Origin of the sequence: Enterobacter sp. 03-F-07-AD-ECC (assembly GCF_047530935.1) — a bacterium.
Classification (GTDB): Bacteria; Pseudomonadota; Gammaproteobacteria; order Enterobacterales; family Enterobacteriaceae; genus Enterobacter; species Enterobacter cloacae.
Window position 1 is genome coordinate 111823 of the sequence record NZ_JBLKBZ010000008.1, and the last position, 57671, is coordinate 169493.

Consider the following 57671-nt stretch of genomic DNA (forward strand, 5'->3'; position numbering starts at 1 on the left):
GGCTATCCAGACCGGCGTGGGTCTGGGTGTGCCAGCACTGCTGCTGGGCGCGGGGATCATGTTCCCGGTGACCAACTTCATTGCCTCGCTGATTACCGGCCTGGTGATTGGTCTGGCGATCGGCTACGTCATCATCCTGGCGCGTAAGTTCACCATCAACCAGAGCAACTCCACCTACGGGGCGGACGTGATGATGGGCGCGGGCAATGCCTCCGGTCGTTTTCTGGGGCCGTTGATTATCCTCAGCGCCATGACCGCTTCTATTCCGATTGGCGTCGGTTCCCTGCTGGGCGCGCTGCTGTTCTACATCTGGCAGAAGCCGATCACCGGCGGTGCCATCCTTGGCGCCATGATTTTAGGCTGGTTGTTCCCGGTCGCCCTTTAATACCTGCGGGCGCGCTGGCGCCCGCCTTATCAGGAGAACCCCATGTTTGATTTACTCCTGCGCCGTGCGCGCCTTAGCGACGATACCCTGACCGATATCGCCATTCTGGACGGGAAAATTGCCGCAACAGGCGACATAGACGCTCCCGCCCGCAAAACGGTGGAGCTGAACGGTGACGTGTTCGTCAGCGCAGGCTGGATCGACTCCCACGTCCACTGCTACCCGAACTCCCCTATTTACCACGACGAACCGGACAGTGTGGGTATTGCCACTGGCGTCACTACCGTGGTGGATGCGGGCAGTACCGGTGCCGACGACGTGGACGATTTCTACGAAATCACCCGCAAAGCCTCAACCGAGGTCTTTGCCCTGCTGAATATCTCCCGCGTGGGGCTGATTGCCCAGAACGAGCTGGCCAATATAGCGAATATTGATGCCGATGCCGTGAAGCAGGCGGTGAAACGCCACCCTGATTTTATCGTCGGGCTGAAAGCGCGCATGAGCAGCAGCGTGGTGGGTGAAAACGGTATTACGCCGCTGGAGCGTGCGAAAGCCATTCAGAAAGAGAACGGCGACCTGCCGCTGATGGTGCACATCGGCAATAACCCGCCTAACCTCGACGAAATTGCCGAGCTGCTGAGCTCGGGCGACATCATTACCCACTGCTACAACGGCAAGCCAAACCGCATTCTGACGCCCTCCGGCGAGCTGCGCGCCTCCATCACCTCTGCCCTGAAACGCGGTGTGCGGCTGGACGTAGGCCACGGTACGGCGAGCTTCAGCTTTGAAGTGGCGAAACGCGCCATCGCGATGGGCATTCTGCCGCACACCATCAGCTCGGATATCTACTGCCGCAACCGCATCAACGGCCCGGTGGGCTCGCTTTCGAGCGTGATGTCGAAATTCCTCGCCATCGGCATGTCATTGCCGCAGGTGATTGACTGCGTCACCGCCAACGCCGCCGACGGCCTGCGCCTGACGCGCAAAGGGCGTATCGAACCCGGTCTCGACGCCGACCTGACGCTGTTCACCGTTAAGCGCCAGCCGACGGTGCTGACGGATGCTGAAAACGACAGCCTGCAGGCTGAACACATTCTGGTGCCGCTTGCCGCGATCCGCGCGGGCAAGGGCTACATGACCGAACAAGGGAGCACGGAACATGCCTTCGATTTATGAGAAGTACCACTTAAAGCAAGTCATCAACACCTCTGGCCGCATGACGGCGCTGGGTGTCTCCACGCCGCGCCCGGAGGTGGTGCAGGCGGCGATGGACGGCATGAATCACTATTTCGAGATGAAAGATCTGGTCAATAAAACCGGGGAATACATCGCGAAACTGCTGGATGTGGAGGGCGCGACGGTGGTCTCCTGCGCATCCGCGGGCATCGCCCAGTCCGTGGCGGCGGTGCTGGTGAAAGACAGCGACTGGCTGCTGGAAAACCTGCACGTTACCCCAATTGAGAACAACGAAATCGTGCTGCCGAAAGGGCACAACGTTAACTTTGGCGCGCCGGTGGGCACCATGGTGGCGCTGGGCGGCGGCAAGCTGGTGGAAGCGGGCTACGCTAACGAATGCTCCGCCGATCAGCTGGCGGCGGCCATCACCCCGCGCACCGCCGCGATCCTTTACATCAAATCGCACCACTGCGTGCAGAAAAGCATGCTCAGCGTTGAGCAGGCGGCGGTTGTGGCGCGCAAACACGATCTGCCCCTGATCGTCGATGCCGCAGCGGAAGAAGATCTGCATACCTATTACCGCTCCGGCGCCGATCTGGTGATCTACAGCGGCGCGAAAGCGATCGAAGGGCCCACCAGCGGCCTGGTGATCGGCAAGACCCAGTACGTTGAGTGGGTGAAGCGCCAGACGGCGGGCATTGGCCGCGCCATGAAGGTGGGTAAAGAGGGGATCCTCGGCCTGACCTGCGCCATCGAACACTACCTGACGGCGACTAAAGAGAGCGGGGCGGAGATGGTGGCGAAGATGACGCCGTTTATCGACGCGCTCAACACCCTGAACGGCGTTACCGCGCGCGTGGTCTGGGACAGCGCCGGTCGCGATATCGCGCGTACCGAGATTAAGTTTGACGAAGCCGTAACCGGCATCGGCACCGGCGAGCTGGTGAATGCCCTGAAGCAGGGGGAATACGCCATTTATTTCCGCGGCTACAAGGCCAACGAAGGGATTATCGAAGCGGACGTGCGCAGCGTGAACGCTGACCAACTGAACATTGTGTACCGCCGCATAAGCGAAGTGTTAGGACAGGAGAAAAAGGCATGAAACTGACCCCCAATTTTTACCGTGACCGCGTCTGCCTGAACGTGCTGGCAGGCTCAAAAGCGAACGCCAGCGCCATTTACGAGGCGGCGGAAGGTCATGTGCTGGTGGGCGTGCTCTCCAAAAATTACCCGGACGTGGCCAGTGCGGTTGCTGATATGCGCGAGTACGCGGCGCTGATTGATAACGCACTCTCGATAGGTCTGGGGGCGGGTGACCCGAACCAGTCGGCGATGGTAAGTGAAATCTCCCGTCAGGTGCAGCCGCAGCACGTTAACCAGGTTTTCACCGGTGTAGCCACCAGCCGTGCGCTGCTGGGGCAGAATGAATCGGTGGTCAACGGTCTGGTCTCCCCGACCGGCACCGTCGGGATGGTAAAAATCTCCACCGGCCCGCTGAGCAGCGCGGCACCGGACGGCATTGTGCCGGTTGAAACGGCGATCGCCCTGCTGAAAGACTTTGGCGGCAGTTCAGTCAAATACTTCCCGATGGGCGGCCTGAAGTGCCGTGACGAATACCAGGCCGTGGCGGAAGCCTGCGCCCGTCACGACTTCTGGCTGGAACCGACCGGGGGAATCGATCTGGATAACTACGAGGCGATCCTGCAGATCGCCCTGGACGCGGGCGTGAGCAAAATCATTCCGCATATTTATAGTTCGATTATCGACAAGGCCAGCGGCGATACGCGTCCGGAAGATGTGCGTACGCTGCTTGCGATGACGAAGAAGCTGGTGAAGTAAAACAAAACCTTACCCCTCACCCCAGCCCTCTCCCCAAAGGGGAGAGGGTGTAATCGTCCCCTCTCCCCTTTGGGGAGAGGGTTAGGGTGAGGGGGGAACACACCGCACAAACCCGAAGGAGCCACCATGCACACCCGTACCCTGCTTGTCGCTTCACTCTCTTTACTGGCTAACGCCGCTATCGCCCAGCCGCAGTACGCCTGGGTGGGCACCTATAACCCCAACGGGGAAGGGCTGTACCGCTTTACCATTGACCCGCAAAGCGGCGCGCTCGGTAATAAAACGCTGGTGAGTCAGTTGCCGAACGCCGCGCAGCTGGCCGTCTCGCACGATGGCAAAACGCTGTATCTGGCAAGCGAAGTGGAGCAGGGCATGGTACAGGCGCTGCGCGTGGGCGCTAACGGCGAGCTGAGCGAGCTGAATCAGGTCTCCTCCGGCGGTGCGGGGCCGGTCTATCTTTCGCTCACGCCAAACGGTCAGCATCTGCTGGTAGCAAACTACGTAAGCGGATCGATTGCAGTGCTGCCGATCAAAGCCGATGGCAGCCTGGGTGACGCCACGGATCGGCACCAGGATCAGGGTGAGCCAGGCGCTGCGAAACCGGAGGCGGCGGCAGAAGGCAGTTTTGCTATCAGCGATCATAATGGCCCCCATGCGCACATGATCGCCGCCGATCCGAGCGGGAAATATGTGTTTTCCACCGATCTGGGGTTGGATCGTATCTATCAGTACCGCTTTGACGATCGAACCGGCAAGCTGACGCCGAACGATCCGCCGTTTATCAGCGCCTCCTCAAAAGGGGCCGGGCCGCGGCACTTTGTCTTTACGCCGAAGGGGGATGCGCTGTGGCTGATTAACGAAGAGGCGTCTACGCTCACCCATTATACGCTGGACAGCAACGGCAGGCTGAAAGAGGGCAAAACGCTCTCCGCGTTGCCAGAAGGTTACAAAGGCACCAGTTTTGCGGCCGGACTGGCGCTGAGTGCAGATGGTAAACAGCTGTACGTGGCTAACCGTTTGCATAACAGCATCGGGCACTTTACCGTAACAGCGGAGGGCACGCTGACGCATCAGGACGATGTCTGGACGCGTGGCGACTACCCGCGCACCCTGACGCTCGATAAACAGGGGCGCTGGCTGTACGTCATGAACCAGCGCAGCGACAACATTACCCGTTTCCGCGTCGGTCAGGACGGCAAGCTAAGCTTTGAGTCAGACTATACCCCGGTCGGCAGCCCATCCCAGATGGTCATTTCACCCTGAGCAGTAAGAGGACAACGACGTGCGATTTCCGAACCAACGTTTAGCGCAACTTTTCGATCTGTTGCAAAACGAGACGCTGCCGCAGGACGAGTTGGCGCAGCGGCTGTCGGTCTCCACGCGAACCGTCCGGGCGGATATTTCCGCCCTGAACGCGCTGCTGGCAAGCCACGGCGCGCAGTTTATTCTCAGCCGCGGCAATGGCTACCAGCTCAAAATTGACGATGCGGTACGTTATCAGCAGCTACAGGCTTCCCATCCGCGCGCGCTGCGCATTCCCCGTACCGGGCCGGAGCGCGTGCATTATCTGGTGGTGCGTTTTCTCACCTCGGCGTTTTCACTCAAGCTGGAAGACCTGGCCGATGAGTGGTTCGTCAGCCGCGCCACGCTGCAGAGCGACATGGTGGAGGTGCGGGAGTGGTTCCACCGCTACAACCTGACGCTGGAAACGCGTCCACGCCATGGCATGAAGCTGTTTGGCAGTGAGATGGCGACCCGCGCCTGTCTGACCGATCTGCTCTGGGAACTGGCCCAGCAGGACAGCCTGAACCCGCTGGTGACCGACGTGGCGCTCAATGCCGGAGTAGCAGAGCAGATGGTGCCCGTACTGCACGAGGCGCTGACGCGGCATCACATCCGCCTGACCGACGAAGGCGAGCTGTTCCTGCGACTCTACTGCGCGGTGTCGGTTCGCCGCATCAGCGAGGGGTACCCGCTGCCGGAATTCCACGCCGAAGATGTGGAAGAGAACGTGCGTGACGCGGCGAAAGATATCGCGGTGACCATCCAGCAACTGGCGGGCAAAGCGCTTTCCCCTTCGGAAGAGAGCTGGCTGTGCGTGCATATCGCCGCGCGGCAGATCCAGGATATCGCGCCGAGTGCCATCAATGCGGATGACGACGAAGCGCTGGTCAACTACATCCTGCGCTATATCAACACCCACTATAACTACAACCTGCTCAGCGACGAGCAGCTGCATGCGGATCTGCTTACCCATATCAAAACCATGATCACCCGCGTGCGGTATCAAATCATGATCCCGAATCCGCTGCTGGATAACATCAAGCAGCACTATCCAATGGCGTGGGATATGACGCTGGCGGCAGTCTCAAGCTGGGGCAAATACACGCCATATGTGATCAGCGAAAACGAGATTGGCTTCCTGGTGCTGCATATTGGCGTCGGGCTGGAGCGCCACTATAACATTGGCTACCAGCGCCAGCCGCGCGTGCTGCTGGTGTGCGATGCCGGTAATGCCATGGTGCGTATGATTGAGGCGGTGCTGCAGCGCAAATACCCGCAGATTGAGGTCACACGCACGCTTACGCTTCGCGAGTACGAGCAGACGGAATCCATTAACGAAGACTTTGTGATCTCAACTGCCCGCGTCAGTGAAAAGTCTAAGCCGGTGGTGATGATCGCCCCGTTCCCGACGGACTACCAGCTGGAGCAGATCGGCAAGCTGGTGCTGGTGGACAGAACCCGTCCGTGGATGCTGGACAAATACTTCGACGCTGCGCATTTCCGTATTCTCAACGCCCCTGTGGACCAGCAAACGCTGTTCCGCGAACTCTGCGTCCAGCTTGAAGAGGAGGGCTTTGTGGGGGCTGAGTTCCTCGACTCGGTCGTTGAACGTGAAGCCATCGTCAGCACCATGCTCGGCGACGGCATCGCGCTGCCGCACTCCCTTGGCCTGCTGGCACAGAAAACGGTGGTCTACACCGTACTCGCCCCGCACGGCGTCCAGTGGGGCGACGAAACCGCCCACGTTATCTTCCTGCTCGCCATCAGCAAAAGCGAATACGAAGAGGCGATGGCGATCTACGATATTTTCGTTACCTTCCTGCGCGAACGTGCGATGTCACGGCTCTGTAACTGCGGAGATTTTGCCGAGTTTAAGGCGGTGGCGATGGAGAGTTTGAGCCGGTTTTGAGAGGCGTTATCCAGAATTCGATGTAATGCGAATGTAATGCTAAACTGCATTACACATTCGATTCTCCTGGAGGCATAATGGCTACGCTTAACGTCCGTCTGGATGACAAACTCAAAAACGAGGCTTATGCCGTGCTGGAAAAACTCAATATCACCCCAACAGAAGCCGTGCGACTCCTTTTTCAGTATGTCGCCGAGACGGGACGCATGCCGGTGAAAACGGTCACGATTAGCGACAGCGAAGATGCGCTGATACAGACAGTCCGGGAACGACTGGCTAATCCGCAAAAGGGAATTAAGGTTAGTCTGGATGACTTATGAACTGGAATTTGACCCGAGGGCGTAAAAAGAGTGGAGCAAGCTGGGGGAGACTGTAAAAAAGCAGTTCAGGAAGAAACTTGCCGGGGTGTTGGTAAACCCCCGGATCGAATCGGCCCGTCTGCATACCCTGCCTGATTGCTACAAAATAAAACTCAGATCCCAGGGTTACCGTTTGGTCTATCAGGTTCAGGACAACGTGGTAACGGTAGTTGTCATCGCTATTGGGAAAAGAGAGAAATCAGCCGTGTATCACGATGCTAACAAACGGCTATAGCGTTCAGCGCAAATGATGCACAACCTGGTTACTGCTGCCGCGCCAGATAAGCGCCGGGTCTTTTAAATCCTGTACAAATTTGCCGTCGACCAGCACGTTAATCAGATCCACCACTTCCCTTTGCTGCGCGTTCAGCTCGTCCAGCTTATAGCCCGTCCAGACCCAGATATCTTTTCCTGCGCACTCGCGGCGAATGCGTTTCACCAGCTTCAGGATCTCCGGCACGTTTTGCGGATGCAGCGGATCGCCGCCGGAGAGCGAAATCCCCTGGCGTTTGATGCGGGTGTCGTTGAGGTCGTTAATGATCCGCTCTTCCATCTCGGCGGTAAACGGCATGCCGGAATTGAGCCGCCAGGTGCTTTTGTTGTAGCAGCCAAGGCATTCGTGCACGCAGCCTGAGACAAAAAGAGTGCAGCGGGTGCCGGGGCCGTTAACGATGTCGACGGGGTAGTACTGGTGATAGTTCATAGCGTTAACCTGATGCCCTCACCCCGGCCCTCTCCCACGGGGAGAGGGAGAAAACCGGAGTCAGGCTTAGCAATGTGCTCGATCGGTTCCCTCTCCCTTGAGGGAGAGGGCTAGGGTGAGGGGGAGAACACGGAACTTACCCGATCTGCCCATTCCCTAAATGCTTCACGCGGCGTTTCACCTCTTCCTGCTTACCGGCGTTGAACGGACGCGCATCCGGGCTGCCAAGATAGCCGCACACGCGGCGGGTCACCGATACGCGGGCCGCATCGTGGTTGCCGCATTTCGGGCAGGTAAAGCCTTTACTGGTACACTCAAACTCGCCGGTAAAGCCGCACTCGTAGCACTCGTCGATAGGCGTGTTGGTGCCGTAATACGGCACGTGCTGATAGCTGTAATCCCACACGTCTTCCAGCGCTTTAAGGTTGTGCTGGATGTTCGGGTATTCGCCGTAGCAGATAAAGCCGCCGCTGGCGATAGGGGGATAGGCCGCTTCAAAGTCAATTTTGTCGTACGGGTTAACCTTTTTCTCCACGTCCAGGTGGAAGCTGTTGGTGTAGTAACCTTTATCAGTCACCCCTTCCACAATGCCGAACTCGGCGGTGTCCAGGCGGCAGAAACGGTCACACAGGTTTTCGCTCGGCGTGCTGTACAGGCTAAAGCCGTAGCCGGTCTCTTCTTTCCACTGGTCAACGGCATCGCGCAGGCGCTGAACAATGGCGATGCCTTTCTCGCGCAGCGCGTCGCTGTCATACATATGCGTGTTGCCAAACAGGGCGTTGATGGTTTCGTGAATGCCTATATAGCCCAGCGAGATCGACGCACGACCGTTTTTGAAGATCTCAGACACGTCGTCGTCCGCTTTCAGACGCACGCCGCAGGCCCCTTCCATATAGAGGATCGGTGCCACGCGTGCCTTGACCCCTTCCAGACGGGCGATGCGGGTCATCAGCGCTTTACGTGCCAGCTGTAAACGCTCATCCAGCAGCGCCCAGAAGACGTCTTCATTACCTTTGGCTTCCAGCGCGATGCGCGGCAGGTTCAGGCTGATCACGCCCAGGTTGTTGCGGCCGTCATGCACCTGCTCACCATTTTCGTCCTCATACACGCCGAGGAAGCTGCGACAGCCCATCGGGGTTTTAAACGAACCGGTGACTTTCACCACCTGGTCGTAGTTCAGAATGTCCGGATACATGCGCTTGCTCGCGCACTCCAGCGCCAGCTGTTTAATGTCGTAGTTCGGGTCACCAAACTTATGGTTCAGACCGTCGCGGATGGCGAACACCAGTTTCGGGAACACCGCCGTTTTGCGGTTTTTGCCAAGACCGGAGATACGGTTACGCAGAATGGACTGCTGAATCAGACGCGATTCCCAGCTGGTTCCCAGACCAAAGCCGAACGTGACAAACGGCGTCTGACCATTCGCGGTATGCAGCGTGTTCACCTCGTACTCCAGCGACTGGAACGCGTCATAGCACTCTTTCTCGGTGCGGGAATGGGCGTAGCCGTCGGCATCGGGGATCTGCCACTCTTCCGCTGTTTTACGGTGCTTCTTAAAGCTGGCGGTGACAAACGGGGCCAGCACTTCATCAATGCGGTTAATGGTGGTGCCGCCGTAAATGTGGCTCGCGACCTGGGCGATAATCTGCGCCGTGACGGCCGTCGCCGTGGAGATAGACTTCGGCGGCTCAATCTCGGCGTTACCCATTTTAAAACCGTGGGTCAGCATGCCTTTGAGGTCGATCAGCATGCAGTTAAACATCGGGAAGAACGGCGAGTAGTCGAGATCGTGGTAGTGGATCTCACCGCGCTCGTGCGCCGATACCACGTCGCGCGGCAACAGATGCTGACGGGCGTAGTGTTTAGCCACGATGCCGGCCAGCAGGTCGCGCTGGGTCGGGATCACCTTGCTGTCTTTATTGGCGTTTTCATTGAGCAGGGCGGAGTTGGTCTGCTCGACCAGACCCCGGATTTCCTGATTCAGACGACCGCGCTTCTCACGCTGGACGTCGCGGTCGTGGCGGTACTCAATGTATGCGCGCGCTAACTGCTTGTAAGGACCAGACATCAGCTGGTTCTCAACCGCAGTCTGGATCTCGCTGATATCCACCTGGCTGCGTTCGTTCATCTGGCGGCTAACGACGTCTGCGACGGTGGCGCAGTAATCTGCGTCATCGACTCCCGCTGCTTTAGCTGCACGCAGAATGGCTTCCTGAATGCGCTCTGATTTAAACGGCACTTTACAGCCATCACGTTTCATCACATGCGGTGTCATGATCACTCCATTTTAAAAACAGGTTATCCACAGAGGTGGGGAAGTATGCACCGGGTGGATTATCAGCCAGCCCAATGACTTCCCGCGTTCCCGACCCTTGTTATCCACAATCCCGGAGAGCGGAGTCGCCGTATTGTTGTTGGAATAGTAGACGATAAATACAAGATGTTGGGTCGGCCAGCATTTTAAGTGCTACATATAGTGATTTGCATCAAACATGTTTGCGATTTTTTTGATTCAGAACAAAGTAAAAAGACGAGAGTACAAACGGCGGGCGCTGGAGCGAATGTAAATCCGCAAAGGAAAAATCTGATTAATTATTCAACAAAAACAGTAAAGTAAGCCGGGCGCTGCTGTTACGCCCGGCGGGAGATTACGCCTGTAGCCACCAGACGGCTTCAAACGGACGTAGCGTGGCGGTATGTGGGGCCGGGTAATTACTCATGACGGCCTGCCACTCACCACTGAGAACGCCTGATTCCCATTCATGAGACTGATGGCTGAGGTTAGCCACCACCACCAGGGTTTTCCCCTGCCACTGGCGGCGATAACACCACAGGAACGGATGTTCCGGCTGCAGATCCTGATAATCGCCCCACGTCAGCACCGGCAGGGTTTTGCGCAGGCGAATCAGCGACTGGTAGGTATAAAACACCGAATCGGGATCGTCCAGCGCCGCGCGGGCGTTGACCGTCTCGTAGTTGTCGCAGACGCCAATCCACGGCTCACCTTCGGTAAAGCCCGCATTGTGCGAGGCATCCCACTGCATCGGCGTGCGCCCGTTATCGCGCGACTTACTCGCCAGAATCGCCAGGAGTTCGTTCGGATCGCGGCCGTTAGCCCGCAGTTCGGCGAACATGTTCAGGCTTTCCACATCGCGGTAATCGGTGATGCGGCTGAAGTGCGGGTTGGTCATGCCAAGCTCTTCACCCTGATAGATATACGGCGTGCCCTGCATCCCGTGCAGCACCATGCCCAGCATCTTCGCCGCCGGTACGCGGTATTCGCCTTCATCGCCAAAGCGCGACACAATGCGCGGCTGATCGTGGTTACACCAGAACAGCGCGTTCCACGCTTTGTTATGCATCCCCTGCTGCCAGTGGTTGAAGAGGGTTTTCAGCGCCACGAAATCCGGTTTTGCCAGCGTCCATTTTTCGCCGCCGGGGTAATCCACCTTCAGATGATGGAAGTTAAAGGTCATCGACAGCTCGCGCCCGTCGAGAGACGCATACTGCTGGCAGTTCTCCAGCGAGGTGGAGGACATCTCGCCCACCGTCATCAGATTACGCGGCGTAAAGACGTCGCGGCTCATCTCCTGGAGATATTCATGAATGCGCGGCCCGTCAGTGTAGAAGCGGCGACCGTCGCCAATATCGTCATTCGGGAAAGCCTGATCTTTCGAAATCAGGTTAATCACATCCAGACGCAGGCCGTCCACGCCGCGATCGGCCCAGAACTCGCACACCTTTTTCAGTTCAGCACGCACGGCCGGATTCTCCCAGTTGAGATCCGCCTGCTCCGGGGCGAAGAGGTGCAGATAATACTGCTCGCTCTCGGCGTGCCAGCGCCAGGCGTTGCCGCCGAATTTGGAGCGCCAGTTGTTGGGAAGCTGCTCCGGCGTGCCGTCGCGCCAGATATAAAACTGGCGGTACGGGCTGGCTTTATTCAGTGATTCACGGAACCAGGCGTGCTGGGTTGACGTGTGGTTAAACACCATATCCAGCACGATGCGAATGCCGCGTTCATGCGCCCGGGCGACCAGCTCGTCAAAGTCATCCAGCGTGCCGTACGCCGGGTCGATGGCGGTGTAATTCGCCACGTCGTAGCCGTTATCCACCTGCGGGGAGATGTAAAACGGCGTCAGCCAGATGGCGTCAATACCGAGGGTTTTCAGGTAGTCCAGCCGCTGCGTCACGCCGCGCAAATCGCCGGTGCCGCTGCCGGTCGTGTCCTGAAAACTTTTTGGGTAAATCTGATAGATGACTCCGTTCTGCCACCAGTGAGGAAGGGTATTCATAATGCGTTCCTGCAAATGCGAAGGGGCGCAACTGCGCCCCGAAAGATGAAGTTAAACAATCTGCAGCGCGCCCTGACGGAACTTACGCTGGTAAACCACGGTGGTGAGCGCCATAGGGACAATGATCGCAATGGCCATCGCCAGGGCAAACACCTGCCAGAAGGCGGGCTGAATGGAGAGAATACCCGGCAGGCCACCAACGCCGATGCCGTTTGCCATCACGCCGTTGAGACCACACACCAGACCCGCCAGACCCGAGCCGATCATGGCGCAGAGCATCGGGAATCGGTATTTCAGGTTGATACCGTACATCGCCGGTTCGGTGACGCCGAGATACGCGGAGATGGCGGCCGGAACGGAAATTTCACGCTCGTTATGCTTACGGCTGACCAGAATAATGCCCGTTACGGCAGATGCCTGAGCGATGTTAGACAGCGCGATAATCGGCCAGACCGGCGTGCCGCCAAGGCTCTGGATCATCTGCATATCAATCGCCAGCGTGGTCTGGTGTACGCCGGTGATCACCAGCGGGGCGTACAGGAAGCCGAACAGCGCGGCACCAATCGGCGCGAAGCTGCCGGTCATCAGGTGACGGACGGCAAAGGCCACACCGTCGCCGATCATGCGGCCAAACGGACCGATAAAGGCGTGCGCCAGGAACACCGCCAGGATCAGCGAGCAGACCGGCACCACCACCAGATAGAGGTAATCTGGCACGATGCGTTTCAGGCGCGTTTCAATAAAGCCCAGCGCCAGACCCGCCAGCAATGCAGGGATAACCTGCGCCTGATAACCCACTTTGGCGATGGTGAACAGGCCAAAGTTCCACACTTCCGGCGCCTGCTGACCAAGTAAGTAAGCGTTCATTAACTGCGGAGAGACCAGCGTTACGCCGAGCACGATACCCAGAATCGGGGTACCGCCCATTTTACGCACGGCGGACCAGCAAATCCCCACCGGCAGATAGAAGAAGATCGCTTCGCCAATCAGCCACAGGAAGTCGTAAATGGTTTTCAGCGCCGGGTACATCTGCGCCAGGGTTTTGCCGTCGCTCATCGGCACATCACCGATGACGTTACGGAAGCCTAAAATTAAGCCCCCGCTGATCAGCGCTGGCAGCAGCGGGAAGAAGATCTCTGCGAAGTGGGAGATAAGCTGCTCGTGCCATTTCATATTCTGGCGCGCGGCCTTTTTGGCCTGCTCTTTATCTGCCGCGTTGTGCCCGGTAGTGGCGAGCAGAGCCTGATAGTAATCGCCCACTTCGGTACCAATAACCACCTGGAACTGCCCGGCGTTGGTGAAGCAGCCTTTCACCATCGAAAGCGCTTCAATCGCTTTCGGATTGGCTTTGGCCGGATCGTTCAGCACGAAGCGCAGGCGGGTAATACAATGGCTGACCGTCGCGATGTTTTCGCGACCGCCCACCAGGACGATCAGCTGATCGATATCTGCTTGTTTGACTTTACTCATCATGAAACCTCATGACAGATGGGAGGGGTGTAATGACCTGAGCGCAAGCCTACTCCTTCAGCGGGACGGCGAAAATGGGAACGTTCCCGAAATCGGGCGAAGATCACAATAAACCGATTTATGGGGGTTATGAAAGATGGACTGGAATGACGATTTGGCGGGGTTCTGCGCGCCCGTTGATCTGCTCAATAAGCTGTGCGGCCGCCTGACGGCCGGACTCGGCGTAGCCCGGATCGACGGTGATGATCTCCGGGTGCAGGAACTTCATCAGCGGGGTACTGCCTACGCTGGCAACCTGCAGCTCGTCGATGCGCTGTTCCTGTAAATATTTGCTCGCACCCAGCGCCAGGGTGTCGGTCGCGCACACCAGCGCGGTGGTCTGCGGGGTCAGCACGCTGGCGACTTGTTCATAGCCCTGCTTCATGCCAAGCCCGGGCAGGGAGGCCACGGCAGAGAGGTTGTGCTTTTTGCAAAACGCCAGATAGGCTTCGTGACGGCGTTTGCCGGTGGTGACGTCCGCGTGCGGTACGCCAAGATAGCTGATATGGCGATGGCCTTTATCGTACAGGCGCTGCATCAGGGTAATAATCGCCCCTTCATCGTCATAGCAGACGGAGGCAAATCCGTGGGCATCGCGTGCCAGCAAGACCAGCGAGGGTTGCCAGGGTTTGAGCATCTCCTCTTTAATGCCGGTAAAGCCAAACAGGACCACCCCGTCGATGTTGCGTCGCGCCAGCATCCCCAGATGCTCTTCCACCAGCTGTGGCGAGAACTGGCTCTCCATCATGATTGGATCGTAACCCTGCTCATAGAAGGCGGGCAGCATGGTCTGTACGGCGAGGTTTTCAGAGAGGGAATCCAGACGCGAGACAATAATGGCGACCACTTTATCGCTCTGTCCGCGCATGGCGCGTGCGGAACGGGAAGGTGAAAATCCGTGCTGATTCATCACCGCCTCGACGCGCTCGCGCGTGCGTTCGCTGACACCGCTCTCGTTGTTCAGCACGCGCGACACGGTGGATTTCCCCACGCCGCTTAAACGCGCAATGTCTTTAATCGTAAGGCGGTTTTGCATGCTGTATTCCCTGTAACAACGATAACGGTGTCAAATGAGCCTAATGCTATAGCGCTAATTCGCTATGGGCAAAGTCTGGTTTACGTTCGGTTTATTTGAGGGTGGGTATAATACCGCCCGACGCGCCGCTTAGGGTACGGTTAAATCCTTATACTGCGCGGCGTACCCCTTATTTTTACTTACCGGAGGCGACATGGATCCCGATCCCACACCTCTCCTGACCAGGAGAACCCCTTCTTTCCGGTAAGCCAGCCTTGTGCTGTCTCACCGGTGATGTGAGGCAGCAACGTTCTGAACGTTCCTGCTTGAAAATTTAAGTGCCTGTCAGGTACGGCTTTGCCACGCCTGCAGGAATGACTGCGTCCGCCCTGGCGGATGCGGGGGAATGACTATGTTTAAAAATATCACCCGGCAGCTGCAGGCGCTGTTGAGCCGCCACCTGCCACACCGTCTGGTTCAGCGCGATCCGCTGCCAAACGGCAAAAATTTCTCCGGCGCCACTATTCCCGCCAGCCTGACCGAGCGTTGCCTTAACGTGGCGGCGATGGATGAGAACGAAGTCTGGCGCGCCTTTAACGGACACCCGGAAGGGCTGAATGCGGCTGAAGTGCAAAAAATCCGGGCCGTGCATGGCGATAACCTTATTCCGGCGCAAAAACCGGCGCCGTGGTGGGTGCATCTGTGGATCTGCTACCGCAACCCCTTCAATCTGCTGCTGACGGTGCTGGGCATTATCTCTTATGCCACTGAAGATCTGTTTGCCGCAGGCGTTATCGCCCTGATGGTGGGGATCTCCACGCTGCTGAACTTTATCCAGGAAGCGCGCTCCACCAAAGCGGCGGATGCCCTGAAGGCGATGGTCAGCAACACCGCGACCGTGTCGCGAGTCATTAACGATCTGGGTGAAAACGCCTGGGTCGAACTGCCCATCGACCAGCTGGTGCCGGGCGATCTGGTGAAGCTCGCCGCCGGGGATATGATCCCGGCGGATTTACGCATCATCCAGGCGCGCGATCTGTTCGTGGCCCAGGCCTCGCTCACCGGGGAGTCCCTGCCGGTGGAAAAGGTGGCGCGGAGCCGCGATCCGCAGCAGATGAACCCGCTTGAGTGCGACACCCTGTGCTTTATGGGCACCACGGTGGTCAGCGGCACGGCGCAGGCGATTGTTACCGCCACCGGCGGCAATACCTGGTTTGGCCAGCTTGCCGGACGTGTGACAGAGCAGGAGAGCGAGCCGAACGCGTTCCAGAAAGGGATTGGCCGCGTCAGCATGCTGCTGATCCGCTTTATGATGGTGATGACGCCGATTGTGCTGCTGATCAACGGCTACACCAAAGGCGACTGGTGGGAAGCCGCGCTGTTTGCGCTCTCCGTGGCGGTTGGCTTAACGCCGGAAATGCTGCCGATGATTGTCACCTCCACCCTGGCGCGCGGGGCGGTGAAGCTGTCAAAACAGAAGGTGATCGTCAAACACCTCGACGCCATTCAGAACTTTGGCGCGATGGACATTCTCTGCACCGACAAAACCGGCACGCTGACGCAGGATAAAATCGTGCTGGAGAACCACACCGATATCGCCGGTAAAACCAGCGAACGCGTGCTGCACAGCGCCTGGCTGAACAGCCACTACCAGACCGGGCTGAAAAATCTGCTCGATGTTGCGGTGCTGGAAGGGGTGGATGAAGAGTCTGCCCGCTCACTCTCTGGCCGCTGGCAGAAGGTGGATGAGATCCCGTTCGATTTTGAGCGCCGCCGGATGTCGGTGGTGGTCAGCGAGCAGCCGGATGTGCACCAGCTGATCTGCAAAGGCGCGTTGCAGGAGATCCTCAATGTTTCCACCCAGGTGCGCTACAACGGCGACATCGTGCCGCTGGACGACACCATGCTGCGCCGCATCAAACGCGTCACGGATAACCTGAACCGTCAGGGGCTGCGGGTGGTGGCGGTGGCGAGCAAATTCCTGCCTGCGCGCGAGGGGGACTATCAGCGTATCGACGAATCCGATCTGATCCTCGAGGGTTATATCGCATTCCTCGATCCGCCGAAAGAGACCACCGCTCCGGCGCTGAAAGCGCTGAAGGCCAGCGGGATCACCGTGAAAATCCTTACCGGCGACAGCGAGCTGGTGGCCGCCAAAGTGTGCCACGAAGTGGGGCTGGACGCGGGTGACGTGGTGGTAGGCAGCGATATCGAACACCTCAGTGACGACGAGCTGGCTCAGCTTGCCCGACACACCACGCTATTTGCCCGCCTGACGCCGATGCATAAAGAGCGCATCGTCACCCTGCTGCGTCGCGAAGGGCACGTGGTGGGCTTTATGGGCGATGGTATCAACGATGCGCCCGCGCTGCGTGCGGCGGATATCGGTATCTCCGTGGACGGGGCGGTGGACATCGCCCGCGAAGCGGCAGACATCATCCTGCTGGAAAAGAGCCTGATGGTGCTGGAAGAGGGCGTGATCGAAGGGCGTCGGACTTTTGCCAACATGCTGAAATACATCAAAATGACCGCCAGCTCCAACTTCGGTAACGTCTTCAGCGTGCTGGTAGCGAGCGCGTTTCTGCCGTTCCTGCCGATGCTGCCGCTGCATCTGCTGATCCAGAACCTGATGTACGATGTCTCTCAGGTGGCGATCCCGTTTGATAACGTCGACGACGAGCAGATCCAGAAGCCGCAGCGCTGGAACCCAGCGGATCTGGGGCGTTTTATGCTCTTCTTTGGCCCGATCAGCTCCATCTTTGACATCCTGACCTTCTGCCTGATGTGGTTTGTGTTCCACGCCAATACACCGGAACATCAGACCCTGTTCCAGTCCGGCTGGTTCGTGGTGGGGCTGCTGTCGCAAACGCTGATTGTGCATATGATCCGCACACGTCGTATTCCGTTCATCCAGAGCCGTGCCGCCTGGCCGCTGATTGTGATGACGGGGATTGTGATGGCGCTCGGCATTGCGCTGCCGTTCTCACCGTTGGCCAGCTACCTGCAGCTGCAGGCCTTACCGCTGAGCTACTTCCCGTGGCTGGTGGCGATCCTCGCGGGCTATATGGTGCTGACGCAGATGGTGAAAGGGTTTTACGCGCGTCGGTATGGGTGGCAGTAAAAACATACCCTCACCCTAACCCTCTCCCTGGAAGGGAGAGGGGATGATTACACCCTCTCCCCTTTGGGGAGAGGGCCGGGGTGAGGGGACTGGCTTTCCTCTCAAATTCAACAACCTGTGATCTCCGTCGGCGCATTCGCTTGACGACAAATTGAGCGCATGTTACCAGAATGTTTTGCCTGTATTTGGCCCGTCAGATAAGGAACATTCATGTTACGGTACAGCCTCTTAACCGCCGGGCTGCTGCTCGGCGCGTCAGCGTTTGCCGCCCCGGCAGGCGATCTTCCCCTGATGCCCTGGCCTGCGAAGGTTGAACGCCCGACCACTCAGGGCGCGCTGGTGCTCAATAATCAACTCTCCGTAAGCGTCAGCGGAGACGATCTCGGTGACGCCGTTAACCGCCTGCGCCAGCGCATTGCCCTGCAAACCGGCTGGACGCTGCAGCCGCAGGCCGACAAACCCGAAAAACCGACCATCCGCATTGCCATTGCCAAAAAAGTGAAGCCGCAGCCGCTGCCGGACAGCGACGAAAGCTATAAGCTGACGGTGGATGCCAACGGGGTGGATATCTCCGCCAACACCCGCTTCGGCGCGCTGCGTGCCATAGAAACGCTGCTCCAGCTGGTGCAAAACGGCGCGGAAAACACCTCTGTACCGTGGGTGACCATTGAAGATTCCCCGCGCTTCCAGTGGCGCGGGCTGCTGCTGGACTCGGCGCGCCACTTTATCCCGCTGGCGGATATCAAACGCCAGATCGACGGTATGGCCGCGGCAAAACTCAACGTGCTGCACTGGCATTTAACCGACGATCAGGGCTGGCGTTTCAGCTCAAAGCGCTATCCTAAGCTGACCCAGCTTGCCAGCGACGGGCTGTTCTACACGCCAGAGCAGATGCGCGAGATTGTCCGCTATGCTGCCGAGCGCGGTGTCCGCGTGGTGCCGGAGATCGATATGCCAGGCCACGCCTCGGCCATTGCCGTGGCCTACCCGGCGCTGATGAGCGCGCCGGGGCCGTACGAAATGGAGCGCCACTGGGGAGTCTTAAAGCCGGTGCTGGATCCGACCAAAGAGGCCACTTACGCGTTTGCTGACGCGATGGTCAGCGAACTGGCGGCGATCTTCCCCGATCCTTATCTGCACATCGGTGGCGATGAGGTGGACGACAGCCAGTGGAAAGCGAATCCGGCCATTCAGCAGTTTATGCGCGGCCACAAGCTGGCGGACAGCCACGCGCTGCAGGCGTATTTCAACCGCAAGCTGGAAACGATCCTTGAAAAACACCACCGGCAGATGGTGGGCTGGGATGAGATCTACCATCCCGATCTGCCCAAAAGCATTCTGATCCAGTCCTGGCAGGGGCAGGATGCGCTGGGACAGGTGGCGCAGAACGGCTACAAAGGGATCCTCTCGACGGGCTTCTATCTCGATCAGCCGCAGTCCACCGCTTACCACTACCGCAATGAGATCGTGCCGCAGGCCTTAAACGGCGTGGACGTGATTGCCGACACCGACAGCGCCCAGAGCTGGGCCTTCTCCATGCCGCGTCTGAAAGGCAAGCCGGTCGAAGGCAGCTTTACGCTGGTGAAAGGGGAGTCCGGCTGGCGCGGATTTATTGATTTTGCCGGCAAGTCCCGCCGCGCGGTGGACAACATTGCGTGGCGCGATGACAATCAGGTGACGTTTACCGTTGATACCTGGATGGGCGAAACGCGCCCGGTGGTGTCGGTTGATAACGATAAGCTCACGGGTTATTTCCTGGTGGGGAATGTCCGCTACCCGATCAGCGGCACGCGTCTGGATGAGGTCCCTAAAGGCACTCCGCCGGTGGTGCCGGATATCGCGCATCAGGTTAATCTGCTTGGCGGAGAAGCCGCGCTGTGGGCGGAAAACGTGGTGGCGCCGGTGCTGGATATCCGTCTGTGGCCGCGTACCTTTGCGGTGGCGGAGCGGTTATGGTCCGCGCAGGATGTTACCGATGTCGACAACATGTACACCCGCCTGCAGGCGATGGACAGCTGGTCGACGGTCTCGGTCGGGCTGCAGCAGCACACCCAGCAGCAGGTGCAGTTCACGCGCCTTGCCGGGAATGCCGATACGCTGCCGCTGCAAATCCTCGCCCAGGCGGTGGAGCCTGCGCAGTATTACACTCGTCAGCATCTCAAATTTCAGGCCGGAAACTACCATCAGTTTGAGCCGCTCAACCGCTTCGCGGATGCGCTGAACGCTGAAAGCGCCACCGTGCGCCAGATGAACAAATGGGCCGACCGTCTGGTGAGCGACGCCGAGGATACCGAAAGTGCCGACGCGCTGCGCCATGTGTTTAACCGCTGGCAGAGCAATACCAGCGACGCGCTGGCACTGAGTGAAAACAGCTATCAGCTGAAGGCGATCAAGCCGGTGATTCAGGAGGTGGATAAGCTGGCCTCGATTGGCCTGAGGCTCACCGATCTGGTAGCGCGTCAGGGCACGCTGGACGATAAAGAGATCGCCTCAATTCAGAGCGAGCTGGATAACGCGGCGAAGGTTCAGGACGAAGTGGTGATTGCGGCGGTGTACCCGCTGGAGACGCTGCTGCGCGCGACGCGGAATCAGTAGACAACCTTTACCCCTCACCCCAACCCCTCTCCCCAAAGGGGCGAGGGGCTCGATCGGTTCCCTCTCCCCTTTGGGGAGAGGGTTAGGGGGAGGGGACTAGTGCTTAAGCACCCACGCCTCTTTCCAGTGTGAACCGGTGCCCGGCTCAAACTGGGTCGCATACTTGCTCCACTGCACGCAGTAGCCGCTGTACGGGAAAGGCTTACACTGGTAGGTCTTACCGTCTTTTGGCTGCAGCACCACGGTGCCTGCTTTGTACGACGCGATGTTATCCGGGAAGATGTAATCATGCTGACCGGTGCTGTTGTCCGCCGCGGCTTCCTCTTCCAGCATCAGGTTCAGCACATCCTGCGCAAACAGCGTGCCGTCTTTATTGGTGGCGTAGTACTTCAGCATGTGGTGACCCGCCTCAACGCCGATCAGCGTCAGGGTGACGTCCTGATTCACGTTATTCATCTCCTGCTTCAGGTACCCTTTTTCCGCCCCGTGATGGTTCATGACGTGGGCTTCGAAATCGACGTTACCGTGGGTATTCACATGGAAGGTGACGGTCGCATTGCCGTTCTCGATTTTGCTGTAGTGCAAATTGCTGACGGCGATGGTTTCATTGACCTCTGCCTTCTGCTCTTCGTACGAAATCGCAACGGACTGCAGGGCGCTGCCCTCTTTGACGAATACGCTGTTCGCGCCATGGACCGGGCTAATCTCGCCGCCCTCATCCTTCACGCCGACGCGAATGTCCTGGTGCGCGGTATTAATTTTCTGCGCCAGATCGTACGACCACTGGTTAGCATCCCCCTGCGCGGCCGTGGCGATCGTTATTTCTGTACGCAGGGAGGTTACTTCACCGTGCGCATCGAAGAAGCGGGCAATGACCTTATCGCCGACGTTCAGGTTATTTCCTGCAATCTGGCCGCTGAGGACCTTGCTCCACTCTGATTCGATGCTGGCACCGTCATCCGGGGTAACATTGCCGCCGTTACCAAAATCAACGTCAATGGCCTGGTAGAAACTGTTTGAGGTATCCGCTATTTCCCAGACGCCATAAATCACCTGGTAACCCGTTCGCGCAGGTACATTACAGGTCATGGCTTTGCGCATCGCGGGGCCTGGCCATTTCCATTCACGGTACAGAACGGGGTTAATTCAAACTGATCGCGGGTCAGGGGTTTATTCGGATCCCAGTTTTGTTTGGTGATGTAGTAACGCCAGTTGGTGGTTTTGTGCGGCGCGGTGTGATACCAGACAAACTCATGCGGGCCGGCGGTTATGGGGCTTTTCGTCCACGCGTTCAGGCTCTGTTTATCCAACTGGGAGTAATTCGCAATCCCCGCGCTGGCAAGCTGGCCGTCTGGAGGCATCGCACCGCCCGGGAAGCCGGAGGTTTTCTCCACGCTCTGCGGTTCATACTGAACGGAGCCACAGTCAATGTTTTGACCGAGCTTGCACATATAAGCGCGGCTGGCAGGAGACTCAATATATCCGTGCGCTAAAGCGGATGAGGCAACGGTCAGGGTCGCCATCGCAAGGGCAATCTTTGATAATTTCATTGTTAGTCCATTAATAATAAATACGCAGGGTGATGTTATTAATGGCGGGTGGGGAAGGTCATGCTGTGGTGAGAGGAAAAATAACCAAAAAAAATGGACAGCCGAAGCCGCCCATTCTCTGCTGCTATCAATCAGCGACGTACGGCAATCGCTTCGATTTCAATTTTCACGTCTTTTGGCAGACGAGCCACTTCCACGCAGGAGCGCGCCGGGAAAGAGGCGTTATGCTCAGTAAAGAATGCTTCATAAGTAGCGTTAACGGTGGCGAAATCGTTCAGATCTTTCACGAAAACGGTGGTTTTCACGATGTCGCCTACTTTCAGGCCTGCGGATTCCACAATCGCCTGCACGTTTTCCAGCGACTGACGCGCCTGCGCCGCTACGTCGGCTGGCACTTCACCGGTCTTCGGGTTCACCGGGATCTGGCCAGAGGTAATAATCATGCTACCCAGATCAACGCCCTGAACGTATGGGCCGATAGCCGCTGGTGCATTTTCCGTCGCGAGTACTTTGGTCATGATTTCTCCAGAATAACAGCTGATTTAAGAGTCCCGGCCATTATAGGGAGGCCGGGATCCTTTACCAACCTCAATTAGTTGGCCAGCACCACATAATGAGAAAACTCTTTTTCGCAGTATTTGCATTTGAGTGCGATGTCATCGGCGCGTTTTTTCACTGCGAAGCTGGAGGAGACCGGCTCCGCGTGGCTGATGCAGTTGCTGTTCGGGCAAACCAGCACGCTCTCAATCCGCTCCGGCAGGCTTGGGCGTGATTTGCCCACCACGTCGTAATTGTCGATGCGGTTAACGGTGGCGTCCGGCGCGTACAGCGACAGCTGGTTAACCTGCTCGTCGGTCAGGAAAGTATTCTCGATCTTGATCAGGTCCTTGCGGCCCATTTCGCCTGACGGCAGATTCAGGCCGATGGTGATGCGCTGGTCGGTTTCGGTCAGTTTAAACAGCGTCAGCAGCTTAAAGCCGACCTGCGCAGGGATGTGGTCAATCACGGTGCCACGTTTGATGGCTTCAACCTGGAGTTTGTTATCGTGTGTCATTGTCGTTTCCCCTTACAGAGCCAATTCGCGATTCAGAACCAGTGCCAGTAACGCCTGGCGGGCGAAGATGCCGTTTCCGGCCTGCTGGAAGTACCAGGCGTGCGGCGTTTTATCTACGTCTGTGGTGATCTCATCGATGCGTGGCAGCGGGTGCAGCACCTTCATGTTGTCGCGCGCGCCCTCGAGGTCGCTGGCGCGCAGCACAAACTGCGCCTTCACGTTGGCGTACTCGGACGGATCCAGACGCTCTTTCTGCACGCGGGTCATATACAGAATATCCACGTTGCCCATCACCTCTTCGATGCTGGCGTGCAGGCTCCACGGAATGCCTTTTTCATCCAGCATGTCGAGAATGTACTGTGGCATCGCCAGCGCGTCCGGGGCGATGAAGAAGAAGCGGTTGCCGTTGAATTTCGCCAGCGCCTGGGTCAGGGAGTGAACCGTGCGGCCATATTTCAGGTCACCTACCATGGCGATGTTCAGGTTTTCCAGACGGCCCTGGGTCTCCTGAATGGTGAACAGATCCAGCAGGGTTTGCGTCGGGTGCTGGTTGGCACCGTCACCGGCGTTCAGCACCGGAATACCGCCGGAGAACTCGGTCGCCAGACGGGCCGCGCCCTCCTGCGGGTGACGCATTACAATCGCGTCAACGTAGGTGCTGATCACTGAAATGGTATCCGCCAGGGTTTCGCCTTTTTTACCCAGCGACGTGTTACTGCTGTCTGAGAAGCCCACCACGCTCGCGCCCAGGCGGTGCATGGAGGTTTCAAAGGAGAGGCGCGTGCGGGTCGAGGCTTCAAAGAAGCAGCTCGCAATCACCTTGTGCTTCAGCAGCTCCGGTTGCGGATTGGCCTTCAGTTTTGCCGCGGTTTCCAGAACCAGTTCCAGCTCTTCGCGGCTGAGGTCGTTTATGGAAATGATGTGTTTTTGATAAAGCGGATTCATGTTTATCTCCTGACGCCGGGCAAAAAAAAGCCCCTCAAATGAGGGGCTCTGGGAATAGGTTTAGCAACGGGAAGAAAAACGGCAGGCCAGCGTCTGATTTCAGACGCGGTAAGACGTTATGTCGAACACGCTTGACCATGCTTCCTCCCGGCAAATTGTCGGGCATTATACGCACCCCGATGTCCGGATCAAGCAATTTAATGCACGCTTTACTCAATGCAAACGGTTCTTTATGAATATTAATGCGTTCTGAGTAAATAATTAATTTGCTTATGCACCAGCGCGGTACGTTTCACCACCCGGGGGGCGACCCAGACAATACTGCTTCCGGCAACCACGCCTAAAATTTCCGGTAACTGGTGATAATCCAGAATGCGCGCCACCGCGCGGCCATATCCGGCCACGGTATGAATAAGGATAAATTCGCTATTATGCTCCACGCTGACCACCATTTCGGAAACGGTACGCGCGGCGTCGGGGGCAGGGCGCAGAAGAGGATTCAACGAATAAATCTTTAGCCCTTTGGCATTTCGAATTTTTATGACACCAAGCAACTTGAGCAGACGTGAAACGGTGGACTGGCTGATGGTCTCAAAACCACGCTCCTGCAAATCGCGGCGAATCTCTTCCTGGGAGAGATAGCTTTTTTCTGCGATCAGGCGCTGACAGACCGTCAGCTGTAGCTGTTCTTTTGGAGAGTAATCACCATATTCCGTCATAACTATTTCCCATGTAAGTGGCTGAAACAAAACGCCCGGTGGCGCTACGCTTACCGGGCCTACAACGTCAAAACATCACAATACTGCCCCCAGGCTTAACGCCACCATGATCACCACCGTGAGTATCCCCAGCAGCGGCGCCACCCATTTCAGGTAGCGCACATAGGGCACGCGGGCGATAGCCAGCCCGCCCATAACCACCGCGGAGGTGGGCGTCACCAGGTTAACGATACCGGAGGCTGACTGGTAAGCCGTGACTACCAGGTCGCGGTTGACGTTAGCGAAATCGGCAAGCGGTGCCATGATCGGCATCGTCAGAACGGCCAGGCCGGATGAAGAAGGCACAAGAAACGACAGCACCACTTCCAGCCAGTACATCACGTTGATAAACGCCACCGTGGATAACCCGCTGACCAGCCCTTCCGCGCTGTGCAAAATGGTGTGGGTAATCATGCCCTTATCCATGATGACTACGATACCGCGGGCGATGCCGATAATCAGCGCGACGCCCAGCAAATCTCGTGCGCCGTTGATAAACGTTGAGGTCAGCTCCTCTTCGCTCATGCGGGCGATAAGCCCCACGATAATGGCGCTGGCGAGAAACACCGCCGAGATCTCCGCCATCCACCAGCCCAGCACCGCCACGCCGTAAATCATCACCGCGAAGGCGAGGGCGAAAATGACCAGGATGATTTTGCGTACCGGGGTAAATTCCAGCGTCTGTGCGTCCTTGTTACCGAGGAAATGGGCGCGGTTCTCTTCCTGTTTGTCTGCAACGATGGAAAGAGACGGATCCTGGCGCACCTTACGGGCGTAACGCATTACCCATGCCACGCAGATGATCCAGCCGATGACCAGCAGCGCCACGCGCAGGGCGATCCCGTTGGTGAAGGGGATCCCGGCGGCGTTGGCGGCGATCACCGTGGCGAAGGGGTTGATGGTAGAGCCGAGCGTGCCGATCCCCGCGCCGAGCAACACGGTGGAGGCCGCAACAACCGGATCAAAACGGGCGGCCAGCATCACCGGCACCAGCAGGGTGTAGAACGGCAGTGACTCTTCGGCCATGCCGTAGATGGTGCCGCCTGCGGCGAACAGCGCCATCAGGATCGGGATCATCCACTCTTCACGCCCGCGTAATCGCGTGGTGACGCGCTCGATCCCGGCGTCGATCGCCCCGGTTTTGGTGACGATCCCGAGAAATCCCCCGATGATCAGAATAAACAGCGCTACGTCGATCGCCCCGGCCTGGCCGGACTCCGGATCGTACAGCCCGGCAATGGGAGCCATCAGTACGGAAACCAGCCCCTGCGGGTGGGCCGCCACGTGCGCGTAGGTCCCGGCAACCGGCACGTCCTTGCCGAGCGCCTCGTTCATTGCCATATGGTACTGTCCGGCCGGAATAATCCACGTCAGCACGGCCACGACGGCAATCAGAAAAAAGAGAATGGTGTAAGCGGAGGGAAACTTAAACTTGCCCATGATGTTCTCCTGAACCCCGGCGCACCCCGTGGCGCGCCGGGCGGTGATTAGTCGCCGAGTGTCGCCACCATGACGGCTTTTATGGTGTGCATACGGTTTTCTGCTTCGTCGAAGACAATAGAGTTTGGTGATTCAAAGACCTCTTCCGTCACCTCCAGCCCTTTCAGGCCGTAGGCCATCTCAATTTCGCGGCCCACTTTGGTGTGTTCGTTGTGAAACGCCGGCAGGCAGTGCATAAACTTGACGTTCGGGTTGCCGGTGGCCTTCATCACCTGCGCATTGATTTGATACGGCTTCATCAGGCTGACGCGCTCGGCCCAGGCTTCCTTCGGCTCTCCCATGGAGACCCACACGTCGGTGTAGAGGAAATCGGCTCCCTGCACACCTTCTTCTACGTCGTCGGTAAGGGTGATGCGTGCGCCCGTTTCTTTGGCGATGGCGCGGCACTGCTCAACCAGCCCCGCTTCCGGCCAGAAGGACTTTGGTGCCACCAGGCGGATATCCATCCCCATCTTGGCCGCACCGACCATCAGCGAGTTGCCCATGTTGTTGCGCGCGTCGCCCAGATAGGCAAAGCTCAGCTCCGGCAGGGTTTTGCCCGGCGAGTGCTCCAGCATGGTCATCAGATCGGCGAGGATTTGAGTGGGGTGGAACTCGTCAGTCAGGCCGTTCCATACCGGCACACCCGCGTACTCGCCCAGCTCTTCAACGATGGCCTGGCCGTAGCCGCGATACTCGATGCCGTCATACATGCGGCCCAGCACGCGGGCGGTGTCTTTCATCGACTCTTTATGACCAATCTGTGAGCCGCTTGGGCCGAGGTAGGTGACCTGCGCGCCCTGGTCAAATGCGCCCACTTCAAAGGCGCAGCGGGTACGGGTGGAGGTTTTTTCAAAAATCAGGGCGATGTTTTTCCCGACCAGGGTTTGCTTCTCACGTCCGGCTTTTTTGGCGGCCTTCAGTTCGATGGCGAGGTCGATCAGGTACTGGATCTCCGCCGGGGTATAGTCCAGCAGTTTGAGGAAGTTGCGGTTTTTCAGGTTGATGGTCATGTGGGAAATCCTTTTTAAAATTTTGCTGTCTGGTGCCCTCACCCCGGCCCTCTCCCACGGGGAGAGGGAGAGTCGGGTGAGGGGGAAGTTATTCAGTTACGAATCAACGTGCCTTTCTCGCCCGCGAGGATCTCCGCGCCGTCGGCCAGCGCGCCGATCCCGGCAATCCCGTTGCAGGCCTCAACAAACTCGCGGCAGGCGGCCACTTTCGGTCCCATCGAGCCGGCGTCGAACGCCATGCCCTTGAGCAGTTCCGGCGTCACCTGTGCCAGCGGACGCTGGGTTGGTTTGCCCCAGTCGAGGTACACCGCGTCGGCATCGGTGAGGATCAGCAGGGCATCCGCCTCAATCTGGCGCGCCAGCAGGGCGGCGGAGAGGTCTTTGTCGATCACCGCCTCGATGCCGTGATAGCCGTTGGCGTTTTCCACCACCGGCACGCCGCCACCGCCGTTGCAGATCACCAGGTGGTCGCGCTGGATCAGCGCCGCGATGGCATCGCTCTCAACGATGCGTTTCGGCTGCGGAGAGGGCACCACGCGGCGGAAGTAGCTGCCGTCGGCCTTGAACACCCAGCCTTTCTCTGCCTGCAGCGTTTTTGCCTGGGCTTCGCTGTAGACCGGGCCGATGTACTTGGTCGGGTTGCTGAAGGCCGGGTCGGCGGCGTCCACCTCCACCTGGGTGAGCAGCACGCTCACCTCGCGCTGGGGCAGGCTGTTTTTCAGCGCCTGCTGGAGCATGTAGCCGATCATCCCCTGGCTTTCGGCGCCGAGAACGTCCAGCGGGTAGGGGGCGACTTTGTCGTAGGCGCTGTTCTGCAACGCCAGCAGCCCGACCTGCGGCCCGTTGCCGTGCACCAGCACCACGCGCCACTGCTCCGTCAGCCCGGCGATGGTACGGGCCGCGAGATCGATGTTTTTACGCTGGATCTCGGCTTCTAGCGGTTCGCCGCGTTTGAGCAATGCGTTGCCGCCCAGGGCCACAACCAGAGTGGGTTTTCGTTCCATAGTGGCTCCTTAAATTCCGTCGCGTTCCAGTGGGCAGCTCATGCAGCGCGCGCCGCCGCGACCGCGTCCCAGTTCGTCGCCCGGGATAGGCAGCACGGTGATCCCCGCTTTGTCGTATTTCTCGTTGGTCCAGACGTTGCGCTCATAGCCGATCACCACGCCCGGGCGGATGGTGAGCACGTTGTTGGCGTCGTTCCACTGCTCGCGTTCAGCTTCAAAGGCGTCGCCGCCGGTGGTGATCAGGCGTACCTGATTAATGCCGAGCGCTTTCTCGATGGCGTGCAGCAGGTCGGTTTCCTGGGTGCGCAGCAGGCCGCCGCGTCCGTCCGGGGTGAGCGTCCAGCACTGGGCGTCTTTACGCACCACTTCCGGGTAGACGGAGAAGGTGTCCACGTCGATGTGGGTCATGACGGTGTCGAGGTGCATGCAGGAGCGGTGTTTTGGCAGCTCAACGGCAATCACGCGCTCGGCCTGGCGATGTTTAAACAGGCTGTTAGCGAGGAACTCCACGCCCTGCGGGGTGGTGCGTTCAGACATGCCAATTAATACCGCACCGCGGCCAATCACTAATACGTCGCCGCCTTCCAGGGTGGCGTGGTCATAATTAATATTCTCGTCGCCGAAATACTTAATAAATTCGCCATCGGCGAATGCCGGGTGCCAGCGATATATGGCTCGCAGGTTATTGGTTTCACGCTGGCGGGCCGGTTTGGCCATCGGGTTAATGGAGACGCCGTTATAAATCCAGCACGAGGTATCGCGGGTAAATAAATGGTTTGGCAGCGGCTTCATAATAAAATCATTCGCCGTGTGGGTATCCACCACCATATTTTTAATCGCCGCCGGAATTTCACCGTAGGTTAATCCGCCGCTCAGTCTGCGCGCCAGTTCCCGGTGCGGCATATCTGCCAGCCAGCCGCGCACGTCGCTGGCAAAGGTTGGGCCGAGACGGTAGTCGGAGATTTGCGTCTCCAGCAGCCAGGCTTTCGCCTCTGCAATATCAAGCGTTTGAGTGAGAAGGTCGGTCAACAGCAGGACTTCCACACCCTGCTCGCGCAGCGTGTTTGCGAAAATGTCATGCTCCTCACCCGCCCGCTCAACCGAGAGCACATCATCAAATAACAGCTCCTGACAGTTTGATGGCGTTAAGCGTTTAAGACTTAAATTAGGGCGGTGCAGCATCACGCTACGCAATTGACCAATTTCAGAACCGACATAATGCTTTTCCATAATTATTCCTTTAACTGTTTTTCAGAATAAAAAGGGCATGCGCCATATTCGTGTAATGATATGGCGGCTAAGCTCAATTGATTTCGTGGTCAATAGTAGGCGCTTAAATAAACCGTATTGTGACGTTGCTCACGTGAAATTAGGTATTGAGTGGTTTGTTTTCATTTGCATGATTCGCATCAGATAATGATTAATTTGATATTATTAGCCGGTGAATAGCTAAGCAGGATCTGTTGGCATTATTTGAGGTTGTTATTATTTTGTAGAATTTAATGTTTTGACATATTTGGTTATGATATTGATTTTAAATGATTTTATTTCCTGTGCGGAATGGCTATGCACAATAGCCAATTAACTATTTTTGACTTAAGAAAAATCAATAAATAATTATGGAATTTAATAGCAAATAATCAAAATGATAAAGTGTGAAGCTGGCGCGAGTTTTATGATGAAGGCAGTACAATCAGTGAGTTAGCGACACGGCATCGTCACGACGCGCTGAGGTTATGCATAACAACTGCATAAATGCCTGTGAGGGATTAACAGCAGATTAACACCTTTCCCGATAAACATGCGTTCGCGCAACTCTCCGCGAAAAAGGGCTGGTATGGCAGTTTGAATTCTCGTATAAAAGATGAAAATGAAACAGTGTTTTATTATGAGGGTTTAATTATGATTATCGGCAACATCCACCATCTGCAAGCCTGGCTACCGGAACCCCTGCGTCTGGCCATCGAGCACGTTAAGGCCCACGTCATCGACGCCACCCCGCCGGGCAAGCATGACATCAACGGCAGCAACCTGTTTTATCTGGTCTCCGAAGACATGACCCAGCCGTTTGCCGAGCGCCGCGCGGAGTACCATGCGCGCTATCTGGACATTCAGATTGTGCTCAAAGGGCAGGAAGGGATGACGTTCAGTACCTTGCCACACGGCACGCCGGACACCGACTGGCTGGCGGATAAAGATATCGCGTTCCTGCCGGAAGGCGAGCAGGAGAAAACCGTGGTGCTGAGCGAAGGGGATTTCGTGGTGTTCTGGCCGGGTGAAGTACATAAGCCGCTGTGCGCGGTGGGGGCGCCTGCTAAGGTCAGGAAAGTGGTTGTTAAGATGTTGGTGGAGTAACCCCTTACCCCTCACCCTAACCCTCTCCCCGTGGGAGAGGGCCGGGGTGAGGGCACCAGACCGCACCCACGCATAATGTGATCCAGCTTAAACTTCCCACACTCCCTCCTCATCTCTCATTTACCTGCGCTTTTTCTGCGTCATAGTATGATCGTTAAATTAATGAACGCAGTTCTATAATGTAGAACAAAATGATTCAGCAAGGAGATCTCATGCCGCAGTCCGCGTTGTTCACGGGAATCATTCCCCCTGTCTCCACCATTTTTACCGCCGATGGCCAGCTTGATAAGCAGGGCACCGCCGCGCTGATCGACGATCTGATCGCGGCAGGCGTTGACGGCCTGTTCTTCCTGGGCAGCGGCGGTGAGTTCTCCCAGCTCAGCGCCGAAGAGCGTAAAACCATTGCCCGCTTTGCTATCGATCATGTCGATCGTCGTGTGCCGGTGCTGATCGGCACTGGCGGCACCAACGCCCGGGAAACTATTGAACTGAGCCAGCACGCCCAGCAGGCGGGTGCGGACGGTATCGTGGTGATCAACCCCTACTACTGGAAGGTGTCTGAAGCGAACCTGATCCGCTATTTCGAGCAGGTGGCCGACAGCGTCACGCTGCCGGTGATCCTCTATAACTTCCCGGCGCTGACCGGGCAGGATCTGACGCCGGCGCTGGTGAAAACCTTGGCCGACTCGCGCAGCAACATCGTCGGCATTAAAGACACCATCGACTCCGTGGCCCATCTGCGCAGCATGATCCACACCGTCAAAGCCGCCCATCCGCACTTCACCGTGCTGTGCGGCTACGACGATCATCTGTTTAATACCCTGCTGCTCGGCGGCGATGGGGCGATCTCGGCCAGCGGCAACTTTGCTCCGCAGGTGTCGGTGAATCTTCTGAAAGCCTGGCGGGATAAAGACGTGGCGAAAGCGGCTGAGTATCATCAGACCTTACTGCAAATACCGCAGATGTATCAGCTGGATACGCCGTTTGTGAATGTCATTAAAGAGGCGATTGTGCTCTGCGGCCGCCCGATTTCCACGCACGTGCTGCCGCCCGCCTCTGCGCTGGACGAGCCGCGTAAGGCGCAGCTGAAAACCCTGCTGCAACAGCTCAAGCTCTGCTGAGTCGGACGATAACCATGACCATCGAGAAAATTTTCACCCCGCAGGATGATGCGTTTTATGCCGTCATCACCCATGCGGCGGGGCCGCAGGGCGCGCTGCCGCTGACTCCGCAGATGTTGATGGAATCCCCCAGCGGCAACCTGTTCGGCATGACCCAGAACGCCGGGATGGGGTGGGACGCCAACAAGCTGACCGGCAAAGAGGTGCTGATTATTGGCACTCAGGGCGGCATCCGCGCCGGTGACGGACGGCCGGTTGCGCTGGGCTACCACACCGGGCACTGGGAGATCGGCATGCAGATGCAGGCCGCGGCGAAGGAGATCACCCGCAACGGCGGGATCCCGTTTGCGGCCTTCGTCAGCGATCCGTGCGACGGGCGCTCGCAGGGCACACACGGGATGTTCGACTCCCTGCCGTACCGCAACGATGCGGCGATTGTGTTTCGTCGTCTGATTCGCTCCCTGCCGACGCGCCGGGCGGTCATTGGCGTGGCGACCTGCGATAAAGGGCTGCCTGCCACCATGATTGCGCTGGCCTCGATGCACAATCTGCCGACCATTCTGGTGCCGGGCGGGGCGACGCTGCCGCCGACCGTGGGGGAAGACGCGGGCAAGGCGCAGACCATCGGCGCGCGCTTCGCCAACCATGAACTCTCCCTGCAGGAGGCCGCCGAGCTGGGCTGTCGCGCCTGCGCGTCGCCGGGCGGCGGATGTCAGTTCCTCGGCACGGCGGGCACCTCGCAGGTGGTGGCCGAAGCGCTGGGTCTGGCGCTGCCGCATTCCGCGCTGGCGCCGTCCGGGCAGGCGGTGTGGCTGGAAATTGCCCGCCAGTCGGCGCGGGCGGTGAGCGAGCTGGATAACCGCGGCATCACCACGCGCGATATCCTCACCGATAAAGCCATCGAAAACGCCATGGTGATCCACGCGGCATTCGGCGGCTCCACCAATTTACTGCTGCACATCCCGGCCATCGCCCACGCGGCGGGCTGCACGATCCCGGACGTAGAACACTGGACACGCGTCAACCGCAGGGTGCCGCGCCTGGTCAGCGTGCTGCCCAACGGCCCGGACTATCACCCGACCGTGCGCGCCTTCCTTGCGGGCGGTGTGCCGGAGGTGATGCTCCACCTGCGCGATCTCGGTTTGCTGCATCTGGATGCCATGACCGTCACCGGCCAGACGGTGGGCGAGAACCTCGACTGGTGGCAGGCGTCCGAGCGCCGTAAGCGCTTCCGCCAGTGCCTGCGCGAGCAGGACGGCGTGGATCCGGATGACGTGATCCTGCCGCCCGAGAAGGCAAAAGCGAGAGGGCTGACCTCAACGGTCTGCTTCCCGACGGGCAACATCGCGCCGGAAGGCTCGGTGATCAAGGCCACGGCCATTGACCCGTCGGTGGTGGGTGACGATGGCGTTTACCGTCATACGGGCCGGGCAAGGGTGTTTGTCTCGGAAGCACAGGCGATTAAAGCCATCAAGCAGGAAGAGATTAAACAGGGCGATATCATGGTGGTGATCGGCGGTGGGCCGTCCGGTACCGGCATGGAAGAGACCTACCAGCTCACCTCTGCGCTGAAGCATATCTCATGGGGCAAGACGGTGTCGTTAATCACCGATGCGCGCTTCTCGGGGGTATCGACGGGCGCCTGCTTCGGCCACGTGTCGCCGGAAGCGCTGGCGGGCGGGCCGATTGGCAAGCTGCGCGACAACGACATCATCGAGATTGCCGTGGATCGCCTGACCCTGACGGGCAGCGTCAACTTTATCGGTACCGCAGAAAACCCGCTGACGCCGGAAGAGGGCGCGCGCGAGCTGGCAGTAAGACAGACGCACCCGGACCTGCACCCTCATGACTTTTTGCCGGACGATACCCGCCTGTGGGCGGCATTACAGTCGGTGAGCGGCGGCACCTGGAAAGGCTGTATTTATGACACCGATAAAATTATCGAGGTAATTAACGCCGGTAAAAAAGCACTCGGACTTTAATTATTTTCTGAGCGATACCGTCTACGGGAAATATCCCGTGGACGGTTTTCGCGCATCTTAAATTTATCAATTTAAACAATGCGTTGCGATATATCGGTGGCGTCACAAAAGCAAAATATCGTAATTCGGAAATAAGATATGACCATTGCTGGTTAATTGAACAGCTCATTACACTCCATTAACACGATGTTGTGAAATCAGCATACGAAAATAAAGGTGCGATGATGATGCAATTAACCATGAAAGATAAAATTGGCTACGGGCTAGGTGACACCGCCTGCGGCTTTGTCTGGCAGGCCACCATGTTCCTGCTGGCCTACTTTTATACCGACGTGTTTGGCCTGTCGGCGGGCATTATGGGCACGCTGTTTTTGGTCTCCCGCGTGCTCGACGCCGTGACCGACCCGCTGATGGGGCTGCTGGTGGACCGCACCCGCACGCGCTACGGCCAGTTCCGCCCGTTCCTGCTGTGGGGGGCGATCCCGTTTGGCATCGTCTGCATGCTGACCTTCTACACGCCGGATTTCTCTGCGCAGGGCAAAATCATCTACGCCTGCGTAACCTACATTCTGCTGACCCTGGTCTACACCTTCGTTAACGTGCCGTACTGCGCCATGCCGGGCGTGATTACCGCCGACCCGAAAGAGCGTCACGCCCTGCAGTCGTGGCGTTTCTTCCTGGCGGCGGCGGGCTCGCTTGCCATTAGCGGCATCGCGCTGCCGCTGGTGAGCATCATCGGCAAAGGGGACGAGCAGGTGGGCTATTTCGGCGCCATGTGCGTGCTGGGGCTGACCGGCGTGGTGCTGCTCTACGTCTGCTTCTTCACCACCAAAGAGCGCTACACCTTTGAGGTGCAGCCGGGCTCGTCGGTGGCGAAAGACCTTAAGCTGCTGCTGGGCAACGGCCAGTGGCGGATCATGTGCGCGTTCAAGATGATGGCGACCTGCTCCAACGTGGTACGCGGCGGGGCCACGCTCTACTTCGTCAAATACGTGATGGATCACCCGGAGATGGCGACCCAGTTTTTACTCTACGGCAGCCTCGCCACCATGTTCGGCTCGCTCTGCTCCTCCCGTCTGCTGGGCCGCTTTGACCGGGTAAAAGCCTTCAAGTGGATCATCGTCGCCTACTCGCTGATCAGCCTGCTGATTTTCGTCACCCCGGCGGAGCATATCGCCCTGATTTTCGCCCTCAACATCCTGTTCCTGTTCGTCTTCAACACCACCACGCCGCTGCAGTGGCTGATGGCCTCTGACGTGGTGGATTACGAAGAAAGCCGCAGCGGGCGACGCCTCGACGGGCTGGTGTTCTCCACCTATCTGTTCAGCCTGAAGATTGGCCTGGCGATTGGCGGGGCGGTGGTGGGCTGGATCCTCGCGTATGTCAACTACTCCGCCAGCAGCAGCGTGCAGCCGGTGGAGGTGCTGACCACCATCAAAATTCTGTTCTGCGTGGTGCCGGTGGTGCTCTATGTGGGCATGTTCATCATGCTGTCGTTCTATAAGCTCACCGATGCCCGCGTGGAGGCCATCAGCCAGCAACTGATCAAGCACCGCGCGGCGCAGGGCGAGGCCGTTCCCGACGCTGCGACAGCCGCATCCCATTAACCGGAGGCAATATGGAAATCACCAACCCAATACTCACCGGCTTCAACCCGGATCCGTCTTTATGCCGTCAGGGCGAGGACTACTACATCGCCACCTCGACCTTCGAGTGGTTCCCGGGCGTGCGCATCTACCACTCCCGCGACCTGAAAAACTGGTCGCTGGTCAGCACCCCGCTGGACCGCGTGTCGATGCTGGACATGAAGGGCAACCCGGACTCCGGCGGCATCTGGGCGCCGTGCCTGAGCTATGCCGACGGCAAATTCTGGCTGCTCTACACCGACGTGAAGATTGTCGATTCGCCGTGGAAAAATGGCCGTAACTTCCTCGTCACCGCGCCGTCCATCGAGGGGCCGTGGAGCGAGCCGATCCCGATGGGCAACGGAGGGTTTGACCCGTCCCTGTTCCACGACGACGATGGCCGTAAGTACTACCTCTATCGTCCGTGGGGGCCGCGCCACCACAGCAACCCGCACAACACCATTGTGATGCAGGAGTTTGATCCGCAGACCGGCACCCTCTCGCCCGAGCGCAAAACGCTGTTTACCGGCACGCCGCTCTGCTACACCGAAGGCGCGCACCTGTACCGCCACGCGGGATGGTATTACCTGATGGTCGCCGAAGGCGGCACCAGCTACGAGCACGCGGTTGTGGTGCTGCGTTCAAAAACCATCGACGGGCCGTACGAGCTGCACCCGGAGGTGACGATGATGACCAGCTGGCACCTGCCGGAGAACCCGCTGCAGAAGAGTGGCCACGGCTCGCTGCTGCAAACCCACACCGGGGAGTGGTACATGGCCTACCTCACCAGCCGCCCGCTGCGCCTGCCCGGCGTGCCGCTGCTGGCCACCGGCGGACGCGGCTACTGTCCGCTGGGCCGCGAGACCGGTATCGCCCGCATTGAATGGCGCGACGGCTGGCCGTACGTGGAAGGCGGCAAGCATGCGCAGTTGACCGTGAAAGGCCCGCAGGTGGCGGAACAGCCTGCATCCATTCAGGGCAACTGGCGGGAGGACTTCGACGGCAGCACGCTTGATCCGGAGCTGCAGACCCTGCGCATCCCGTTCGACGACACCCTCGGCTCGCTCACCGCGCGCCCGGGCTATTTACGGCTCTACGGCAACGACTCGCTCAACTCGACCTTTACCCAGTCGACCGTGGCACGCCGCTGGCAGCACTTCGCCTTCCGGGCGGAGACGCGGATGCAGTTCTCGCCGGTTCACTTCCAGCAGAGCGCGGGGCTGACCTGCTACTACAACAGCAAAAACTGGAGCTACTGCTTTGTGGACTTCGAGGAGGGGAAGGGGAGAACGATTAAGGTTATCCAGCTCGACCACAACGTACCGTCGTGGCCGCTGCACGAGCAGCCGATTCCGGTGCCGGAGAGTGCGGAGAGCGTCTGGCTGCGGGTGGACGTGGATACGCTGGTCTACCGCTACAGCTACTCGTTCGACGGCGAGACGTGGCACACCGTGCCGGTAACGTATGAGGCGTGGAAGCTGTCGGATGACTACATCGGCGGGCGCGGCTTCTTCACCGGCGCGTTTGTGGGGCTGCACTGCGAGGACATCAGCGGTGACGGCTGCCACGCGGACTTCGACTACTTCACCTACGAGCCGGCATAACGGCTCAGGCCGGGTAGCCCAGCGCGCGTGAAAGCTGGAGCCCGGCCTGCTGAAGCTGCTCGCGGAAATCAGCCAGCCCGGCATCGTCCACGCGCGAGGTCAGCGTCGACAGGCTCAGGGCGGCAATCACGCGGGATTCATGGTTCCACACCGGCACCGCCACGCAGCGCACGCCCTGCTCGTTCTCTTCGCTATCCAGGGCATAGCCCTGCTCGCGGGTCTGCGCCAGAGCGGCCATTAATGCTTCGCGAGAGGCGAGGGTGGAAGGGGTATAGGTGGTGTACTGATAGCCCTCAAGCAGGGCGTTCAGCTCGGTCTCGCCCAGCCAGGCAATCAACACCTTGCCGATGGCGGTGGCGTGAACCGGCAGGCGGCGGCCAATGCGCGAATAGGCGATGGCGGCCAGCTTGCCTTCAATCTTCTCGATATAAACCCCTTCACGCCCATCCAGGATCCCCAGATGGGTGGTCTGCCCGGTCCGTTGGGACAGCTCCGTCAGCCAGCCTTTCGCCTTCTGCCGAATATCGATGGAGCCCACAACGAAATGACCGCGCTCAACCAGCTTCATGCCGAGGCGATATTTACCGTTCTCCGGGTTCTGATCGATATAGCCATGAAGCTGCAGGGTTTTCAGCAGCGAGTGGAGGGTACTCTTGCTCAGCCCCATCAGTTTGCTGATGTCGGTGATCTTAAGCTCGGTGGCCTGCTCGTTGAACAGGTCGAGGATCTGCAACGCACGTTCAACAGACTGAATAATCGGCATAATGCTGGTATGTCCACGCTGGAATTAAGGCGAAAACGTACCTTTTTCGGGGTGAAAAATCAATGAAATGGAGGTAAAAGCAAAAACGACAACAAGGTTGTCGTTTTTTAGGGTTTTCCCCCTCTCCCTGTGGGAGAGGGCCGGGGTGAGGGCACCAACGTGCAGAGGACCCAATCACTCCCCAAGCGTCGCCACCATCACCGCCTTAATCGTATGCATCCGGTTTTCCGCCTGGTCAAACACAATGCTCGCCGCCGACTCAAACACCTCGTCCGTCACTTCCATCCCGCCGTGCAGATCGAACTCCTTCGCCATCTGCTTGCCGAGCGTGGTCTGGTCGTCATGGAACGCGGGCAGACAGTGCAGGAATTTCACGTTCGGGTTGCCGGTCAACGCCATCATCTGCGCGTTCACCTGATACCCGCGCAGCAGCGCAATCCGCTCCGCCCACTTCTCTTTGGCTTCGCCCATCGACACCCACACGTCGGTATAGATAAAGTCCGCACCCTTCACGCCCGCCGCCACGTCTTCCGTCAGGGTGATCTTCCCGCCGTGCTTCTCCGCCAGCGCGCTGCACTCCGCCACCAGGCTCTCTTCCGGCCAGCAGGCCTTCGGAGCCACCAGACGCAGATCCAGCCCGGTCAGCGCTGCCGCTTCCAGCATTGAGTTGCCCATGTTGTTGCGCGCGTCGCCCGCGTAGACCAGCGTCATCTCGTTAAACGCCTTGCCCGGCAGGTGCTCCTGCATGGTCAGCAGGTCCGCCAGCAGCTGCGTTGGGTGGAACTCGTTGGTCAGCCCGTTCCATACCGGCACGCCCGCGTACTGCGCCAGCGTCTCGACCACTTCCTGGCCGTGGCCGCGATACTGAATGCCGTCGTACATCCGCCCGAGCACGCGCGCGGTGTCCTTAATTGACTCTTTATGCCCAATCTGGCTGCCGCTCGGCCCTAAATAGGTAACGCGCGCGCCCTGGTCAAATGCGGCAACTTCGAAAGAGCATCGTGTACGGGTTGAGTCTTTTTCGAAGATGAGCGCGATGTTTTTGCCAGTAAGCTTTTGTACTTCCTTGCCATTTTTTTTATCGGCTTTGAGCTGTGCGGCAAGAGTCAGCAGAGAAGTGAACTGTGCAGGGGTAAAGTCGAGCAATTTCAGAAAGTGTTTCTTGTACAGATCAGACATTTTATCCTCACATGGCGAACGCCACTTATTGAATTAAAATTCACTTTATATGTGTAATTATTCATTTGCAACCCCGTTTAACAAATCTTTCTTACAAAGGTGGAGGCAAACACGTCCGTGTGTGAAAATAGAAGTATCTGCCGCACTTTAAAGAGGAATGACCCATGGCAAACCCGGAACACCTGGAAGAACAACGCGAAGAGACGCGTCTGATTATTGAAGAGCTGCTGGAAGACGGTAGCGATCCGGACGCGCTGTACACCATCGAGCACCATTTCTCTGCGGATGATTTCGACGCGCTGGAAAAAATGGCGGTGGAAGCTTTTAAACTGGGTTACGAAGTGACCGAGCCGGAAGAGCTGGAAGTGGAAGAGGGCGATACCGTCATCTGCTGCGACATCCTGAGCGAAGGCGCGCTGAAGGCGGAGCTGATTGACGCGCAGGTAGAACAGCTAATGAACCTGGCCGAGAAGTTTGACGTGGAGTACGACGGCTGGGGAACCTACTTCGAAGATCCGAACGGTGAAGACGGCGAAGAGGGCGACGACGAAGATTACGTCGACGAAGACGACGACGGCGTGCGTCACTAAGCGTTTCAGGCGGTGGCGCACGCCACCGCTTTTTCAAGGCAGAACCATGGATTACCCGCAGATACTCGCCCCTGTACTCAACTTCCTCCAGTGCCCGACCCCGCAAGCATGGATTGATAAAGCCCGCGACCCGGCGAACCTGCCGCTGCTGCTCACCGACCACATGGTGTGCGAGCTCAAGGCCGCCCAGACCGCGCTATTACTCGTGCGTAAATACGTCGCCGACGAAAGCGGTGCTGACGCGCTGCTCGACTGGCTCAAACCCTACGAAATGTTCACCTTCCGCGACGGCCCGGAGCCGGACTTCATCGCCCTGCACAGGCAGATAGGCAAAAGCGTGATGCCCAAAACCGACGACCCGTGGGGCCAGGCGCTCATCGACAGCATGGTGCTGCTGATTAAAGAGGAGCTGCACCACTTCTGGCAGGTGCGCGAGGCGATGCTGGCCCGCGACATTCCGTACGTCAAAATCACCGCCAGCCGCTACGCCAAAGGGATGCTGAAGGACGTGCGCACCCACGAGCCGCTGACGCTGATCGACAAGCTCATCTGCGGCGCCTACATCGAAGCCCGCTCCTGCGAACGCTTCGCCGCGCTGGCCCCGTTCCTCGACGACGACCTGCAGAAGTTCTATCTCTCGCTGCTGCGCTCGGAAGCGCGCCATTATCAGGACTACCTGACGCTGGCCCAGCAGGTGAGCGACGACGATATCTCACCGCGCATAAAGCTTTTTGGCGAAATTGAAGCCACACTTATCTCGACACCGGACAACGAGTTTCGCTTCCACAGCGGCGTGCCGGTGTAAACCGGCATAACTCAAGGATAAGGATGTGAGATGAATAAAACGTGGACCCGTATTGTGATTGTCGTCATTGCGGCTGCCGCCGTGGCGTTCTGGGTGTTTTTCGACAGGCAGCGCGCCCCGGAACGGCAGATGGATAACGCCCTCAACGCGATGCCCGCCTGGCAGGTAATTAAGGAGCAGGAGCCCGCGCTGCATCAGCGCATCCTCGACCAGATGGCCGCCCTGCAAAAAGCGGGCGAGCCGGAGCAGCAGATTATCGACACCATCCAGCCGCAGATCCTGCATTTGCAGATGACGCGCCTGCAAAACGCCCCGGACGCCAACGTGGTGAACTACATGACCATCAATATGGAGCAGACCGCCGCCATCCAGAAGGTGAGCGACGACGCCTGCTTCCGCTTCCTCTACCCGATGGTGAAGGGCGGCATCAACCCGATGCGCATGCTGGATAAAGACCTGATGGCCCGGCGCATGCAGGCCGACGCCGACATGATGCGCGCAGCCTACGGCAAAAACCGCCACACCGTAACCCAAGCCGAACGTGAGGCGGCTGTCGAAGATGTGCGGCCGATTATGAAGGAACTTGCCGATAAGTACGGCGAGGACATCCAGCTGCTGCAGATGCCGGAGAAAGCAGTGGGCAAAGAGAAGCTCTCCTGCGATATGGTGCAGGAGATGTGGGCGAAGGTGCTGGCGCTGCCGGAGCAGAAGGCGGCAAGGGTGATTCGGCTGGCGGTGTCTGAGCTGGACTGACGGTAGCGCTGGTTTTTTGGGCACTTAGCGCGGGTTTAGCGCGTCGTCGCTTGCATGGCGGCGCGCGACAGGTATAATCCACAACGTTTCCGCATCCCCTTCAGTGCCGAAGTGGCGAAATCGGTAGACGCAGTTGATTCAAAATCAACCGTAGAAATACGTGCCGGTTCGAGTCCGGCCTTCGGCACCATCGGAACATCAATAGACGTCAACGGACGTCTTTTTTTGTGCCTGAAATCCAGTATCCGCAAGGCTTTCCTCGCTTTTTCACTCAACCTAAGTCAACCTGATTCAATCTACATCAACTTACTGATGCGGGTACAACTGCGGGTATATCCCGGTTCGATAATGTTTGTACCCACACAGAACCCTTGAAAGGATACTCATCATGGCTCTGAGTGATGTGAAGGTTCGTTCGGCTAAGCCTGAAGCAAAAGCCTATAAACTAACTGACGGTGAAGGCATGGTTTTGCTGGTTCACCCTAACGGTTCCAAATACTGGCGGCTTCGTTATCGTTTTGGCGGTAAGGAGAAGATGCTGGCGCTGGGGAAATACCCTGAAGTCTCGCTGGCCGATGCCAGGGGGCGCCGGGATGAAGCCCGTAAGCTAATAGCTAATGGCATCGATCCCAGTGAGAACAAGAAAGCCGTTAAGGTAGAGCAGGAGCAAGAGGCTATAACGTTTGAAGTGGTAGCCAGAGAGTGGCACGCCAGCAATCAGAAGTGGTCTGCATCGCATAGCGCTCGTGTATTGAAAAGCCTCGAAGACAATTTATTTGCTTCAGTTGGGAAGCGAAATATCAAAGATATTGGTACTCGTGACTTACTGGTCCCAATTAAAGCAGTGGAAAAGTCAGGACGCCTTGAAGTGGCTGCGCGTCTTCAACAGCGAACAACGGCAGTAATGCGCTTTGCGGTACAGAACGGCTTAATTGATTACAATCCTGCACAAGAGATCGCTGGTGCGATCGCAACAGCTAAACGAAAGCATCGCGCTGCGCTAGATCTCAATCGCATTCCTGAGTTACTCCATCGCATTGATAACTACACCGGCAGACCATTAACGCGGTTAGCTGTGGATTTGACGTTACTGGTTTTCATCCGTTCGAGCGAGTTACGTTTTGCTCGCTGGACAGAAGTGGATTTTGAAACGGCTATGTGGACGATTCCGGGCGAGCGTGAGCCACTGGAAGGAGTTAAGCATTCTCAACGTGGTTCGAAGATGCGTACTCCACATCTTGTTCCTTTGTCGCGACAAGCTCTCGCTATCTTGCAAAAGATCAAAAGCATGAGTGGAAACCGTGAGCTGATCTTTGTGGGCGATCACGATCCGCGTAAACCTATGAGTGAAAACACGGTGAACAAGGCGCTGAGAGTGATGGGTTATGACACGAAAACGGAAGTCTGTGGGCATGGTTTCAGGACGATGGCGTGTAGTTCTTTGATTGAATCGGGATTGTGGTCGAGGGATGCGGTGGAGCGACAGATGAGCCATCAGGAGCGTAGCTCTGTTAGGGCTGCCTACATCCATAAAGCGGAACATCTGGGGGAGAGGAGGTTGATGTTGCAGTGGTGGGCGGATTATCTGGATGCGAATCGGGAGAAGGGGGTGAGTCCGTTTGATTACTCTAAAGACAAAAAATGATAGCAATAATTTGTTATAAGTTCCTGCAGTCGAAAGTATCACTAATTGGCATATCACCTCACTGAAACCTATGTCGGGTATCTATGCCCGACATGTATCCTGAATTTAAACATGTTAAATATACATGTCTTCCTGTCCAAACTTGTTTTCCCAACTGATGTAATTTCATTTCAGCTTGAATTTTTTTTATTTTTTTCGCATTTTGGGATACGATTCGCATCGTTAAGCACAACGATAAGGACCATTATGATCCGCTGCCATCTTGCTCGACTCATGGGCGAACATAAGATGCGTATAGCTGATGTTGTCAGGGAAACTGGCCTGAGTCGCAATACTATCACTTTGCTTTACAAAGAGACGGCTCAGAAGGTTGACCTGGATACATTAGAAAGGCTTTGCGTGCTTTTTGACTGTGAAATACACGATTTACTGCAAAAGGTTCCAGCTTCGCAGAATCGTACAGAGAAAAATTAATGACACTGATTAACCTAAAAGATCTCGAGGCCCATCTTTGGCATGCAGCCCATATTATCACTGGGCCTATTGATGCGTCAGATTACAAAACGTACATTTTCCCCATCCTGTTCTTCAAGCGCATTTGTGACGTATATGACGAAGAATTTGCCGATGCGATGGAGAGCGTTGGGGATGCAGAGCTTGCCAAGGATAAGATGTTTCACCGAATTCAGATACCTGAAAATTGCCACTGGCGCGATGTTTTTGCTGAGACCAAAGACATCGGTCAGGCCTTAAAAGACTCCTTCCGTGGTATAGAACTGGCAAACTCTAAACTGCATGGCATTTTTGGCGATGCCAGCTGGACCAATAAAGAACGCCTTTCTGATGAGTTACTGGCTACGTTACTTAATCACTTCAACAAGGTAAATCTCGGCGTTGCCAGTGTCCGCGATGATGACATGGGGCGTGCATACGAGTACCTGATCAAACGTTTTGCTGATAAAGCTAACAAGAAAGCTGGTGAGTTCTACACCCCAAGAACTATTGTTCGGTTGATGGTTAATATTCTAGATCCAAAAGCCGGTGAGAGCGTTTACGACCCTGCTTGTGGGACTGGCGGTATGTTGCTCGAGACTATTCACCATGTAAAAGAAAACGGCGGTGATCCGCGCTTGCTAAAAATTAAAGGTCAGGAAAAAAACCTGACCACCGAAGCCATTGCGCGAATGAACCTGTTCCTGCACGGTCAGGAGGATTTCGATATTGTTCGCGGGGATACGCTGCGCGAACCTAAGTTTTTACAAAGCGATCGTTTAGAAACTTTCGACTGCGTTGTTGCCAACCCACCATTTAGCTTAAAGGAATGGGGATACGATCTGTGGTCGAACGATCCCTATGGCCGTAAGCAATATGGTTTGGCACCTAAAACAAATGGCGATTTTGCCTGGGTGCAGCATATGTTTGCTTCACTTAACGACAATGGGCGTATGGCTGTCGTATTACCTCATGGTGTGCTATTTCGTGGCGGAGCTGAGGGAGTAATTCGAACCAAATTGCTGCAAGAAAATCGCATTGTGGCGATTATTGGTGTCGCTTCCAATCTATTCTATGGCACTGGTATTCCTGCGTGTATTTTGGTGCTGCGCAAATCACGCCCGACAACACATAAAGATCATGTATTGATCATCAATGCTGAAGAAATCTATACCAAGGGTCGCGCGCAGAATACGCTGTCCAACAAGCAGGCTGATGACATATACCAAATCTATCATAACCAGGCGCAACAGGGGCCAGATGCAAAAGAAATCGAAGGCGTTGCACGCTGGGTACCTCTGAAGGAGATTGAAGAGAATGACTTCAATCTTAATATTGCTCGTTATGTGCAAAAACCACTCGAAGAAGAAAGCATCACTGTGGAAGAGGCCCTCAAAGATTTTCAACGGAAGCTGGCTGAGCTGGAAAAAGCAGAAGAGGAGCTGGAAGCCTTGCTTATCAAAGAAGGGTTCGAGGTATGAGTACTATGAGTAATAAGAAGCTGGAAGAGTTGCTCTGGGGAGCCGCCGAATTTCTTCGTGGCCAAATTGACGCATCAGACTACAAGCAGTATGTCTTTCCCTTGCTGTTTTATAAACGCTTGTCAGATGTCTATCTGGAAGAATATAACGAAGCGCTGGAACTTCATGAAGGCGATGCTGAATACGCCGCCATGCCGATGTTTCACCGTTTCAACATTCCCTCTGAGGCAGCCTGGGAAAAGGTCCGCAATACCAGTAAAAACATTGGTGAAGCTATCCAGAATGCGCTTCGACTAATTGAAGCCAATAACCCGCGTTTACATGGTGTCTTCGGTGATGCACAGTGGACCAATAAAGAGCGCCTGCCCGATCATCTGCTGGCTGATCTGATTGAACATTTCAGTAAAATTCCGCTGGGCATTAAATCTGTCGCCCAGGATGATCTTGGTGAGGCCTACGAATACCTGATTAAAAAGTTCGCTGATGATTCCGGTCATACGGCAGCAGAGTTCTACACCAACCGAACAGTCGTGCATTTAATGACGCGCATTATGGGCTTAAAACCGGGTGAAACAGCCTATGACCCAACGTGCGGTACTGGCGGGATGTTGCTAAATGCAGTGATGGATCTCCGCTCGAGAGGAGAAGAGTGGCGCTCTGTGCACCTTTATGGACAGGAAGTGAACCTGCTGACTTCCGCTATCGCCCGTATGAATATGTTTCTGCACGATATTGAAGAGTTTGATGTGCTGCGTGGTGATACTTTGGCTGAGCCAAAGTTTATTGAAAACGATCGTCTCAAGCAGTTTGATGTCATTTTTGCCAACCCGCCGTACTCCATCAAAAAATGGAATCGTGACAAGTTTGCCGCAGATCCATATGGTCGTAACATTTATGGTGTACCACCGCAGGGCTGCGCTGATTATGCGTTTTACACACATATTATCAAAAGCCTGAAGCCTGAGACTGGTCGAGCCGCTATGCTTTGGCCACATGGCGTGCTGTTCCGCGATTCTGAGCAGAGCATTCGTAGACAGGTGATTGAATCTGACATTATTGAAGCTGTGATTGGTTTGGGGCCGAATCTATTTTATAACTCGCCGATGGAATCTTGCGTGGTAGTGCTTAATTGTAATAAATCAGCCGATCGAAAAAATAAGATACTATTTATCAATGGTGTTAAACACGTTACCCGCGAACGTGCCCATAGCCGATTATCGGATGATGATTTGGAGGTGTTAGGTGAAGCTTACTCAACACCTGAAAAGCAAAATGACATCACGGCGTTGGTGGATAATGAGGTTATTAAAGCCAATCGCTATAACTTGTCGATACCGTTATATGTTCAAATACAAGATAATGACGAAGCATACGACATACAGCATGCTATTGAAGTATGGAAAGCCAGTCGTTTGCAATTAAATAAACAAACTAATAAATTATTGGCAAGCCTCGTGCAGTTAGGGTATGGAGTGGAAAGAAATGACTAATAGGCAACCTCTAAAATTTGGTGAAATTTGCCAAGAGGTAAAACTTAGTACTAAAGATCCACTTGCTGATGGTTATGAACGATACATCGGCTTAGAACATTTAGACTCAGGCTCGTTGGAGATAAAACGTTGGGGGATGATTAAAGAAGATAATCCGAGTTTTTCTCGAGTTTTCAAAAAAGGGCATATTCTCTTTGGAAAGCGACGTCCATATTTGAAGAAAGCCGCTCTTGCAGAGTTCGATGGTGTTTGCTCTAGCGATATTATAGTTATTAAAACTGAAGAGCTAGATATTCTTAAAGTTATATTATCTATGGCCGATTTTTGGCAGTTTGCTGTAAAAAACTCCTCAGGTTCACTTTCGCCACGTACAAAGTTTAGTTCGCTAAAAAATTATGAAATAAGCACGGATAAAAATCTTTATATTCTTTCAAAAATTGTTAGCCAATCCGAATCAATTAATAAGAAGTATGCTGATTTAGTAAATGGCTTAGAAGTATTGTCATCAGTTTTATGTAGAAAAAGTTTTACGTTGTCGCTTGGCGAACTTAATGGGTTGCGTTCGCCATTTTCCCAAATCGCAAAAGGATGGCAAGTTAAAGAAATTGGTGATGTTTTTAAAGTTTATTCAGGAGGTACTCCAAGCCGTGAAATAACCGAGTATTGGGGAGGGGGGATTCCTTGGGTAAAAACTGGGGAGATTAACTACTCATATATTACTACGGCGGATGAATTCATAACTAAAGAGGGATTAGAGAATAGTTCGGCAAAAATTGCGTATAAAGGTAGTATATTACTGGCTATGTATGGGCAAGGTATAACCCGTGGCAGAGTCGGTTTAGTTGGTGAAGATGTAGCGATTAATCAAGCTTGTTTATGCATTTATAATGAGAGCGAAATACTCTGTAAGTATCTTTATTATTATTTAAAACATAATTACATGGATCTTCGCGAGTTCGGGAATGAAACGACGCAGAAAAATTTAAGTGGAAGTATCGTGAAAAAAATCAAAGTGGTATTTCCACCATTAGAGAAAGTGAGTGATATTGTAAGAACGATGGAAGAATTAGATGCTTTTGAAACCAACTTAATGAATAAAATGAAAATGAAAGAAAATTTGATCGCGAGTATTATTAGCCTCTAAAAGGAATCATTATGTTCAACGAACAAACCGTCACAGAAAATGGAATTATCGATCGTTTAATAGGTTTAAGCGAGGTCAAGTGGACATACTGCCATGGCGAAAACTTGCCCAAACAAGCGCAGGATATATTCGTTGATCAGTGGCTAAAAGACGCCCTTTGTTCGTTAAACCCTGATATCGGCAGACAACCTGACTATGCCGATGAGGTCATTTACAAACTGCGAGGAGTGGTTTTAGAAGCCCGTCATACAGGTTTGGTAAAGGCCAATGAAAACTTCCAGGAATGGTTGATGGCTGACAAAACCTTGCCGTTTGGCGAGAATGGCGACCATATCACCATCAATCTAATTGATTTTGAGCACATAGAGAACAACCACTTTGTGGTGGCACAGCAGGTCCACTATATCGCGGCCACTGAAGTCTATTTTGATATTGTCCTGTATGTGAACGGCATACCGTTGGTAGTGGGCGAAGTTAAAACCGCAACGCGGCCTAGCGTGACCTGGCAAGATGGCGCCGCCGACTTTATGGGTGGCAAAAAGTACTACTGGAAAAACGTTGAATCTTTCTTTGTCCCCAACTTGCTGTGCTTTGCCAGCGAAGGAAAAACCTTTGCCTATGGCGCAATTAATGCCCGAGTTAAAGACTGGGGGCCCTGGCATAATACTGAGCTTCGTGATGAGATTCTGCCGGGATTAGCATCGGTACTCAACAGCTGCGAGAGTTTGTTAAATCCACAGACCTTATTGCAGCTACTGGAATCTTTCGCATTATTTTCAACCGTCAAAACGGGCAAAAATACTCCGCCTAAACGCGTTAAAATCCTGCCGCGTTATCCGCAATTTGAAGCAGCAAAACAAATCGTTGAGCGTGTTCGCAGAGGCTATCCAAAAAAAGGTCTGATTTGGCATTTCCAGGGGTCGGGTAAATCCTTGTTAATGCTTTACGCCGCCAAAATGCTGCGTGCCGATAATGCGTTAAAAAACCCGACGGTACTTATCGTTGTGGACCGGCGAGATCTGGACAGCCAAATTAATGAAACTTTTGGTGGGGCCGACGTTAAGAATCTGATTAAAGTGCAAAGCTGCAAAAAGTTGGGCGAATACATTGAGCAAGACAGCCGTGGCATTTTAATCACCACCATCTTTAAATTCAAAGATATCGAAATTGACGATAGCAACCCTAATGGCTTGAACAACCGTGACAACATCATTGTGTTGGTTGACGAAGCTCACCGGACTCAGGAGGGTGGATTAGGCGAGAAAATGCGCTGGGCGTTGCCCAATGCCCACTTCTATGGCCTGACTGGCACACCGATTTCTGGCATTGATCGTAATACATTCAAGTTGTTCGGTGCCGAAGAAGATCCTGGCCGCTATATGAGCCGCTATAGCTATAAGCAGTCGATCCGTGACGGCGCGACTAACCCGGTGAAGTTCGAACCTCGGTTGGCTGAACTCCGAGTGGATCGTAATGCTATCAACGAAGAATTCGAGCAACTTGCTACTGAAAACAACCTGGATGAAGAAGAAAAGGCAGCATTGTCCAGGCGTGCAGGCAAGCTGGCTATTATGCTGAAATCTCCCAGACGTATGGCTGCGGTGAGTAATGACATTGTTGAGCATTTTACCAGCCATGTTATGCCGAAAAAGATGAAAGGCATGGTGGTAGTGTATGATCGCGAAGCCTGTGTGCAGATGTATTATTTGCTCGGTGAAAAGCTCGGTTTTAATGCAGTTGAAGTGGTTATGAACGTTCACCAGGCTCCGGTTAAAGTTGAAGAGGGTGGCAAAAAAGATAAGCTCAATAAGGACTGGCTCAAATGGCATGACGAATTGGAGCTACCTGTTAAACAAGCCGATTTCGAACGCTGGCAGCACATCGATGCGGAAGAGCAGGTACAGAAGGATCTGATTGAATGCTTTAAAGATCCTGTGCATCCATTACAGCTTATCATCGTTACCGCCAAGCTGCTTACGGGCTTTGATGCGCCAATTTGCTACTGCATGTACCTCGATAAGCCTCTACGCGATCATACTCTTCTTCAGGCCATGTGCCGAACCAACCGGTTGTATGAAACCGATGATGTACGCAAGGACATGGGATTAATTATCGACTACCTCGGCGTTTTCGAAAATCTGCGTACCGCTCTGGCCTACAACCCTGATGAAATTGAAGGCGTTGTAGAGGGAATCGAGGCATTTAAAGAGCTATTGCCGTTACAACTGAATAAATGTCTGGCCTTCTTCCCTGGTGTGGATCGTTCCATAGAAGGTTTTGAAGGTATTATGGCCGCGCAAGAATGTCTGCCAACTAACGAGAAGCGTGATGAATTCGCTGCCAGCTTTGGAGTGTTATCTAAGTTATGGTCAGCTATCAACCCAGATCCTTTTTTGACCCCTTATCGTCAGGACTATAAATGGCTGGCGCAAATTTATGAATCGGTGCGTCCGGTGGGGCAGACAGGTGCGCTTGTTTGGGCTGTGCTTGGTCCTGAAACCATCAAAATGATCCATGAGCATACTGATATCAATCGTATTCGCGATGATATTGACGAGTTGATCATGGACGAGCACGCTATTTTTACCCTGACCGCTAAAGAACAGGAACAACGCGCCAAACGCCTGGAGATTGATCTTATGGGGCGTTTGCGCGGTAGCCATGATCCTAAATTTGTGGCATTGGGTGAGCGTCTGGAAAAACTGCGTCAGGACTATGAAGCTGGTGTTATCAAGGCTATCGACTGGTTGAAAGGTCTATTGGATGCTGCGAAAGATACCGTACAAGCCGAGCGCGAAACGGGCGAGCGCCCAGTAACTGAAGCTGATAATAAACAGGCTTTGACCAAGCTTTTCCTCGAAACACGCCCAGAAACTACTCCAAAGTTAATCGGTGATGTTGTTGAGCAAATCGATAAGATCGTTAAAGCAACCCGCTTCGATGGCTGGCAAAACTCCAACAGTGGCCCGCGTGAAATCCAAAAAGCGTTAATGCTCACTTTGACACAGTTCGGTTTAGGAAAAGATGGCGAGTTATTTCAAAAAGCTTATGGGTATATTGAAGAGCATTACTGATTTTATGGTTGAGAGATAAACCATGTAGCCAGAGAGATCGTTATATGTCTCTCTGGTTTATCTGTTAAATTATTTAATATTCTCTTTATTACAAAACGATTCACTTTATCTAATAGCTAGTGAAGTGATTTGAGTGTTTTGGCAATCTTCCATTTATTTATAACTATTGCCACTTTTAACAGTTTTCCATGAATGATTTCTTGAGGGATTATTCATGGAGTCAATTAATCATTTCGCTTTGCCATTAATAGTTGCTTATATCTGTGATATAGATTGCATTTATATTTTTGTTGTTTATATAAAATTAAAAGGTGATGAAGACAATGATATTTAACTCTGACTGGAATGAATTCTATGGAACTTATGAAGTTTGATGAAGTAATTAATTATTTAATTAAAAAGAAAAGAACATTCTCTTTATTAATGGGGAATGGTTTTAGTATGGCATATGATAGTGAAATATTTTCTTATAATGCACTTAGTAGATTTTTATCGTCAAGGGATGATCCATTAATTAATAAATTATTTGATGTTATAAAGACAAAAAATTTCGAAGTCGTTATGCAACAACTAGATACAACGCTTGCATTGCTCGAAGCCTTTGACTCCAGTAAAGCTCTTCAAGAAAGTATTAGAAATGCGAGCGATAAACTAAAAGCAGGATTGCTTAGCTCAATACATCAACTGCATCCTGAGCATGTTTTCAAAATACCTGAACACAAGGCTGAAGCATGTGCTACTTTTTTAAAGTTGTTTATTAATAGTGGTGGTCATATATTTTCAACTAATTATGATATGCTTCTTTATTGGGTATTAATGCGTCAACATATTGACAATGCAACTGATGGATTTGGAAGAGAACTTGAAAATACTGAAGAGGTGCTTCGTGGTGCAGAGGCTGAGTATGGTGATTTAATTTGGGGGCCTAATAAAGATCATCAGAATATCCATTATTTACACGGTGCGTTACATGTTTTTGATGTAGGGATTAATATTGAAAAAGAACAGTATAGTAATGATGGATTTCTAATAGAAAAAGTAAAGAAACGCCTTGAGGTTGGTGACTATCCAATATTCGTAACTGCTGGTAATGGAGACGAAAAACTTAACCATATCCGACATAACAGATACCTATCACATTGTTTTGAACAGTTGTCAAATTTGAACGGCTCGTTGATAACTTTTGGTTTTAATTTCGGTGAATATGATGAACATATTATTGATGCGATAAATAAAGCAGTCCATGCTCCTTCAAAAAGAGAACCTAAATTGTGGAGTATATACATTGGTGTTTATTCGGAAGCAGATGCTAAACATATTTTAAGCATAAAAGAAAAATTTCATGCTAAAGTTACTCTATTCGATGCCAAAACAGCTTGTGTTTGGGGGGGATAAAAATATTTTTTTTATTGATATAGTATGAAAGGGCTGTCTCAGCCCTTGAAAATATATTCCCTATGCCATTGTAAATAGTTGTATGAAGGTTTCGGCAATGCAATTATCCTTTCTGGTAAATTCAGTTTATCGCATGTTACAAAATCAAGGTGATTGCTTATCAGAACGTCACCTTCATTAGCGAATGAAATCTAGCCAGAGTCAAATAAAGTATCAATATGAGCCGCCAGCATGAGACCGTTATGTGGATCTAATCTTTCTTTCGCAGTTTGGCATGCGGACCAGGGCTTGATATGACTCGCTTTCAGTAATGGCTGAAAGATAATACCTGTTACAGGACAGGCGGGATACAGTCTCAGGCATTCTGCCCGGAAATTACCTTGTCCGATTCTGGCCTGAATCAATGCTGTTCGGGTTGTTTCGTCTATCGAGAGATCCTGAGTGATAATATCAATGTCTGGTTGAACGAGAGCGATACGGTCGTTCGGGCTTTCATTTACCTCAAATGGCTCAGGTGTTTCAAATCCCAGCTCTTGGAACAACGCAGAGTGAAATTCAACGGGTAAATATTGTTCAACCACCTGTTTTGCCAACGAGTCAATTAAGCGTTTCTTAACCTGTAATAGAGAAAAGGAAGCAACATCAAAGCCACCGTGCACGTTATTATCTAAGACCGTCTGCAGCCTCGGTTCATCAGGGCTTTTAAGTAGAGCAGGGTCTGTTCCTTCCAGTGCCCAGAAGCCATCATGCTTTAATCGCCAGAATGGCATAAGAACTTCATAGTTGCTGCGTTTTGGCCCGTAGCGTTTTAGCAAATCTCGTAGTTGATCTTGTATTTCAACCTGAAACTGGAAAAGCCGCTCATGGCCTTTCTTGTACTGGGAAAGAACGTACAGAACAAGTAAGGGTTTATTCAACGCTGGTGCTTTGTTGTACCAGGCTGTTTTCATCCCGGCAATTTTTTGACTAAGGGATTTTGCGATGGTCATAGTTCGGTTACAGGAGCCAGTAGTTTTGCGATGATGCTCGCAAAATCCAGCCCGATCAATCCAATTACACTATTTCTTTGCCAGTCCCTTTATTGGGGTTCGGTCAACAAGTGTCATGTTGTAATGGAGTGCTTTCGTCGCGAATGAATCTTGAGGAGATGAAAGCAGTCTATTGACGCCGATTGTCATTTTTTTTAGTGTGTTCGCAAGGTTCGCGCAGACCGGTCAGCCTGTAGACAAATTAGCCATCGCGCATATCAGATATTCATTTTTATCAGAGCATTCTTTTCCAGCTCTGTGTTTACAGGCCGCAGGGTATTACATAAAGGAAATGATATGCTTTCAGAATTAGCATTCAATGATGATGTCATTGATCTCCCGCCTCCAGAGAAAGAACAGCTTCGCAGACATGCTCGTTTTCTCAGAAATCACTGTAACGTTCCTCTTGGTCATGCACAGGAAATGGTCGCTTGGTTTTACCATGTCAAAAGTTGGAGTGATCTGACCACCCGGCATAGCCAAACGACAGATAGTACTACCGAGATTAAGTTAGCAGAAGTGCGAGAATCTCTGCAATCACATAGAAACAACATATCTGGGGCGGAGTTAGCCGAGCTTTTAGCTCTTAATGCGATGCCGGGTACATTAACTGAAGCTGTGGTGAGTCATCGCATAGCTCAGCTTAATCAGCATGATCTCATCCTGCTTTACCGTTATATTTATGACGAAGAGTATTGGGGAACAGCCGTACCTGTATCCTGGTCTAAAGGTCTACGAAGAGCTGACCGCTGCCTAATTTTATTGGCTAAGACAATAGGAAAAGAAGGCAAGGCCTCAATAATTAATCCACATCTATATTTCCCGTGGTTTGGCCTGCGAATGTATGGTTACTTAGAGGTTAACGGGTCCGAGCTAAATTATGATTGTACGGAATTGGATAGCTACTTTTTCCCCACTATTGATCGGATTGATGCGTTATTTCGTAGAGAGTGGTTTGTACCTTATTTTATCGGATTTGCTAGCTATCTCTTACAAACGTTAGAGCTATCCGGTTATTCAGGTCGTTTGTCATTCGGTAGAGTTCATAATGAAGGTTTGATTGAAAAAGCCGTCAGCGGAGTAACTAATAATTCTTTCCAGTACAAAAGATACAGTCTTAATGGCAATCAATTAACTGACGGACCGATTCAAAAATTAGTTGAAGAATTGCTTTCAATGGGAGGGAGTATCAACCCAGCCCGTCAACGGATTGAATTTAGTTTTGGTAAGGAGGTTTAACGGTATGGATTTAAATGTCCTGACAGAACTAAAAAATGCCTCTCCTTCCACTTATGGAGTGCTTATCATTGCATTTGTACTGTGCACTCTAGCCCGTCAGGGGTGTTTGTCCCGTCTGTCATCCCGTCAATCCTTTTGTTTATTAATGACAGCAATTAGCCTCATAGGCTTAAAATCATTTCTGCTATGAATAATTAATAGGCTTTGTTGATGATACACAGTATATCCTTTGATTAAGCCAGAAAGGCGTCTTAGGCGCCTTTCTAAAAGAATTGATGATTAATAGTTAATTGCTAATCCTGCATTTTATATGCAAAAGAAATTCGCCAACCAACTACCGGATGATTTCTGAAGCCCCCTCGCAAATTTCAAATTTACCCCACCCAAAACCGCTGTATTTATATTCAGCCCTGTATAATGGTCACCAGAAATTACGCCGAACGGCAAAGGAAGTATCGAGGAATATTTAAAGAGGAATTCGCGATATGAAGGTGCTGCAACACCCCCATACCGCTAACCACAACCAACTATAAGGGAGTTGAAAATGGCTGCGACGAATTTTAAGCCAGAGTTTACTATTTGCAAAACAGAATCAGACGCTTTCACCGGCATGATTGAAAACCGCGAGCTGGTACGCAAAAACAGCGCCCGCCGTCTTCACGGCAACCAGCCCAACGCGGCACCCATTCATCCCCGCGCGGAAACGCCGCAGGACAGTGCCGCCTGCTGCGAGCTGTATGCTCGCATAGACATGAAATATCTTCTACTGGGCGGAGACTGGTTAACCCGTGCAGGCTTTATCAACGATATGCCGGTGAAAATCCGCGCCATGAAAGACTGCATTGTGATTACGCCACAGCATACAAGAGAATTATGGGGATGCCTGGAAGGGATGAGTGTGGTGACCATAAATAAACAGAAAGTCGCACAGTGGTTAAAAACGTTTCCGGGCGCGTTGAATGACACCGGCGATATTCCGGTGATTAAGCGCAACGTCTGATAAATATCCCGGCCCTGCGCCGGGATTATTATTTATATCGCTCTCAAAACACCGGCACCCCCAGCCCCACCTTCACCTCCCTCAACGTTGTCTGCGTCACCCCTTGCGCCCGTTCGGTCCCGCGCTTCAGCATCGCCATCAGCTCCCCCTTGTCACGAATATACATCGCCCGGCGCTCCCGCATCGGCGCAATCAGCTCCTGCAAACACCCCTCCAGCTCGTTCTTGCACACCCGGTCGCCCAGCCCGCCCGCCTGATAGTGCTCCTTCATTGCCGCCACTTTGTCCTTGTCCGGATGAAACGCGTCGAGGTACGTAAACACCACGTTCCCCTCAATCTGCCCCGGGTCGCTCACCTTCAGGTGGTTCGGGTCGGTGTACATGGCGCTGACCGCACGATGAATGGTCTCTTCGCTGGCAGATAGGTGCAGCGTGTTGCCCAGCGACTTCGACATCTTGGCGCTGCCGTCGATGCCGGGCAGGCGGCTGGTGTCGCTCAGCATCGCCTTACAGTGGCGCAGCACCGGGGCGGGCAGCAGGCTGTTCATCTTGTGCACAATCTCGTTGGTCTGCTCAATCATCGGCAGCTGGTCGTCGCCGACGGGCACGCACTCGGCCTTGAACGCGGTGATATCCGCCGCCTGACTGATGGGATAGGCCATAAACCCGACCGGCAGCGAGCGGGCGAAGCCCTTCTGCGCAATCTCGTTTTTCACCGTCGGGTTACGCTCCACGCGGGCGACGGTGACGATGTTCATATACAGCATCGTCAGCTCAGCGAGGGCGGGCAGGGCGGACTGCAGGCAGATGGTAGTCAGGTTCGGGTCGATGCCGGCGGCGAGGTAGTCGGCCAGCACTTCGGGGATGTTGTCGCGGATCTTCTGCGGGTTGCTGCCGTTGTCGGTCAGCCCCTGCAGGTCGGCAATCAGCACAAACTGGTTGTGCGTCTGCTGCAGCGCCACGCGCTGGCGCAGCGATCCGACGAAGTGGCCAAGGTGCAGCGGGCCGGTTGGGCGGTCGCCGGTGAGGATGGTTTGCGGGTTCATAAAGACTCCTTAATGTGCAATTGCCGAAAGGGGTCTGAGATGTGAGAAAGCCGCCTTTCGGCGGCTATCTGAAAATGGGGAAAACTACTCCGTGCCGCCTTTAAGAAGGCAGCCACCAGCGGTTTACGGTGAGCACGGCGTGGTTTATGTTCATCTCTTTACCGTACCACGTCCGGCGCGAAAAACAAAAGGGCACGTCATGCTGCAATCACTCAACCATCTGACCCTCGCGGTCAGCGACCTGCAAAAAAGCGTCACCTTCTGGCACGAGCTGCTGGGGCTAGCGCTGCATGCCCGCTGGAATACCGGGGCCTATCTCACCTGCGGCGATCTGTGGGTCTGCCTGTCGTACGACGAGGCGCGCCAGTATGTGCCGCCGCAGGAGAGCGACTACACCCATTACGCGTTTACCGTGGCGGAAGCGGATTTTGAACCGTTCTCGCACAGGCTGGAGCACGCGGGCGTCACCGTCTGGAAGCAGAACAAAAGCGAGGGGGCGTCGTTCTATTTTCTCGATCCGGACGGGCACAAGCTGGAGCTGCACGTGGGCAGCCTCGCCGCGCGGCTGGCGGCGTGTCGCGAGAAGCCCTATGCGGGCATGGTGTTTACCTCAGACGGGGCTTGAGGCGCGTGCCTTCAGCCTGCCCGCCAGCGTCACGTGCGTGGCGGCATCTTCCTGATTACACAGGTACTCCACCGCCAGCCGTCCCAGCTCGCTGTAGGGCAGCTGGATACTGGTCAGCGGCGGGGTGAGCTGCTCGGAGATCTTCTGGTCGTCGTAGCCCGCCAGCAGCATGTCCTGTGGGATGCGCACGCCGTTCACCGCCAGCGCCTGATAGCAGCCAATCGCCAGCCAGTCGCTGGCGCAGAAGATGGCGTCCGGGCGCTCGGCCAGTTCCAGCAAGGAGGTGGTGGCGGTAAAGGACTCGCTGAACTGCCAGTTGGTCTGGCGCACCAGGCCGTCGTCGCACGCGAGTCCGGCCTGCTGCAGCGCCGCCTGGTAGCCTGCCAGACGCTGGCGGGAGGCCTCCATCCAGCTCTCGCCGGTGATGTGGGCGATGCGCGTGGCCCCGCAGGCGATGAGATGTTTCGTCACCTGGAAGGCGTTGGCGTAGTCGTCCGGGATAAACGACGGCAGCAGCGGCGAGCCGGGGTCGCGCTGGTTGAGCAGCACCAGCGGGATGCGGGTGCAGTCCTGGAATGCCGTCATGTCCACCAGCGTGGTGACCGGGGAGGCGAGAATAATCCCGATGCAGTTGCGCTTCTCCAGCTGGCGGATGATGTTCAGCGCCAGCTCGATGTCGTCGCCGTAGTCGTAGACGGTGAGCAGGGTCTCGTTGCGCCACGCCGCTTCCCGCGCCTGGCTGATGGCGTCGATAAACGGGTCGAAGCTCTGCATGGAGCTCACCAGCAGGGCGATCTCTTCCTGGTTGCGCGGGGCGTGAACGGCGGGGAGGCGGTCGTAGCCGAGCTCAGTGGCCACGTTAATCACCCGCTGGCGGGTGTCGTCGCTGAGCTTGATGTTGCGGGACTGGTTAAGCACCAGCGATACCGTCGCCTGCGACACCCCTGCCGCCCGCGCAATATCGTTCATCGTCACTTTCGTTTTTCGCTTCATCCGTCCTCTCCCTTTCGCGATTTCGCATCATACCCTAACCGCACGCTTTAGCGCCGTCGATCACGTTTCTCATTCATCGAAGCGTGAACTTTGTGAGGGCCGTCGCTTTTCTAAACGCCGTGATTTGCGCATTTATCCCGCGGCTAATATTTATTAGCTAAATATTATCAGTAAGAGGATGCGTAATGAAAGAGCAGTGGAGCAGGGAGCAGGCACAGGCGTGGTATCAGCAAAAAGGCTGGCTGTGCGGGTT

Annotated in this window: 49 protein-coding genes, 1 tRNA gene and 1 pseudogene (2 of these 51 only partly in view); 30 read left to right on the plus strand and 21 right to left on the minus strand. The window is 54.9% G+C overall.

The window, feature by feature from the left end; genetic code table 11:
* From ACMWKA_RS14450 to ACMWKA_RS14485, 8 genes are all read left to right on the plus strand, one after another.
* On the plus strand, positions 1-385 hold the 3' portion of the coding sequence (locus ACMWKA_RS14450; protein WP_013095350.1) for a DUF4310 family protein. 257 nt of this gene lie to the left of the window's left edge; only the last 385 of its 642 coding nucleotides appear in the window; its start codon lies off the left edge, out of view; it ends in the stop codon at positions 383-385.
* A gap of 42 nt (positions 386-427) precedes the next feature.
* Complete coding sequence (locus ACMWKA_RS14455; protein WP_414760361.1) at positions 428-1561, plus strand: amidohydrolase/deacetylase family metallohydrolase; 1134 nt, start codon at positions 428-430, stop codon at positions 1559-1561.
* Entirely contained in the window at positions 1545-2663 is a 1119-nt protein-coding gene (locus ACMWKA_RS14460) for a DgaE family pyridoxal phosphate-dependent ammonia lyase (RefSeq protein WP_013095352.1), read from the plus strand. The genes ACMWKA_RS14455 and ACMWKA_RS14460 overlap by 17 nt, the downstream gene beginning before the upstream one ends.
* The gene (gene dagF, locus ACMWKA_RS14465) at positions 2660-3400 is read left to right on the plus strand and encodes a 2-dehydro-3-deoxy-phosphogluconate aldolase (RefSeq protein ID WP_048971369.1); all 741 of its coding nucleotides are present in this window, start codon (positions 2660-2662) and stop codon (positions 3398-3400) included. Before ACMWKA_RS14460 ends, dagF begins: the two co-directional genes overlap by 4 nt.
* A gap of 126 nt (positions 3401-3526) precedes the next feature.
* Positions 3527-4663 carry a lactonase family protein gene (locus ACMWKA_RS14470; protein WP_048971367.1) on the plus strand — a complete coding sequence of 379 codons (1137 nt, stop codon included), beginning with the start codon at positions 3527-3529 and terminating at the stop codon, positions 4661-4663.
* A gap of 19 nt (positions 4664-4682) precedes the next feature.
* The gene (locus tag ACMWKA_RS14475) at positions 4683-6593 is read left to right on the plus strand and encodes a BglG family transcription antiterminator (protein ID WP_048971365.1); all 1911 of its coding nucleotides are present in this window, start codon (positions 4683-4685) and stop codon (positions 6591-6593) included.
* Positions 6594-6670: 77 nt separating this feature from the next.
* Positions 6671-6913, plus strand: coding sequence for a type II toxin-antitoxin system RelB/DinJ family antitoxin (locus ACMWKA_RS14480; RefSeq protein WP_008501400.1), 243 nt, complete (start codon positions 6671-6673; stop codon positions 6911-6913).
* 40 nt (positions 6914-6953) lie between these two features.
* The gene (locus ACMWKA_RS14485) at positions 6954-7187 is read left to right on the plus strand and encodes a type II toxin-antitoxin system RelE family toxin (RefSeq protein WP_227440654.1); all 234 of its coding nucleotides are present in this window, start codon (positions 6954-6956) and stop codon (positions 7185-7187) included.
* Positions 7188-7190: 3 nt separating this feature from the next.
* Here ACMWKA_RS14485 and nrdG read toward each other — a convergent pair whose 3' ends face one another.
* The 5 genes from nrdG to treR all read right to left on the minus strand — a co-directional run bounded on the left by nrdG (position 7191) and on the right by treR (position 14492).
* Positions 7191-7655, minus strand: coding sequence for an anaerobic ribonucleoside-triphosphate reductase-activating protein (nrdG, locus tag ACMWKA_RS14490; RefSeq protein ID WP_048971364.1), 465 nt, complete (start codon positions 7653-7655; stop codon positions 7191-7193).
* Between the two features lie 136 nt (positions 7656-7791).
* Positions 7792-9930, minus strand: a complete 2139-nt coding sequence (gene nrdD / locus ACMWKA_RS14495; protein ID WP_058660602.1) for an anaerobic ribonucleoside-triphosphate reductase — start codon at positions 9928-9930, stop codon at positions 7792-7794.
* Between the two features lie 373 nt (positions 9931-10303).
* Positions 10304-11947: an alpha,alpha-phosphotrehalase gene (gene treC / locus ACMWKA_RS14500; protein ID WP_414760362.1), complete on the minus strand. Its 1644-nt coding sequence runs from the start codon at positions 11945-11947 to the stop codon at positions 10304-10306.
* A gap of 51 nt (positions 11948-11998) precedes the next feature.
* Positions 11999-13417 carry a PTS trehalose transporter subunit IIBC gene (gene treB / locus ACMWKA_RS14505; protein ID WP_038420863.1) on the minus strand — a complete coding sequence of 473 codons (1419 nt, stop codon included), beginning with the start codon at positions 13415-13417 and terminating at the stop codon, positions 11999-12001.
* Between the two features lie 127 nt (positions 13418-13544).
* On the minus strand, positions 13545-14492 hold the full coding sequence (gene treR / locus ACMWKA_RS14510; RefSeq protein ID WP_048971362.1) for a trehalose operon repressor TreR: 948 nt from the start codon (positions 14490-14492) through the stop codon (positions 13545-13547).
* Between the two features lie 391 nt (positions 14493-14883).
* Between treR and mgtA the strand changes: the two genes are divergently transcribed.
* Together mgtA and ACMWKA_RS14520 are read left to right on the plus strand one after the other, a co-directional pair.
* Complete coding sequence (gene mgtA / locus ACMWKA_RS14515) at positions 14884-17592, plus strand: magnesium-translocating P-type ATPase (protein ID WP_038985657.1); 2709 nt, start codon at positions 14884-14886, stop codon at positions 17590-17592.
* 210 nt (positions 17593-17802) lie between these two features.
* Entirely contained in the window at positions 17803-20187 is a 2385-nt protein-coding gene (locus tag ACMWKA_RS14520; RefSeq protein ID WP_414760363.1) for a beta-N-acetylhexosaminidase, read from the plus strand.
* A gap of 96 nt (positions 20188-20283) precedes the next feature.
* Here ACMWKA_RS14520 and gbpA read toward each other — a convergent pair.
* The 10 genes and pseudogenes from gbpA to arcA all read right to left on the minus strand — a co-directional run bounded on the left by gbpA (position 20284) and on the right by arcA (position 29220).
* Positions 20284-21737: pseudogene (gene gbpA, locus ACMWKA_RS14525) on the minus strand (N-acetylglucosamine-binding protein GbpA).
* Between the two features lie 131 nt (positions 21738-21868).
* Positions 21869-22255 (minus strand): 2-iminobutanoate/2-iminopropanoate deaminase, encoded by a 387-nt coding sequence (gene ridA / locus ACMWKA_RS14530; RefSeq protein WP_006810315.1) that lies wholly within the window; start codon positions 22253-22255, stop codon positions 21869-21871.
* A 74-nt stretch (positions 22256-22329) separates the two neighbouring features.
* Positions 22330-22791, minus strand: coding sequence for an aspartate carbamoyltransferase regulatory subunit (gene pyrI / locus ACMWKA_RS14535; RefSeq protein WP_013095364.1), 462 nt, complete (start codon positions 22789-22791; stop codon positions 22330-22332).
* A gap of 12 nt (positions 22792-22803) precedes the next feature.
* Positions 22804-23736, minus strand: a complete 933-nt coding sequence (gene pyrB, locus ACMWKA_RS14540; protein ID WP_014830458.1) for an aspartate carbamoyltransferase — start codon at positions 23734-23736, stop codon at positions 22804-22806.
* A 34-nt stretch (positions 23737-23770) separates the two neighbouring features.
* Entirely contained in the window at positions 23771-23875 is a 105-nt protein-coding gene (locus ACMWKA_RS14545; RefSeq protein WP_022646880.1) for a pyrBI operon leader peptide, read from the minus strand.
* Positions 23876-23975: 100 nt separating this feature from the next.
* On the minus strand, positions 23976-24455 hold the full coding sequence (locus ACMWKA_RS14550) for an arginine repressor (RefSeq protein WP_013095367.1): 480 nt from the start codon (positions 24453-24455) through the stop codon (positions 23976-23978).
* Between the two features lie 75 nt (positions 24456-24530).
* Positions 24531-25934 carry a YfcC family protein gene (locus tag ACMWKA_RS14555; protein WP_029883481.1) on the minus strand — a complete coding sequence of 468 codons (1404 nt, stop codon included), beginning with the start codon at positions 25932-25934 and terminating at the stop codon, positions 24531-24533.
* Between the two features lie 47 nt (positions 25935-25981).
* The gene (gene argF, locus ACMWKA_RS14560) at positions 25982-26986 is read right to left on the minus strand and encodes an ornithine carbamoyltransferase (RefSeq protein WP_013095369.1); all 1005 of its coding nucleotides are present in this window, start codon (positions 26984-26986) and stop codon (positions 25982-25984) included.
* A gap of 92 nt (positions 26987-27078) precedes the next feature.
* Positions 27079-27990, minus strand: a complete 912-nt coding sequence (locus ACMWKA_RS14565) for a carbamate kinase (RefSeq protein ID WP_013095370.1) — start codon at positions 27988-27990, stop codon at positions 27079-27081.
* 9 nt (positions 27991-27999) lie between these two features.
* Positions 28000-29220, minus strand: a complete 1221-nt coding sequence (gene arcA / locus ACMWKA_RS14570; protein WP_013095371.1) for an arginine deiminase — start codon at positions 29218-29220, stop codon at positions 28000-28002.
* Positions 29221-29892: 672 nt separating this feature from the next.
* Here arcA and ACMWKA_RS14575 point away from each other — a divergent pair.
* The 5 genes from ACMWKA_RS14575 to ACMWKA_RS14595 all read left to right on the plus strand — a co-directional run bounded on the left by ACMWKA_RS14575 (position 29893) and on the right by ACMWKA_RS14595 (position 36677).
* Entirely contained in the window at positions 29893-30345 is a 453-nt protein-coding gene (locus ACMWKA_RS14575) for a YhcH/YjgK/YiaL family protein (protein ID WP_414760364.1), read from the plus strand.
* Between the two features lie 212 nt (positions 30346-30557).
* Positions 30558-31466: a 2-keto-3-deoxygluconate aldolase gene (yagE, locus tag ACMWKA_RS14580; protein WP_058662016.1), complete on the plus strand. Its 909-nt coding sequence runs from the start codon at positions 30558-30560 to the stop codon at positions 31464-31466.
* Positions 31467-31480: 14 nt separating this feature from the next.
* On the plus strand, positions 31481-33448 hold the full coding sequence (gene yagF, locus ACMWKA_RS14585) for a xylonate dehydratase YagF (protein WP_252000059.1): 1968 nt from the start codon (positions 31481-31483) through the stop codon (positions 33446-33448).
* Positions 33449-33672: 224 nt separating this feature from the next.
* The gene (locus tag ACMWKA_RS14590) at positions 33673-35055 is read left to right on the plus strand and encodes an MFS transporter (RefSeq protein WP_013095375.1); all 1383 of its coding nucleotides are present in this window, start codon (positions 33673-33675) and stop codon (positions 35053-35055) included.
* Between the two features lie 11 nt (positions 35056-35066).
* Entirely contained in the window at positions 35067-36677 is a 1611-nt protein-coding gene (locus ACMWKA_RS14595) for a glycoside hydrolase family 43 protein (RefSeq protein WP_040020434.1), read from the plus strand.
* A 4-nt stretch (positions 36678-36681) separates the two neighbouring features.
* On the opposite strand, the gene xynR is transcribed toward ACMWKA_RS14595, so the two are convergent.
* The 3 genes from xynR to argL form a co-directional block, all read right to left on the minus strand.
* Complete coding sequence (xynR, locus tag ACMWKA_RS14600; protein WP_040020432.1) at positions 36682-37440, minus strand: DNA-binding transcriptional repressor XynR; 759 nt, start codon at positions 37438-37440, stop codon at positions 36682-36684.
* Positions 37441-37614: 174 nt separating this feature from the next.
* Positions 37615-38619 (minus strand): ornithine carbamoyltransferase, encoded by a 1005-nt coding sequence (gene argF, locus ACMWKA_RS14605; RefSeq protein WP_023299201.1) that lies wholly within the window; start codon positions 38617-38619, stop codon positions 37615-37617.
* Positions 38589-38684 (minus strand): putative translational regulatory protein ArgL, encoded by a 96-nt coding sequence (gene argL / locus ACMWKA_RS14610; RefSeq protein ID WP_213014347.1) that lies wholly within the window; start codon positions 38682-38684, stop codon positions 38589-38591. Before argL ends, argF (ACMWKA_RS14605) begins: the two co-directional genes overlap by 31 nt.
* 99 nt (positions 38685-38783) lie before the next feature.
* On the opposite strand from argL, the gene rraB reads away from it, so the two are divergent.
* The 11 genes from rraB (at position 38784) to ACMWKA_RS14665 (ending at position 51488) form a co-directional block, all read left to right on the plus strand.
* The gene (gene rraB / locus ACMWKA_RS14615; protein ID WP_006810300.1) at positions 38784-39209 is read left to right on the plus strand and encodes a ribonuclease E inhibitor RraB; all 426 of its coding nucleotides are present in this window, start codon (positions 38784-38786) and stop codon (positions 39207-39209) included.
* A gap of 46 nt (positions 39210-39255) precedes the next feature.
* Complete coding sequence (gene miaE, locus ACMWKA_RS14620; protein WP_308926256.1) at positions 39256-40014, plus strand: tRNA isopentenyl-2-thiomethyl-A-37 hydroxylase MiaE; 759 nt, start codon at positions 39256-39258, stop codon at positions 40012-40014.
* A gap of 30 nt (positions 40015-40044) precedes the next feature.
* Positions 40045-40767, plus strand: a complete 723-nt coding sequence (locus ACMWKA_RS14625; protein WP_414760365.1) for a topoisomerase II — start codon at positions 40045-40047, stop codon at positions 40765-40767.
* Positions 40768-40872: 105 nt separating this feature from the next.
* Positions 40873-40957: transfer RNA gene (locus tag ACMWKA_RS14630), tRNA-Leu, on the plus strand.
* 198 nt (positions 40958-41155) lie between these two features.
* A complete protein-coding gene (locus ACMWKA_RS14635) occupies positions 41156-42412 on the plus strand; it encodes a tyrosine-type recombinase/integrase (RefSeq protein WP_414760366.1) in 1257 nt (418 codons plus the stop codon).
* 246 nt (positions 42413-42658) lie between these two features.
* Entirely contained in the window at positions 42659-42886 is a 228-nt protein-coding gene (locus tag ACMWKA_RS14640) for a helix-turn-helix domain-containing protein (RefSeq protein ID WP_001608810.1), read from the plus strand.
* Positions 42886-44385 carry a type I restriction-modification system subunit M gene (locus ACMWKA_RS14645; RefSeq protein ID WP_414760367.1) on the plus strand — a complete coding sequence of 500 codons (1500 nt, stop codon included), beginning with the start codon at positions 42886-42888 and terminating at the stop codon, positions 44383-44385. Before ACMWKA_RS14640 ends, ACMWKA_RS14645 begins: the two co-directional genes overlap by 1 nt.
* A 5-nt stretch (positions 44386-44390) precedes the next feature.
* Positions 44391-45875 (plus strand): type I restriction-modification system subunit M, encoded by a 1485-nt coding sequence (locus ACMWKA_RS14650; protein ID WP_414760368.1) that lies wholly within the window; start codon positions 44391-44393, stop codon positions 45873-45875.
* A complete protein-coding gene (locus ACMWKA_RS14655) occupies positions 45868-47019 on the plus strand; it encodes a restriction endonuclease subunit S (RefSeq protein ID WP_414760369.1) in 1152 nt (383 codons plus the stop codon). Before ACMWKA_RS14650 ends, ACMWKA_RS14655 begins: the two co-directional genes overlap by 8 nt.
* Before the next feature lie 11 nt (positions 47020-47030).
* Positions 47031-50093: a type I restriction endonuclease subunit R gene (locus tag ACMWKA_RS14660; protein WP_414760370.1), complete on the plus strand. Its 3063-nt coding sequence runs from the start codon at positions 47031-47033 to the stop codon at positions 50091-50093.
* 354 nt (positions 50094-50447) lie between these two features.
* A complete protein-coding gene (locus tag ACMWKA_RS14665) occupies positions 50448-51488 on the plus strand; it encodes a DUF4917 family protein (RefSeq protein ID WP_080338048.1) in 1041 nt (346 codons plus the stop codon).
* A gap of 191 nt (positions 51489-51679) precedes the next feature.
* Here the strand turns inward: ACMWKA_RS14665 and ACMWKA_RS14670 are convergent, their stop codons facing one another.
* The gene (locus tag ACMWKA_RS14670) at positions 51680-52477 is read right to left on the minus strand and encodes an HNH endonuclease (protein ID WP_414760371.1); all 798 of its coding nucleotides are present in this window, start codon (positions 52475-52477) and stop codon (positions 51680-51682) included.
* A gap of 336 nt (positions 52478-52813) precedes the next feature.
* On the opposite strand from ACMWKA_RS14670, the gene ACMWKA_RS14675 reads away from it, so the two are divergent.
* Positions 52814-53755: a hypothetical protein gene (locus ACMWKA_RS14675; RefSeq protein WP_414760372.1), complete on the plus strand. Its 942-nt coding sequence runs from the start codon at positions 52814-52816 to the stop codon at positions 53753-53755.
* A 544-nt stretch (positions 53756-54299) separates the two neighbouring features.
* A complete protein-coding gene (locus ACMWKA_RS14680; protein ID WP_414760373.1) occupies positions 54300-54755 on the plus strand; it encodes a SymE family type I addiction module toxin in 456 nt (151 codons plus the stop codon).
* Positions 54756-54798: 43 nt separating this feature from the next.
* Here ACMWKA_RS14680 and trpS read toward each other — a convergent pair whose 3' ends face one another.
* Positions 54799-55800 (minus strand): tryptophan--tRNA ligase, encoded by a 1002-nt coding sequence (gene trpS, locus ACMWKA_RS14685; protein ID WP_414760374.1) that lies wholly within the window; start codon positions 55798-55800, stop codon positions 54799-54801.
* Between the two features lie 199 nt (positions 55801-55999).
* Between trpS and fosA the strand changes: the two genes are divergently transcribed.
* Complete coding sequence (fosA, locus tag ACMWKA_RS14690; protein WP_414760375.1) at positions 56000-56425, plus strand: FosA/FosA2 family fosfomycin resistance glutathione transferase; 426 nt, start codon at positions 56000-56002, stop codon at positions 56423-56425.
* On the opposite strand, the gene ACMWKA_RS14695 is transcribed toward fosA, so the two are convergent.
* A complete protein-coding gene (locus ACMWKA_RS14695) occupies positions 56411-57418 on the minus strand; it encodes a LacI family DNA-binding transcriptional regulator (protein ID WP_095455098.1) in 1008 nt (335 codons plus the stop codon). The genes fosA and ACMWKA_RS14695 overlap by 15 nt on opposite strands.
* A gap of 185 nt (positions 57419-57603) precedes the next feature.
* Between ACMWKA_RS14695 and ACMWKA_RS14700 the strand changes: the two genes are divergently transcribed.
* On the plus strand, positions 57604-57671 hold the 5' portion of the coding sequence (locus tag ACMWKA_RS14700) for a cellulase family glycosylhydrolase (protein ID WP_414760376.1). It continues 1021 nt past the right edge of the window; the window shows 68 of its 1089 coding nt (coding positions 1-68); the start codon lies at positions 57604-57606; the stop codon falls past the right edge of the window.

Bases quoted from the DNA above. Each gene is read 5' to 3' on its own strand.
- mgtA (WP_038985657.1), top strand. From the start codon at position 14,884: ATGTTTAAAAATATCACCCGGCAGCTGCAGGCGCTGTTGAGCCGCCAC.
- treC (WP_414760362.1), bottom strand. From the start codon at position 11,947: ATGAATACCCTTCCTCACTGGTGGCAGAACGGAGTCATCTATCAGATT.
- ACMWKA_RS14555 (WP_029883481.1), bottom strand. From the start codon at position 25,934: ATGGGCAAGTTTAAGTTTCCCTCCGCTTACACCATTCTCTTTTTTCTG.
- ACMWKA_RS14680 (WP_414760373.1), top strand. From the start codon at position 54,300: ATGGCTGCGACGAATTTTAAGCCAGAGTTTACTATTTGCAAAACAGAA.
- ACMWKA_RS14655 (WP_414760369.1), top strand. From the start codon at position 45,868: ATGACTAATAGGCAACCTCTAAAATTTGGTGAAATTTGCCAAGAGGTA.
- pyrI (WP_013095364.1), bottom strand. From the start codon at position 22,791: ATGACACACGATAACAAACTCCAGGTTGAAGCCATCAAACGTGGCACC.
- nrdG (WP_048971364.1), bottom strand. From the start codon at position 7,655: ATGAACTATCACCAGTACTACCCCGTCGACATCGTTAACGGCCCCGGC.
- treR (WP_048971362.1), bottom strand. From the start codon at position 14,492: ATGCAAAACCGCCTTACGATTAAAGACATTGCGCGTTTAAGCGGCGTG.
- dagF (WP_048971369.1), top strand. From the start codon at position 2,660: ATGAAACTGACCCCCAATTTTTACCGTGACCGCGTCTGCCTGAACGTG.
- ACMWKA_RS14645 (WP_414760367.1), top strand. From the start codon at position 42,886: ATGACACTGATTAACCTAAAAGATCTCGAGGCCCATCTTTGGCATGCA.
- ACMWKA_RS14625 (WP_414760365.1), top strand. From the start codon at position 40,045: ATGAATAAAACGTGGACCCGTATTGTGATTGTCGTCATTGCGGCTGCC.
- nrdD (WP_058660602.1), bottom strand. From the start codon at position 9,930: ATGACACCGCATGTGATGAAACGTGATGGCTGTAAAGTGCCGTTTAAA.
- rraB (WP_006810300.1), top strand. From the start codon at position 38,784: ATGGCAAACCCGGAACACCTGGAAGAACAACGCGAAGAGACGCGTCTG.
- yagE (WP_058662016.1), top strand. From the start codon at position 30,558: ATGCCGCAGTCCGCGTTGTTCACGGGAATCATTCCCCCTGTCTCCACC.
- fosA (WP_414760375.1), top strand. From the start codon at position 56,000: ATGCTGCAATCACTCAACCATCTGACCCTCGCGGTCAGCGACCTGCAA.
- treB (WP_038420863.1), bottom strand. From the start codon at position 13,417: ATGAGTAAAGTCAAACAAGCAGATATCGATCAGCTGATCGTCCTGGTG.
- ACMWKA_RS14675 (WP_414760372.1), top strand. From the start codon at position 52,814: ATGCTTTCAGAATTAGCATTCAATGATGATGTCATTGATCTCCCGCCT.
- ACMWKA_RS14460 (WP_013095352.1), top strand. From the start codon at position 1,545: ATGCCTTCGATTTATGAGAAGTACCACTTAAAGCAAGTCATCAACACC.
- xynR (WP_040020432.1), bottom strand. From the start codon at position 37,440: ATGCCGATTATTCAGTCTGTTGAACGTGCGTTGCAGATCCTCGACCTG.
- ACMWKA_RS14520 (WP_414760363.1), top strand. From the start codon at position 17,803: ATGTTACGGTACAGCCTCTTAACCGCCGGGCTGCTGCTCGGCGCGTCA.
- ACMWKA_RS14480 (WP_008501400.1), top strand. From the start codon at position 6,671: ATGGCTACGCTTAACGTCCGTCTGGATGACAAACTCAAAAACGAGGCT.
- pyrB (WP_014830458.1), bottom strand. From the start codon at position 23,736: ATGAATCCGCTTTATCAAAAACACATCATTTCCATAAACGACCTCAGC.
- ACMWKA_RS14635 (WP_414760366.1), top strand. From the start codon at position 41,156: ATGGCTCTGAGTGATGTGAAGGTTCGTTCGGCTAAGCCTGAAGCAAAA.
- yagF (WP_252000059.1), top strand. From the start codon at position 31,481: ATGACCATCGAGAAAATTTTCACCCCGCAGGATGATGCGTTTTATGCC.
- argL (WP_213014347.1), bottom strand. From the start codon at position 38,684: ATGAATAATTACACATATAAAGTGAATTTTAATTCAATAAGTGGCGTT.
- ACMWKA_RS14660 (WP_414760370.1), top strand. From the start codon at position 47,031: ATGTTCAACGAACAAACCGTCACAGAAAATGGAATTATCGATCGTTTA.
- arcA (WP_013095371.1), bottom strand. From the start codon at position 29,220: ATGGAAAAGCATTATGTCGGTTCTGAAATTGGTCAATTGCGTAGCGTG.
- ACMWKA_RS14695 (WP_095455098.1), bottom strand. From the start codon at position 57,418: ATGAAGCGAAAAACGAAAGTGACGATGAACGATATTGCGCGGGCGGCA.
- miaE (WP_308926256.1), top strand. From the start codon at position 39,256: ATGGATTACCCGCAGATACTCGCCCCTGTACTCAACTTCCTCCAGTGC.
- ACMWKA_RS14470 (WP_048971367.1), top strand. From the start codon at position 3,527: ATGCACACCCGTACCCTGCTTGTCGCTTCACTCTCTTTACTGGCTAAC.
- ACMWKA_RS14640 (WP_001608810.1), top strand. From the start codon at position 42,659: ATGATCCGCTGCCATCTTGCTCGACTCATGGGCGAACATAAGATGCGT.
- argF (WP_023299201.1), bottom strand. From the start codon at position 38,619: ATGTCTGATCTGTACAAGAAACACTTTCTGAAATTGCTCGACTTTACC.
- ACMWKA_RS14550 (WP_013095367.1), bottom strand. From the start codon at position 24,455: ATGACGGAATATGGTGATTACTCTCCAAAAGAACAGCTACAGCTGACG.
- argF (WP_013095369.1), bottom strand. From the start codon at position 26,986: ATGACCATCAACCTGAAAAACCGCAACTTCCTCAAACTGCTGGACTAT.
- ACMWKA_RS14590 (WP_013095375.1), top strand. From the start codon at position 33,673: ATGATGCAATTAACCATGAAAGATAAAATTGGCTACGGGCTAGGTGAC.
- ACMWKA_RS14455 (WP_414760361.1), top strand. From the start codon at position 428: ATGTTTGATTTACTCCTGCGCCGTGCGCGCCTTAGCGACGATACCCTG.
- ACMWKA_RS14545 (WP_022646880.1), bottom strand. From the start codon at position 23,875: ATGGTCAAGCGTGTTCGACATAACGTCTTACCGCGTCTGAAATCAGAC.
- ridA (WP_006810315.1), bottom strand. From the start codon at position 22,255: ATGACCAAAGTACTCGCGACGGAAAATGCACCAGCGGCTATCGGCCCA.
- ACMWKA_RS14665 (WP_080338048.1), top strand. From the start codon at position 50,448: ATGGAACTTATGAAGTTTGATGAAGTAATTAATTATTTAATTAAAAAG.
- trpS (WP_414760374.1), bottom strand. From the start codon at position 55,800: ATGAACCCGCAAACCATCCTCACCGGCGACCGCCCAACCGGCCCGCTG.
- ACMWKA_RS14650 (WP_414760368.1), top strand. From the start codon at position 44,391: ATGAGTAATAAGAAGCTGGAAGAGTTGCTCTGGGGAGCCGCCGAATTT.
- ACMWKA_RS14575 (WP_414760364.1), top strand. From the start codon at position 29,893: ATGATTATCGGCAACATCCACCATCTGCAAGCCTGGCTACCGGAACCC.
- ACMWKA_RS14565 (WP_013095370.1), bottom strand. From the start codon at position 27,990: ATGGAACGAAAACCCACTCTGGTTGTGGCCCTGGGCGGCAACGCATTG.
- ACMWKA_RS14595 (WP_040020434.1), top strand. From the start codon at position 35,067: ATGGAAATCACCAACCCAATACTCACCGGCTTCAACCCGGATCCGTCT.
- ACMWKA_RS14670 (WP_414760371.1), bottom strand. From the start codon at position 52,477: ATGACCATCGCAAAATCCCTTAGTCAAAAAATTGCCGGGATGAAAACA.